Consider the following 57671-nt stretch of genomic DNA (forward strand, 5'->3'; position numbering starts at 1 on the left):
AGGTGGAGCTAGTGTGATCGTCAGGCGCTCCTCGTCCAACCTCGTTTCCCAGGCCCTCGGGGCTCCGGGTCGGTGTCCGTGTCGCTCTGACCTGGAATAAGTTACGTGGTGCTGATTCGCATGTCAAATCGCCTGGTAAACGGGTGTTTTCGCGATCATCGCAGCGACCGCCCCGTCACTCCGGAGCGCCGACCCGCTCGATCTCGGCACCCAGCGACCGCAGGTTCTCCACGAAATCCGGGTAGCCGCGGTCGATGTGGAACACGTCGTGCACCTCGGTCATGCCGTCCGCGACCAGACCGGCCAGCACCAGACCCGCGCCCGCGCGGATGTCCGACGACCACACCGGAGCACTGGACAGGCGCGGAATCCCGCGCACCACAGCGTGATGACCGTCGGTGCGGGCGTCGGCGCCCAGGCGGATCATCTCCTCCACGAAACGGAAGCGCGCCTCGAAGATGTTCTCGGTGATCATCGAGGTGCCGTCGGCGATCGCGGCCAGACCGATGGCCATCGGCTGGAGGTCGGTCGGGAAACCCGGGAACGGCAGGGTCGAGAAGTTCACCGCGCGCGGACGTTCGGACTGCAGCACCCGGAACCCGTCGGGCTCGAACGAGATCCGCGCGCCCGCGGAGCGCAGCTTGTCCAGCACCAGGGACAGATGCTTGGGGTTGATCCCGGAGACGCGCACGTCGCCCTGGGTCATGGCGGCGGCGATACCCCAGGTGGCGGCGACGATGCGGTCGCCGATCACCCGATGGGTGACCGGTGACAGCTTGCGCACGCCGTCGATGGTGAGCACCGAGGTGCCCGCGCCGTCCACCTTCGCGCCCATGCGGATGAGCATGTTGCACAGATCGACGATCTCCGGTTCCCGCGCGGCGTTGTCGATGATGGTCTGCCCCTCGGCGAGCACCGCCGCCATCAGGATGTTCTCGGTCGCGCCCACCGACGGGAAGTCCAGGCGAATGCGCGCACCCTGCAGCTCGTCGGCGCGCGCCACCAGGCAGCCGTGCTCGATCTCACTGGTCGCGCCGAGCAACCGCAGTCCGGCCTGGTGCATGTCGAGCGGACGGGAACCGATGGCGTCACCGCCCGGCAGCGCCACGACAGCCCGCTTGCACCGCGCCATGAGCGGACCCAGGACGCACACCGAGGCGCGGAACTGGGTCACGGCGGGAAAGTCCGCGTGGTACTTGGGTTCCGGCGGCGTCGTGATGGACACCGTGCCGGCGTCGATCGTGACATCGCAGCCGAGACCGCGCAGCACCTCGGCCATGAGCGGCACATCGAGAATGTCCGGGCAGTTCGTGATCGTGGACGTCCCCTCGGCCAGGAGGGCAGCCGCCATCAGTTTGAGGACGCTGTTCTTGGCACCCCCGACCGCAACCTCACCGACGAGACGCTTGCCCCCGGTCACCAGAAACCGTTCACTCACAGGGGTAGCTTATCCATCGCGAGCGGCGGGGCGCGCGTGTATGCGCCGCAGTGCCCCGGTGTGCCGCGATATCGGCCTGTCGGCGACGGATTTTCGTTTCGGCTCGGGAGTTCGGCGGGCGAATCAGTCGGTTCCCCCGCCCGGCTGCCACAGCACGTCGCCCTCGGGATTGGTGACGCGGCTGAGGATGAACAGCAGATCCGACAGGCGGTTGAGGTATTTCGCGGGCAGCACGCCGGTGTCGTCGGGATGCGCCGACACCGCCGCCCACGCCGAGCGCTCCGCCCGCCGCGCCACCGTGCGCGCGGTGTGCAGGAGTGCGGCCAAGGGGGTGCCGCCGGGGAGAATGAACGAATTCAGCGGGGCCAGGCCCTCGTTGAACTCGTCGCACCACCGCTCCAGGCGGTCGATATAGGCCTGGGTGATCCGTAGCGGCGGGTACTTCGGATCCTCGACCACGGGGGTGGACAGATCCGCGCCCGCGTCGAACAGGTCGTTCTGAATCTGGCGCAGGACCTTCAGGATTCGCTCGTCCGGCTGCCCCAGCGCGACGGCGACGCCGATGGCGGCGTTGGTCTCGTCACAGTCGGCGTAGGCGGTCAGCCGGGGGTCGTTCTTGGACACCCGCGAGAAGTCGCTGAGTCCGGTGGTCCCGTCGTCTCCGGTCCGCGTGTAGATCCGGGTCAGGTGCACACTCACACGACCACCGTAGCGCTGATCACAGCGCGACGACCCTAGAGACCGGGGCGGCGGCGGATGCGGTCGGAGGGCCGCGACTCCACCCAGGACAGGAAGGCGGCCCGCGCCCCGCGGTCCAGGGCCAGTTCGTAGGTGCCCGCGCCATCGGTGACCTCGACGATGCCGATCTCATCGGTCATGATGTCGAATTCGTCGCCGTCGGGATTGCGGCGGCCGCTCACCTCGATGCCGAGGCGGCGCATGGCGAAGTCCGGTCCCAGCTTCAGGCTGGAGAGCTTGTAGAAGACCAGGGTGTCCTCGTCGTAGCGGATCAGCCCGTGCCGCCACCCGCCGCCGTGGCCGCGGGCGGGCAGTGCGCGCACGATCGCGGCCGTCCCGCCGCGGCGCAGCATGACCAGCCGGTACGTGGAGGCCAGTGCCAGGCCGACGAGCAGCAGCACCAGAATGATCAGGAGAACCATCCCGGTCTGCAATGTCGCTCCGTCCCTTCACGTTCACGTCGCCGTCGAGCACGCGCCAGACCGTTGGCCGGACTCCGCTCGTGTGGTCGATAGTAGCGACCGCGCGAACGGTGAGCCCGGCCATCCGCCGAATGTGACGTATGCGCTGTTCAGCCCATGCTGAACGGTTGGCCCCAGAGCACCACGTTCCCGATGAAATTCGTGGTGTCGACCTCGGCGGCGACGAACGAGCGCGCCTGGGCGTAGCCGCCGCAGCCGTCCACCGAGAAGGTCTCGTCGATCCAGCTGACGCTGGCGTGCGGGCCCGGCACCTTGTTGTACCGCTTGTGTGATTCCTGCCCGTAATCGTCGGGCTTCTCGAGATCGAGCAACAGCCGGGCCACCGCCTGCCCGGGACCCACCGTGATGCCGCCGCCCACCGCCGCGCTCGGCGACACCGACCACGCCCCCTGCGCGTCCTGTTCGGCGGTCGCGCCGCCGCTGTTGGTCCCGGTGACCGAGCCGATATCCACCTGACAGGCCACGACGTAGCCGGGCGAGATCTTGATGGTGGCGGTCGCGGCGCTCGGCCCCGACAGGTCGACGATGCCGCGACCGGTCGCCCACACATTGCGGTGGATATGCGTGCCGCCCATGGACGGGCTGATCTTCACCGATTCGCCGTCGATGCGGACGGTCACCGTGGTGCCGTCCGGCAGCTGCCGGGAGATCTCACCGCCCGGCAGCGGAATGAAGGTGTCGGCACCCGCCGTCCCGGCGGGCAGCAGCCCTAGCACCACCGCCGCCGTGAACGCCGTCCCGACCGTCCTGCCGCCCCCGCGTACTGTCCCCATGCCGAACATGCGATCCCTTCGCGTCGTCAGTGGTGCGATCAGCCGATGCTGAACGGCTGGCCGTAGAGGGTGACCTTGGCGTAATCCGTGCCGATGATCTCCACCACGGAGACCTGCCGGGCCTGTGCGTAACCGCCGCAGCCCTGAATCTCCATCGGCACGTCCTGGTACTGAATGTCGTAGGTGCCGCTCTTGATGAGCTCGATGTTGTTGATGGCGACCCATTTCACCTCGCCCGGCGACAGCGGAAAGCTGAAACCGACCGAAAGACTCGGGGTCGTGCTGATACCGACCGACGTGCTGCCGCTGAACGAGCCCAGCGCGACCTGGCAGCCGACGATATAGCCCACCGTGAGATTCGATGATCCGTGCGTCCCGGAATTATTGGTGCCCGGGAAATTCCGGGGTCCGTTGTTCGGCCCGACCTCCCCGTCCGGGGTCCGCACCTCGGCCGTCACATTGCCCGAGACCCAGGTCGAACGGCCCGCCCCATTGGCCGCGAGCGAGGGCGAAACAATCGCGCGCTCACCACGACTGGTGATTTTCACACCGGGGCCCTCGATATATCCGTCCGGCAGTGGCACGACGACATCCGCCGCGGCGGCGCCGGGTGCGAAGAATCCGATACCGGCGACGATCACGGCCGCCGCGATGAAAACAAACCTGCTCATTCACCCCTCGCTTATTGTGGCGAGGCCGCACCTACCCGAGGGCGACCGCGCTGCGCCAACTCATTGAGGTAATGCTGGAAAAGCAAAGCTGAAGAACCGGGATTGCCGATATTCGGCGGCATGATTCTAACCACACCCGGAAAAACGACGGCGCGGCGGCCCCGGGATGTCCCGGAACCGCCGCGCCGCGAGGAGAATTCGGATCAGGCCTTGGCCTTCTCCAGGGCACGCACCCGGCCCTGCGCGACCACCTTGGCGGCGTCGCCGGCCTCGCTGTCGGCGAGCACGGCACGCGCGGCCGCCTCGTCGATATCCGCCGCCAATTCAGCGGATTCCGCCAGCACGCGCACCGAGGTGGCGGTGACGGAGAAGAATCCGCCGTGCACCGCCGCGATGATCTTCTCGCCATCGGTGGAGTGGATGGACACGGTGCCACCGTCGACCAGCTGGCCGAGCAGCGGCTCGTGGTTCGGCATGATGCCGATTTCGCCCTCCGTGGTCTGGGCACTCACGAAAGACGCGGTGCCCGACCACAGTCGCCGTTCGACGGCGACCAGATCGACCGACATTTCAGCCATGTGCGACTACTTTCCGGCGATCTTCTTCGCGGCCTTCTCGACGTCGTCGAGACCACCGCAGGAGTTGAACGCCTGCTCCGGGAAGTGATCGAACTCGCCCTTGCAGACGCGATCGAAGTCGTCGATGGTCTGCTCCAGCGGCACGACCGAACCCGGCTGACCGGTGAACTTCTCGGCCACGATGAAGTTCTGGCCGAGGAACTTCTCCAGACGACGGGCGCGGCCGACGAGGACCTTGTCCTCTTCGGAGAGCTCGTCCATGCCGAGGATGGCGATGATGTCCTGCAGTTCCTTGTACTTCTGCAGGATGCGCTTGACCTCGTTGGCCACCTTGAAGTGCCGCTCGCCGACGATCGACGCCTCGAGGATGCGAGAGGTCGAGGTCAGCGGGTCGACGGCCGGGTAGATGCCCTTCTGCGAAATCGGGCGCGAGAGCTCGGTGGTCGCGTCCAGGTGGGCGAAGGTGGTCGCCGGGGCCGGGTCGGTGTAGTCGTCGGCGGGCACGTAGATGGCCTGCATGGACGTGATCGAGCGACCGCGGGTCGAGGTGATGCGCTCCTGCAGCTGACCCATCTCGTCGGCCAGGGTGGGCTGGTAACCCACGGCCGAGGGCATGCGGCCCAGCAGGGTCGAGACCTCGGAACCGGCCTGGGTGAACCGGAAGATGTTGTCGATGAAGAGCAGCACGTCCTGGTTCTGCACGTCACGGAAGTACTCGGCCATGGTCAGGGCCGAGAGGGCGACGCGCATACGGGTGCCCGGCGGCTCGTCCATCTGGCCGAAGACGAGGGCGGTGTCCTGGAGGACGCCCATCTCTTCCATTTCCAGGTGCAGGTCGGTGCCCTCACGGGTGCGCTCACCGACGCCCGCGAACACGGACGTACCGGAGAACTCACGCGCGATACGGGTGATCATCTCCTGGATCAGCACGGTCTTGCCGACGCCGGCGCCACCGAACAGACCGATCTTGCCACCCTTCACGTACGGGGTGAGCAGGTCGATGACCTTGATGCCCGTCTCCAGGATCTCGGTCTTGCCCTCGAGCTGGTCGAAGGCGGGCGGCTGGCGGTGGATGCCCCACTGCTCGCCGTCGCGGCCCAGGCCCGGGGAGTCCAGGCAGTCGCCGAGGGCGTTGAACACGTGGCCCTTGACGACGTCACCGACGGGCACCGAGATCGGCTTGCCGGTGTCGCGCACCTCGACGCCGCGGACCAGACCGTCGGTCGGCTGCATCGAAATGGTGCGAACGATGTTGTCGCCCAGGTGCTGCGCGACCTCGAGGGTCAGCGTCTTGGCCACCGACGCGAGCGCGATGTCCACGTGCAGGGCGTTGTACAGGTCGGGGATGGAGCCCCGCGGGAACTCGACGTCCACGACGGGACCGATGACGCGGGAGACGCGGCCGGTGCCGGCGCCAACCCGGTTCTCTGTGGTGACAGCTGCGGTCATTGGGTTCTCTTCCTGGGCTTATTAGTCGCTCGAGCTCGATGCCAGCGCGTTGGCGCCGCCGACGATTTCGGTGATTTCCTGCGTAATTCCGGCCTGACGCAACGAGTTCGCGGTCCGAGTCAGCGAATTCACCAGCTCGGTGGCGTTGTCCGTCGCGGCCTTCATCGCGGTGCGGCGCGCAGCCGACTCCGATGCCGCCGCATCGAGCAGCGACGCGTAGATCCGCGTATTGATGTACTTCGGCAGCAGCGCACCCAGCAGGGTGCTCGCGTCCGGCTCGAACTCGTACTGGGCCGTGGGCTCCGCCGACGCCGAGTCGGTGAAGCTGTCCGGCCCCAGGTCGAAGCTCTCGTCCACGAAGCTCACCTGGATCGGGGCCAGGCGGCGGACCTCGGGGGTCTGCGTCAGCATCGACACGAAACGCGTGTACACGATGTGCAGTTCGTCGACGCCCGCCATGGTGCCCACCCCGTTGGGGGTTTCGACCTCGCCGTCGGCGCCGGCCATGAACGCCTCGACCAGGTGGTTGCACGCGGCGGAGGCATCGGCGTAGTTGGGCGACTGGGAGAAGCCCACCCACGAACCGGTCACCTCGCGGTTGCGGAAGGTGTAGTAGGTCAGGCCCTTCGCGCCCATGACGTACAGCACCGGCTCCTTGCCCTCGGAGCGCAGCGTGGTCACCAGCTCCTCGGTGCGCTTGAGCACGTTGGAGTTGTAGCCACCGCACATACCGCGGTCACTGGTGATCACCAGCACCGCGGCACGCCGCGGGTTCGGCCGCTCCGACAGCAGCGGATGGGTGAGATTGCCGCTGGCGCTGGCCAGTTCGGCGAGCACCTTGGTGATCTCCTCGGCGTACGGCTTGGCGGCGGCGACGCGCGCCTGTGCCTTGCCGATCCGCGAGGTCGCGATCAGCTCCTGCGCCTGGGTGATCTTCTTGACCGAGCTCACACTACGAATACGGGAGCGCAGTTCGCGCACGCTTGGCATTACTCACTCCCTTCATTCAGCATCCAATGGCGGCATTCGCGGGGCACTGCGTGGTTACGCAAGCTTCCTCCTTCGTGCCCGTCGCGAATACCGCGGTTCCGACAGTCGCATCGCTGGTCTCGATTACTTCTCGACGCGCTTGCGAGTGACCGACAGCGACTCGACCTCTTCGTGGTCGAGCTGCCCGGCCTCGGGCTCGTTGACGACGCGCGAGCCGTCGGCGGCCAGGAAGCCCTGCTTGAACTTCTCGGTCGCGGCCTTGATGGCGTCGGCGGCCTCACCCTCGAGCGGCTTGGCGCCACCCTGCAGGGCGTCGAAGGACGCCTGGGTGTTGGCGTGCAGGAACTCCAGCAGCTCGGTGTTGAAGCGGCGCACGTCACCGACCGGCACCGAGTCGTAGTAGCCCGCGTCCACCAGGTACAGCGAGACGACCTGGTCCTCGACCGACACCGGGGCGTACTGGTCCTGCTTGAGCAGCTCGACCCAGCGCGCGCCACGCTCCAGCTGGGCCAGCGAGGCGGCGTCCAGGTCGGAGGCGAAGGCGGAGAACGCCTCCAGCTCGCGGTAGGAGGCCAGCTCCAGACGCAGCGAACCGGACACCTTCTTCATGGCCTTGGTCTGCGCGGCGCCACCGACTCGGGAGACGGAGATACCGACGTTGATGGCCGGGCGGACACCCTTGTTGAAGAGGTCCGACTCCAGGAAGACCTGGCCGTCGGTGATGGAGATGACGTTGGTGGGAATGAACGCCGAGACGTCGTTGGCCTTGGTCTCGATGATCGGCAGACCGGTCATGGAGCCCGCGCCCATCTCGTCGGACAGCTTCGCGCAACGCTCCAGCAGCCGCGAGTGCAGGTAGAAGACGTCACCCGGGTACGCCTCGCGGCCCGGCGGGCGGCGCAGCAGCAGCGAGATGGCACGGTAGGCCTCGGCCTGCTTGGACAGGTCGTCGAACACGATCAGGACGTGCTTGCCCTGGTACATCCAGTGCTGGCCGAGGGCCGAACCGGTGTAGGGGGCCAGCCACTTGAAGCCCGCGGAGTCCGACGCGGGGGCCGCGACGATGGTGGTGTACTCCATCGCGCCGTGCGCCTCCAGGGCGGCCTTCACACCGGCGATGGTGGAGCCCTTCTGGCCGATGGCGACGTAGATGCAGCGCACCTGCTTGGTCGGATCACCGGTGGCCCAGTTGGCCTTCTGGTTGATGATGGCGTCGATGCAGACCGCGGTCTTGCCGGTCTTGCGGTCGCCGATGACGAGCTGACGCTGGCCGCGGCCGATGGCGGTCAGGGCGTCGATGGCGGTGATGCCGGTGGCCATGGGCTCACCGACCGGCTGGCGCTCCAGCACGGAGGCGGCCTGCAGCTCGAGCACGCGGCGCTCGGTGGACTCGATCTCGCCGAGGCCGTCGATCGGCGCGCCGAGCGGGTCGATGACGCGGCCGAGGAAGTTGTCGCCCACCGGAACCGAGAGCACGTCGCCGGTACGGCGGACCTGCTGGCCCTCCTCGATGGTGTTGAACTCACCCAGGATGACCGCACCGATCTCGGTGGCGTCGAGGTTCAGCGCGACGCCCTGGACCCCGCCCGGGAACTCGAGCAGCTCATTGGCCATCGCCGACGGCAGGCCGCTGACGTGGGCGATACCGTCGCCGGTGTCGGTGACGACACCGACTTCCTCGATGGAGGTCTCGGGGGTGTAGCTCTGGGTGTAGCTCTCGATCGCGCTACGGATCTCATCGGGGGAGATCGTCAGCTCCGCCATGTTCTTCCTGCTCTCGCTGTCTGGTCTCGAATGTCGGTGTGTTGGGGTGACTGCGCGCTCAGGCCAGGCTCTGGCGGAGTCGCCGCAGTCGTCCGACGGCGCTGCCGTCGATCAGGTCATCGCCCACGCGCACGACGACACCGGCCAGCAGGCTGGGGTCGACCTGCACGTGCACCGTGACGGGCTTGTCGTAGAGGCGCTGCAATGAAGCAGCCAGGTGCTCCCGCTGCTGCGGAGTCATCTCGACCGCGGCGCGCACGTGCGCCACGATCTGGTCCCGCAGGGACGCCGCCAGATCGGACAGGTGGTCGAAGGCCGCGCCGACGCCATTGCCGCGCAGGCGGGCGACCGCCTGTTCGGCCAGCTTCGCCGTGGTGTCCTCGACCTTGCCGGTGAGCAGGCGGGCCAGCAGTTCCCGGCGCGCCGAGGCGGGCTTGCCGTGATCCGACAGCGCCTGCTCCAGCTCCGGGTTGTCCTCGACGATCCGGCCCAGCCGGAACAGCTCGTCCTCGACGGCGTCGATACGACCGCGGTCGGCCGCGGAGCGCAGCAGCGCCTCCTGTCCGAGCAGCACGAGGGTGTCGACGAAATCGCGGGTCCGCGACCAGTCCTGGGCGACGGCGGCGGTGAGCACCGCCTGGGTGGCCGCGCTGACCTTGCCACCGAATACCCGTTCGGCGAGCTCGGCGCGCACCGAGCTCGACACCGACTTATCCGCGAGCGCCACACGCAGCGAACGCTGGTCGTCGAGTACGGCGACAACGGCGAACAGTTCGGAGCCGGTCGTTTCCGCGACAGTGTCGCTGCCGGTCAGAGCGGACCGAAGAGCTTCCCGCGCACGGGAGCTCGCCTCGCGGCTCGCTGCGTACATGCTTCCCACTTTCGTGTCGCTACCTTCCGACCCCGATGCCGCTCTTCTCGTCCAGCTCCGCGAGGAACCGGTCGATGGAAGCGGCCTGCTTGGCCTGATCGGACACCGACTGCCCGATGATCTTCTCGGCCAGGTCGATCGCGGTCGCGCCCAGCTCCGAGCGGAGCTCGGTCACGATCTGCTGGCGCTGCGCCTCGAGCTGAGTCTGGCCGGAGGCCACGATGCGGTCGGCCTCGGCCTGGGCGTCCGCGCGCATCTGCGCGAGGATCTGCTGGCCCTGGGTGCGCGCTTCCTCGCGGATGCGGGCGGCCTCGAGCCGGGCCTCGGCCAGCTGCTCCTGGTACTGCTGGAGGGTGGCCTGCGCCTCTGCCTGGGCCGCTTCCGCCTTGGCGATACCGCCCTCGATCTTCTCCGAACGCTCGTCCAGCACCTTGGTCAGGCGCGGGACGACGTACTTGTAGAAGACGAACGCGATGATCGCGACACATACCGCCGACCAAACAATGTCGTACGTCGCCGGAAGAAGAGGGTTCTGCGACCCCTCTTCCGCAGCGAGCAAATATACGCCGTTCATGGCAATCAGAAGATGAAGCCGGCGACGAGGCCGAGCAGCGCGAGAGCTTCGGTCAGTGCGATACCCAGGAACATGTTGGTCCGGATGGTGCCCTGCAGCTCGGGCTGGCGCGCGATGCCCTCGATGGCCTTACCGACGATGAGGCCGAGACCGATACCGGGGCCGATAGCCGCCAAACCGTAACCGATGGCACCATAGCCCTTGGAGGTGGTCTCGATGGTTTCCTGGGCCAGGTACGAGAGGCTCATGAGTTGTTTCCATTCCCTTTCTGTTGCCCCACCGAGCACGGTGTGGCGGGTTTGTGGTGGTTGTAGTCCGGTCAGTGAGAGTCAGCGTGCTGAGCCATGCCGATGTACACAGCGGTGAGCAACGCGAACACGTATGCCTGCAGGAGGATGATCAGCATTTCGAAGAGCGTGAACCCGAGGCCTGCGAGCAGAGCGAACGGAGACAGTGCCTTCATCCATGCAGCGCCATCGAAGAGGAAGAACTGGGTGGCTGCGAAGAACATCACCAGCAGGATGTGACCGGACAGCATGTTCGCCATGAGTCGGACTGTCAGCGTGAACGGCCGCAGAATGAAGGTCGAGAGGAACTCGATCGGGATCAACAGCACGTGGATCCACGGGGGCACGTTCGGCACGACGATGGTGCTGCGCATGTAGCTGAAGAATCCGTACTTCTTGATGCCCACGTAATTGAAGGCAACGTACGCGACAAGGGCCAACACCAGCGGCATGCCGATGCGCGCGTTCGACGAGATGTTCAACCCTGGAATCACACCGGAGAAGTTCAGGAACAACACGGTGAAGAAGATCGTTGCGATCAGAGGAAAGAACTTCCGACCAGATTCCTTGCCGAGCACTTCGTCGCAGATCTGCTCCTTGACGAACAGCAGGCCGGACTCGGCAATACTCTGCAATCGACTCGGCACCACCTGGGGGCGCCGGAAGGCCAGCAGCATGAACCCCAGGAGCACGGCCGACATCAGGATGCGGATCAGCACCAGACGGTCGATCTGCAAGAACGTCCCCTCGAACAGCACCGCTGGAGGGAAGAAGTCGGACAGCGAAGGCGCGTGGAACTCGCCCGCCAAAGTGGTGACGCTCAGCGTTCTCTCCCGTGTTCGGGCCGCAGGTCATGGTTCACCTGCGGTTCGATCGGACATTGACGATCTGGTGGGTCGACTCAGGTCGGCTCGAAGTTCGCCAGCAGCTGTTCGGGCACTGTGCCCGGGCGTCTGTACGCGCGTCGGCGACATCGTCGACGGTGCAGGACCGGCCCCAGTCGGAGCCAGCACGGCTGTAAGCATAACCTGCCCCACGCGGGCCCACGGGGGACCCCCTGTTGGTTCGGTTGCCTACAGGTAAAGAGTTTATCAAGTTATCTACGACAACGTGTAGGGGGTGGCCGGAAACTGCGGGTGAACGAATCCGAGCTGCTACGACTGATCCGGGTCGATCACCGGAACCCGTTGGCGCAGTAGGCCATAGACTTCCGCACCCAGCACGACGAGCAGCGCACCGACCACCGTGAGGAACAAGGTGGGACGGCTGTAGAAGTCGTAGCGCTGCAGGACAGCGACCACGATCAGAACCACCAAGATCTTCCCCACCCAGCCGCCCAGCAGTACCAGGCCCTGGACGCCGGTTTCGAAGCGAGCACTCAGCAGCACCGAGGCCGCCGTCGTGAGAATGAAGCCGCCGCCGATGGCCGCGCCGAGCAGTGCGCCCCACAGGCCAGGAGATCCGGCCAAAAGCAAGCCGAAGATCGACGAGATCGCCACGAGCACAATCAATCCGAAGAGTCCATAGCGCAGCGCGGCCCGGAGCGGAGCGTCGGGACCGGGATTGGATGCCGTAGTCACGCCGACCCACTTTACCCGTGCGCCGCGTCGGGTCCACGCGGCGGTTTACGACCGCTCCGCAGGGTCAGTTCCCCCATGGACGGAACGGCGGTGATCACGAGCGCGAAAACCAGGCCGCCGGCGAACAGCAGCACCACCAGGCGGCGATCCATGAGCGACGAACCGACCGCTCCGAATGCGAGCACACTCACCCACAGATAGATCAACAGCACCACCCGGCGATGCGAATGCCCGATCTGGAGCAATCGGTGGTGCAGGTGCATTTTGTCCGGGGTGGAGAAACTCACACCCGCGCGCACGCGCCGCACGATGGCCAGAACAAGATCGAGTACCGGAATGAACATGACCGCGCCCACCAGCAACAGCGGCGACAACAGACCGACGATGTCGCGGGTGCCGTAACCCTGGAGCGGAATTCGGCCGGACGCGCCGGTGGAGACCGCGGCGAGCATCAATCCGATGAGCATCGAGCCGGAATCGCCCATGAAAATCCGGGCGGGCTGGAAATTGTGCGCCAGGAATCCCAGACAGCCGCCCGCCAGCGCCGCGGCCAGCAACGCGGGCGGATAGGTGTCGGTGGAGCCGCCCTGTTCGTAGAGCAGGCCGACGGTGAACACGAAAACCGCGGCGGCGGCGATCAAGCCCAGCCCCGCGGCCAGGCCGTCCAGACCGTCCACGAAATTCATGGCGTTGATCATGGTGACGGTGATGCCGACCGTGACCAGGCCGCCCTGGAGCTGATCGAGCACCACGGTGGTATTGGTGAACGGGTTGTAGATGGCGACCCAGCTCAGGCCCATCACGGCCATGACTCCGGCGGCGGTGACCTGGCCGACGAGTTTGGTGAGCCAGTCCAGCCCCCAGCGGTCGTCGATGATGCCGACCAGCACGATGAGCGTGCCTGCGACCACCACCGCCGGAATGTCGGCGGGATAGTCGAAGCCGCGGCGCAGCGCGGGCAGTTGATGCGCGAACAGCACGGCGGCCAGCACGCCCAGATAGATGCCGACCCCGCCCATGCGGGGAATCGGCTTCACGTGCACGTCGCGCTCGCGGGGCACCGCCACCGCGCCGAACGCGATGGCCCCCACCCGGACTCCGCCGGTACACAGGTAGGTCACCACGGTGGCGACCAGCAGCACCAGCAGCAGCTCCCGCAGGGGGACCACCGCCGCCGTACTGAAAACGCCTTGGCTCAGCAGGTCGCTACTCGACACCATCTACCGGGCCGTCACCGCGTTGCCTGCGAGACGAGCTCCTCCGGCGGGACGCCGAGCACCTCGGCGACCGCTGCGGTCGGCACCGCGCCCTCGCGCAGGATGCGCGGGGTGTCGGCGGTCAGGTCCACGATGGTGGAGGCCAGCGCGTGCTCGGCCTTGCCGCCGTCGAGGTAGACGCCGACGAGTTCACCCAGCTGGTCGCGCGCCTCGCCGACGGTGGTGGCGGGCGGCTGGCCCGACACATTGGCACTGGACACCGCCAGCGGCCCGACCTCGCGCAGCAGTTCCAGCGCGACCGGGTGCAGCGGCATCCGCAGCATGACGGTCCCGCGCGCGTCGCCCAGGTCCCAGGCCAGCGAGGGCGCTTGCTGCACAACGAGACTCAGCGCGCCCGGCCAGAAGGCCCGGATCAGGTCGCGCGCCTGCGGGCGCACCGAGAACACCAGTCCGTCGATGGTGTTCCACGAGCCCACCAGCACCGGCACCGGCATATCCCGCCCGCGGCGCTTGGCCGCCAGCAGCGCGGCCACGGCCGAGCTGTCGAAGGCGTCGGCCGCGATTCCGTAGAGCGTGTCGGTCGGAATGACGGCCAACCGCCCGGACTTCAGAGCGCTGCGCGCGGCAGTCAGTCCCGCGGCGCGCGAATCGGGATCGGCGCAGTCGTAGACGGTACTCACGCGCAACATCTTGGCACGGATGCGCTCTCGACAAGTGTCAGGGGCTCGAGGCCATGGTCGCGGCCCCCGGCGCGCCACTGCGCGCGCGGCTCAGACGCGCAGTTCGGCGAGGTGCCGCCGCAGCGTTGCGCGCACCGATTCCGGGGCGCGGCGACGGGTGAGGACCTGGATCGTCAAACCGTCGGCCAACGCGATCAGGTCCTCGCCCACCTGCTCGGGGTCGACCTCGGATCGGATCAGGCCGCCGTCGACGCCGAGCCGCAGCAGCAGGACGAGCAGTTCGGCCAGGCCCCGATAGTGGTCACGCTGGGCGGCGGCGACCACCGGATCCACCGCCGCCTGTGCGCTGAAGGCCAGCCAGACACTCGCCTCGACCAGATCGGGGTCGTCGACGACGAGCATGGCGTCGAGCGTCTGCTCCAACAGGGTGAGCACCGATTCCGGCTCGGCCGACGCCGCGATGCGAGTCCGGGCCCGCTCGGCGACCCGCTGGTTCACGTGCTCCTGCGCGAATATCAGCATCTGCTGGCGGGTTTCGAAGCAGCGCTGCACCGCGCCCATGGACACCCCGGCCGCGGCGGCCACCTCGCGCAGGGTGGCCGCCTCCAGACCGCGTCGGCCGATGAGACCGCAGACGGCGTCGGCGATGAGCCGTCGACGGCTCTCGTGGTCCACGTGACGAGGCATGCGGGCATCGTAGCGATGCAGACGTATCAGAAAGATGATAGGTTCCGATGCAGGCGTATCGAAACAGTTGTATCGGAACAGCCGGATCGAACCACCGCAGCGGCACGACCGGATCGGCCGACAGTGTGCGCGACCGGGCGGCACGACAGTGCGCGACCGAGCGGTACGAAGGTGCGCGGCCGGATCGGCATGGCCTTGCGCGACCGGCGGCATGACCTTGCGCGACCGGGCGCATCGGAGTCGATCGGTTCGGCCGGCAGGTATCGCGGTTCGGCCGACGAGTGAGGAGGACGTGGATGACGAGACGCACCGCGGCGGGGCTGTCACGCCGGGGACTGCTGGGGATGGGTGCGCTGGGGGTCGGTGCGCTCGCGGCCGGATGTGCGCGCGGAGGCGAGGCCGCCGGGGCCCGGGCGCGTCCGATCTTCGTGATCGTGCACGGGGCCAATGGCAATGGCGCGTCCTACGCCCCCGTGCTGGCGGCGCTGACGCTGGCCGGGTACCGCGCGCTGGCGGTCGATCTGCCCGGGCACGGGGCGGCGGCGAACTTCCCGCTGTCCTATCAGGCCCCGCAGGATCTCGCGGCCCTGGCGAACGAGCCGTCGCCGCTGGCCGGATTGCGGCTGGACGACAATGTCGAGCATGTGGTCGCGGTGGTGCGGGCGGCCGCCGCGCGGGGGCAGGTGATCCTGGTGGGCCACAGCATGGGCGGGGCGACCATCACCCGGGTCGGCAACGAGGTGCCCGACCTCATCGCGCGGCTGGTGTATCTCACCGCCTTCTGCTGCGTCGAACTGCGCAGCGTGCTGGAGTGCTATCTGACCCCCGAGGCGGCCACCTCGCTGGCCACCACCATGCCCAGCGTGGGCGGCGACCCCCAGCAGACCGGCTTCACCCGAACCAATTGGCGCTCGGCGGAACCCGAATTCCTGGCTGCCGCCCACAGCTCGTTGGCCGAGGGCTACGACGATGCCGCGTTCCGGGCGGCGCTCAATGCCATGGAACCCGACGAGGCGTGGGCGGTCACCACCGACGATGCCCGCGGCGAGCCCGCGACCTGGGGCCGCATCCCCCGCACCTACATCCGCTGCACCCGCGACCGCACCCTGCCCCTCGCCCTCCAGGACCGCATGATCCGCGAGGCCGACGCCGCCACCCCCGACAATCCGTTCGAGGTGTACGACCTGGACGCCCCCCATCTCGGCCCCCAGGACCCCGCCACGCTCACCGATATCCTCATCCCACTCGCCAATCGGCTGAATTGAGGCAAGCACACCCGGCACCGGAAGCCGGGAAACCGGCCGATGCGACGGAATGGCCACGCCAAGGACGGACCGGACGCCACCGACATGGCGGACTTGCCCCAGCGCGACCGGACAACCACCGATATGGCGGATCGAGCCCCGGCGTGGCCGGGCGCTCGCCGGTGCGGAGGGTCGGTCACCGAGCCGTCCGGACGCCCGGCCGGATGTGGCGGGTCGGCCGTCTGGAGGAGTGGGCCGGGTATTCCGGTACTGCGCGGGCAGTCGCCAGCGCGGCGGCCGGATATAGGCGCGGCCGGGGTGGGTGATGGGTCAGGGGGCGCGGCGGGCGGCGACGAAGCGGGGCTTTCCGGCCAGGTCGGGGTGTTCGACGACGGCGTCGAAGCCGCCCTGCGCGCGGAACAGGGCGGCGGTGCCGGAACCGTTGGTGTCGTCGTGCTCCACGGCCGCCACGCCGTCGGCGCGGAGCAGGCGGGCGATGGTGCCGATCATGGGGCGGATGACGGAGAGGCCGTCGGGGCCGCCGAAGAGGGCGCGATGGGGGTCGTGGTCGGCGACCTCGGGGTCCAGTCGGGCCGATTCGGGGATGTAGGGCGGGTTGGCGACCACCACGTCGACCGTGCCGTTCAGGTGGGACAGCAGGTCGGGGGCGGTGACGTCGCCCGCGTGCAGGTCGATCGGGGTGTCGCCCTGATCGGCCCGGTGCAGGGCGTTGCGGCGGGCCCAGTCCAGGGCCGCCGGGTCCAGTTCCACGGCGTGCACCTGGGCGTCGGGGCGGGCGTGGGCAATGGCGAGGGCGAGCGCGCCGGAGCCGGTGCACAGGTCCACGACGACGGGCCGGTGTTCGTGGCCGACGGCCTCCAGCTGGGCCAGCGCCCAGGCGAAGAGCAGTTCGGTCTCGGGGCGGGGGATGAATACGCCGGGGCCGACCGCGAGGTCGATCTCGCCCATCGCGGCGGTGCCCGTGAGATGTTGCAGCGGAACGCGTTCCGCGCGGCGGGCCACCAGCGCCCGGAAGTCCGCCAGCTGCTCGGGGGTGAGCAGCGGGACCATCATGAGGCGCATGCGGTCCACCCCCAGCACATGGGCGGCGAGCAGCTCCGCGTCCGTGTGCGGACTGTGCACCCCGGCGGCGGCGAGGGTCTCGACGGCCTCGCGGATCACGGCCCGCAGCCCGATACGTGGCTCCCCCGCCTCCCCGCGACTTCTGCCGGTCAGTGGGTGCCTCGATTCTTTCGTCGCGGACCGGCGGCCGAGTGCCGATCGCCTGCTGGACGTACCCGGCGAGTTACCCATGATCTCACCAAATCCGTTGTCCCGACTCGAACTCGGATAACCCGCGGACGGGAATGAGTCATTCCGCCGTGAGCCGGGCCGTGCGGTCGGCTTCGGCCAGCGCGTCGAGCAGGTCGTCGAGGTTGCCGTCCAGCACCGAGTCCAGGTTGTGCGCCTTGAAGCCGATGCGGTGATCGGCGATGCGGTTCTCCGGGAAGTTGTAGGTGCGGATGCGTTCGGAGCGGTCCACGGTGCGGATCTGCGAGGCGCGGCCCGCGGCGGCCTCCTGTTCGGCCTGCTCCTCGGCGAGGGCTTGCAGACGCGCGGCCAGCACCTGCATGGCGCGGATCTTGTTCTGTAGCTGCGAGCGCTCGTTCTGGCAGGTCACCACGATGCCGGTGGGCAGGTGGGTGAGGCGCACGGCGGAGTCGGTGGTGTTGACGCCCTGGCCGCCCTTGCCGGAGGAGCGGTAGACGTCGACGCGCAGGTCCTTCTCGTCGATCTGCACCTGCTCGACCTCGTCGGGTTCGGGGTAGACGAGCACACCGGCCGCGGAGGTGTGGATGCGCCCCTGCGATTCGGTGACCGGCACGCGCTGCACGCGGTGCACGCCGCCCTCCCATTTGAGCCGTGACCACACGCCGTCGCGGCTGGGTTCCTTGCTCCGGATGGAGAAGGTGGCCTCCTTGTACCCGTCCAGATCCGAGTAGGTGACGCCCAGCACCTCGACCTTCCATCCGTGCCGTTCGGCGTAGCGGATGTACATGCGCGCCAGATCGGCGGCGAACAGCGCCGATTCCTCGCCGCCCTCACCGGATTTCACCTCGAGCACCACATCGTCGGCGTCGTGCGGATCGCGCGGGGCGAGCAGGTCGGTGAGCGTCTTCTCCAGCTCCTCGACCTGTTCGCGCAGGGCGGGCACCTCGGCGGCGAAGGACGCGTCATCGGCGGCCAGTTCCTCCGCCGCGGCCAGATCATCGCGTGCGGAGGTCAGCTTGTTGTAGGTGGACATGACCGGCCCCAGCTCCGCGAACCGCTTGCCGACGCGCCGCGCCGCCCCCGGATCGTTGTGCAGCGCCGGATCCGCCAGCTGCGTCTCCAAACCGGCGTACTCGGCCAGAATGTCATCGATCGCGGACGGGGCCGCGGACTTGTCGGCCATGGCGGATGCGCTCCTTCTGTAGGACTGTCGATTCCTGGACTTACCGATCCGGGACCGAACAATGTGTTCGAGGGATCACCCGGAGCTTCGCGGCCTGGCAGGACTGCCGTATCCGGGTCTCTCCGATCCTCGCCCGACGAACACTTCCTCTTGAAGACTCGCCCGGGTTCGCGGCCCGGCTCGGTTCTGGACTGACGGAGCGGGGGAGCGAAGCGGAGGAGCGGAGGAGGGAAGAACCGAGCTTGCAGGGCCGCGAACACGCCGGAGCGAAGCGGAGGCAGAAAACACAGACGCCCGACCTGCAGTGCAGGACGGGCGTCTGCGGGGTAGCTAGTTGGCAGCCTTCGCGCGCTTGCCGTAGCGAGCCTCGAAGCGAGCCACGCGGCCACCGGTGTCCAGGATCTTCTGCTTGCCCGTGTAGAACGGGTGGCACTGGGAGCAGACCTCGACGGTGATGTGGCCCGACTCCTTGGTGCTGCGAGTCTGGAAGGTGTTGCCGCAGCCGCACACGACCGTGGTGTCCACGTACGTGGGGTGAATTCCTGCCTTCATGGATGTCCTTTCGATGGTCGCCGGGTCGCCCTCGACGACCGAGGACGTGAACCGGAACCGACTAGGCATGGTTGCCGACGGACCAGTATAAACGCCGCCTCGCGGGGCCTTGTTCCCGGTCCCTCCGGTCGTGCGCGCCAGGGTGGCAGCACCCGGACGAACCCTGAACTTCTCCCCCATCCGGAGTAGTTCTCGCGGGCGATGTGCGCGACGACCGTAACCGAGAACATGGGGATGGTCGGATGTGTTCCGAATCCACCCCCAAGGAATTGCGGGCACGCATCTTTCGGAGGCTCGAGTCACCCTGAAAGTCGAGTAGCCGTCTACTCAAGAATGCGAACACCGTTGTTCATAGTGTCGTGTCAGGTGAGAGGAACCCCCTACGAACAGGAAGGACAGCTGTGAACCGGACACACGAACGCCGAGCCGAGATCGTCGCGGGCGGTGTCTTCGCAGTACTGCTCCTGGGGGCGGTCGTGGGATGGTGCGCCAGGCCCGAACCCAACCCGACGGTGCATTCCCGCGCACCGCGGCCGGGCACCGGCGACCTCACCTATACGGCGGTCACGGCGTCCGGCGCACAGGTCGCCGTGACCGCCACCATCATCGGCTTCCTGATCATCGGCGCGGCCCTGATCGGACTGTTCTTCTTCAGCCCGCGCCCGACCCCGAATACACCTCGGCGGCCCCGCCGTAGCGGAGCCGCCGAACTGGTTCGAACCGCGAGTGAAAGGGCGACAGGATATTTCGCGCCCTTCCGGCTCATGTCCTACTCGTCGAGTGCGCCCGGAGCGGTCTTCGAGACCTGCATGAGGAACTCGATATTGCTCTTGGACTTCTTCAACCGGTCGATCAGCAGATCGATCGCCTGATGCGAGTCCAGGCCGGAGAGCACGCGCCGCAGCTTGTGGATGACCGCGGCCTCGTCGGGCGACATCAGTAGATCGTCGCGGCGGGTGCCGGACGGGTTGACGTCCACCGCCGGGAACACGCGGCGCTCGGCGATCTTGCGATCGAGCTTGAGCTCCGCGTTGCCGGTGCCCTTGAACTCCTCGAAGATGACCGTGTCACCGGTGGAGCCGGTCTCCACCATCGCGGTGGCGATGATGGTGAGCGAGCCGCCGTTCTCGATATTGCGGGCCGCGCCGAGGAACCGCTTGGGCGGGTACAGCGCGGTCGAGTCCACACCACCGGAGAGGATGCGGCCCGAGGCGGGCGAGGAGTTGTTGTACGCGCGCCCCAGTCGGGTGATGGAGTCGAGCAGCACCACGACGTCCTGACCCATTTCCACCAGGCGCTTGGCCCGCTCGATGGCGAGCTCGGCGACCGAGGTGTGATCGCTCGGCGGCCGGTCGAACGTGGAGGCGATGACCTCGCCGCGCACGGAGCGCTGCATATCGGTCACTTCCTCGGGACGCTCGTCCACCAGCACGACCATGAGGTAGCACTCGGGGTTGTTGGTCGCGATGGCGTTCGCGATGTCCTGCATGATCGTGGTCTTACCGGCCTTGGGCGGCGACACGATCAGGGCGCGCTGACCCTTGCCGATCGGCATGATCAGGTCGATCACGCGGGTGGTCAGCTTGTTGGGCTGGGTCTCCAGCCGCAGGCGCTGATTCGGGTACAGCGGGGTCAGCTTGCTGAATTCCGGACGGCGCTTGGCGGATTCGACATCCGAGCCGTTGACGGTGTCCAGGCGCACCAGCGGATCGAACTTCTGCCGCTGGTTGCTCTGATCGCCCTCGCGGGGCGCGCGCACCGCACCGGTGATGGCGTCACCGCGGCGCAGGCCGTTCTTGCGGACCAGGTTCATCGACACGTACACGTCGTTCGGTCCGGCCAGGTAGCCGGAGGTGCGCACGAACGCGTAGTTGTCGAGCACGTCGAGAATGCCCGCCACCGGCTGCAGGACGTCGTCCTCGCGGATCTCCATCTCGCGGGACTCACCGGTGCCGCCGTCGCGGTCCCGGCCCCGGCGACGCTCCCGGAAGCGACGGCCCCGGCGGCCGCGGCCGCCTTCCTCGTCGTCTCCGCCGCGGTCGTCGCGGCGTGAGGTGCCGTTCTGGTTCTGCTGGCCGCCGTTCTGCTGGCGGTCGTTCTGCTGGCGGTCGTTCTGCTGACCGCGGTCGCCGCCCTGATTGCGATCGCGGCGGCGCTCGCCCTCCGACTCGTTTTTGCCCTCGTTGGCGGGCGTCTCGGTCGAAGTCCCTTCGGCGGCAGCGTTGTTCGCCGCGGCGGCACGCTGTTCGCGGCCCCGGCGCTGGCGACCCCGACCACGCTGGCCTTCCCGGCCACCGTCCTCGCCATCGCCCGCGTCGCGCTTGGATTCCGGCGCGGGAGCGGCATCGGCGGCCTCGCCCTTGGGCGCGCCGCGCTTCGACGCGTCGTTCTTGGCGGTGTCGCTCTTGCCGGCGTCGCTCTTGGACGGCTCGTTCTTGGTCTCGGCGGGGGCGTCGGCCTTGGCCGATCCGGAATCCCCGCTGGTCGGCGCGGTATCCGCGCCCTTGGCGGCCTCGGCATCGGCCTTGGCCTTCTCACCCCGGCCACCCTTCGCGGGCTTGCCCGCGGCGGCGGCTTTGGCGCCACCGGACTGATTCTCCTTGATGGCGGCGATGAGATCACCCTTACGCATCCCGGAAGTGCCTCGGATACCGAGTTCTCCCGCAAGCGCACGCAACTGCGGCAACAACATTCCAGTCAGCCCCGATCGTGCGACGTCGGTTTGTTCACTCATCTTGATCGAACTTTGTCCGGAGTCACTTTCGCGGTCGCCCGAGGAATCGGAATTGGTATCCACCCCGGGTGTCGCGAGCAGGTCCGTATCTGTCACGGAAATCCTTTCCTTCCCTCGATTGCCGTGTGCCTTGTCGAGGGTTTCTCCTGCAATCCGGTCGTGTGCCGGACTCGGATGCCGCATCGCCTGCCCCGCCGGACCGGTGGTTTCGCCACGTGGTGGTGTAGTGCCACTGCGTAGTCTTCGCCACCGACTGCTGGGCTTCGCCACCGACTGCAAAAGGTGGGAGAGATCATTCCAGTTGACTGGCTACCCCCAAGTTTCGAGCTCGAGCCTCGAGCCTGAGCAAGGAGCCTCTGGAGCGATTGCCCTGATGAAGCACCGGCGTCTGACGCGCACGATGTACGGACCGCCCCAGGATAGCTCTCACCAGTTGCATCGGCAAGGCAGGCACGCTGTCAATCCGGCAATACGTCGGCGATCAGTCCACCAGCACGCCGTCGGCGATACCGGGTTCGACCACGCGCATGCCGTCGGCGGCGGCCAGTTCCCGCAGCTCCGCCGGGAATTCACCGGTACCCAGGGCCAATACCGTGGGTCCGGCGCCGGAGACGGTGGCCGCGATTCCGGCCGCGCGCAGCGTGTCGATCCATTTGGTGGTCAACGGCAGCGCCGCGGCCCGGTAGCCCTGATGTAGCCGGTCTGCGGTGGCGGGCAGCAGCAGGTCGGGACGCTGCGTCAAGGCCACTACCGCCAGCGCGGAACGGCTGGCGTTGAAGGCCGCGTCGGCGTGCGGCACGGTGTCGGGCAGCAAACCGCGGGTGTGCGCCGTGGACGAGCGCTCGGTGGGGATGAGCACGAACGGGCGCAGCGACGGGTGCGGATCCAGCCGAACGGCCCGGTAGGAGCGGGTGTGATGGTCACCTACCCCATTGACCGCGGCGTCGGCGGGTCGGTCGGTTTCCGTCCAGGACACCACGATTCCGCCCAGCACGCTGGCCGCGGCGTTGTCGGGATGCCCCTCGAACTCCGAGGACAGCTGCACCAGCGTGTCATCGCCGAAATTCAGCACCGGATCGAACTTGGCGGCCAGTCCGCGCCCCGCGGCCAGTCCGCCCACCACCGCCGAGGCCGAGGAACCCAGCCCTCGCGAGTGCGGAATCACGTTGCGGCACACCACATCCAGGCCATCGGCCCAGACACCCGCGGATTCCAGTCCGCGCTCGATGGCACGCACCACCAGATGTGAAGGGCCCCAGGGCACATCGTCGGCCCCTTCACCCTCCACCTTGATGGTGAGACCGGATTCGGTGGTGCGCACCGTGATCTCGTCGTACAGACCGAGGGCGATGCCCAGGGAGTCGAAACCCGGCCCCAGATTGGCGCTGGACGCCGGAACCCGCACCGTGACGGTGAGATCCGCGGGCAGGGTCCGGGTCATCACTTGACCTTCGCGCGAACTCAACTCAGGCCAGCTCGAGTTCGTGGGCCACCGCAACCGGGTCGACCGCGATCGGTGTGACCTCCGGCATGCCCCTGAGGGCATTGTCGGGGTCCTTGAGGCCGTTGCCGGTGACCGTGCACACCACGGTCAGTCCGGCGTCCAGCCAGCCCTCCTTGCGGGCGGCCAGCAGGCCGGCCACGGAGGCGGCGGACGCGGGCTCCACGAAGACCCCCTCGGTGGCGGCGACCAGGCGGTACGCCGCCAGGATCTCCTCGTCGGTGGCCGCGCGGAACGCGCCGCCGGACTCCTCCTTGGCGTTCATCGCGCCGTTCCAGGAGGCGGGCGCGCCGATCCGGATGGCGGTGGCGACCGTCTCCGGATCGCTCACCGGAGCCCCGTTCACCAGCGGCGCGGCCCCGGCGGCCTGCACGCCCAGCATGCGCGGGCGGGCGGCGATGATGCCGTCGGCGTGGTACTCGCTGTAGCCCTTCCAGTAGGCGGTGATGTTGCCCGCGTTGCCCACCGGCAGCGCGTGCACATCGGGGGCCTTGCCGAGCGCGTCGACGATCTCGAAGGCGGCGGTCTTCTGGCCCTCGATGCGGGCCGGGTTGACCGAGTTCACCAGGCCGACCTCGGGGAAGTCGGAGGTTACCTTGCGGGCCAGCTCCAGGCAGTCGTCGAAGTTGCCCGCGATCTGGATGATGTCCGCGCCCAGCATGACCGCCTGGGCCAGCTTGCCCATGGCGATCTTGCCTTGCGGAATGAGCACCGCGCAGCGCAGGCCCGCCCGGGTGGCGTAGGCGGCGGCCGAGGCCGAGGTGTTGCCGGTGGAGGCGCAGAGCACGGCCTTCTTGCCGGAGTACTTGGCGTCGGTCATGGCCATGGTCATGCCGCGGTCCTTGAAGGAACCGGTCGGGTTGAGGCCCTCGACCTTGAGGTACACCTCGCAGCCGGTCAGCTGCGAAAGGTGGTGCGCGGGCACCAGCGGGGTGCCGCCCTCGAACAGCGTGACCGCCTCCCAGTCGGCGGGCACCGGGAGCCGATCCCGGTACGCGTCGATCAGACCGGGCCACGGAGTGTGCACGGGGACCCGCGCGGTCGTACTCATTCCTCGGTGCCTTCCAATCTCAGAACACTGGTCACGGACGTGACGGAGTCCAGTTCGGCCAACGCGGCAACGGTATCGGCCAGCGCGGACTCCTGCGCGTGGTGGGTCACCACGACCAGGCGCGCGCCCTCGTCGTGTCCCTCCTGGCGGACCGTCGAGATGCTGACGCCGTGTTTGGCGAATTCACCCGCCACCGCCTCGAGAACGCCGGTGCGGTCGGCGACCTGCAGGTTCACGTGGTAGCGGGTGGGGGTGTCGCCGATCGGTGCGATCGGCAGCTCAGCATAAACCGATTCGCCGGGCGCGCGGCCACCGAAGAACTTGTTGCGCGCCGCCATCACCAGATCGCCCATGACCGCCGAGGCGGTGGGAGCGCCGCCCGCGCCCTGACCGTAGAACATCAGGCGGCCGGCGTTCTCGGCCTCCACCACCACGGCGTTGAACGCCTCGTTCACCGCTGCCAGGGGGTGCTTGCGCGGGATGAGGGCCGGGTAGACGCGCACCGAGACGCTCTCCTTGCCGCCGTCTTCCGGACCCTCCACCACGCGCTCGCAGATGGCGAGCAGCTTCACGGTGCAGCCGACGGCGGCGGCGGTCTCCAGATCCTCGGCGGTGATCTTGGAGATGCCCTCGCGATAGACGTCGGCGGAGGTCACCCGGGTGTGGAAGGCCACCGACGCGAGGATGGCGGCCTTGGCCGCGGCGTCGTAGCCCTCCACGTCGGCGGTCGGATCGGCCTCGGCGTAGCCCAGGCGGGTGGCCTCGGCGAGCACGTCGTGGTAGTCCGCGCCGGTCTCGGCCATGGCGGAGAGGATGAAGTTGGTGGTGCCGTTGACGATGCCCACCACGCGGTTCACCCGGTCACCGGACAGCGACTGGATGAGCGGGCGCATCACCGGGATGGCACCGGCGACGGCGGCCTCGAAGTACAGGTCGGCGCGGCTGTTCTCGGCCGCGGCGGCCAGTTCGCCGGTGTAGTCGGCGAGCAGGGCCTTGTTGGCGGTGATCACCGACTTGCCCGCGTCCAGGGCCTGTTTGATCAGCGCACGAGCGGGGTCGATGCCGCCCATGAGCTCGACCACGATATCGACGTCGTCGCGGGTGACCAGGGCCTCCGAGTCGGTGGTCAGCAGTTCGGCGGGCAGGCCGCGGTCCTTGCCGAGGTCGCGCACGGACACCCCGCGCAGCACCACGGGGGCGCCGACGCGGTTGCAGATGTCGTCGGCGTGATCGCGCAGAATACGCACGACCTCGGTGCCGACCGTGCCCATGCCGAGCACCGCGACACCGATCGGGTGGTCCGTCCCCCACACGCCGTTTCTCGCAGCGTTGTTAGCCACCTCTGTCATGCGTTCACCTCCAAACTGAGTAGGTCCTCCACCGTCTCCCGGCGGAGAATCAAGCGCGCCTCGCCGTCCCGCACCGCCACCACGGCGGGCCGGGTGAGCATGTTGTAGCGACTCGACATCGAATAGCAGTACGCGCCCGTCGCGGCCACCGCGATGAGATCGCCCGGACCCACGTCGGCGGGCATCCAGGTATCGCGAATGACGATATCCCCACTCTCGCAATGCTTTCCGACCACACGAGCCACGACGGCGGCGGAATCGCTGGCACGCGAGACCAATCGGCAGTCGTACTCGGCCTGATACAGCGCGGGACGGATGTTGTCGCTCATGCCGCCGTCCACCGAGACGTAGCGGCGGCGGTTGCCCCCGTCGAGGGTGACGTCCTTGATGGTGCCGACCTCGTAGAGCGTCACGGTGCCCGGTCCGGCGATGGCCCGGCCCGGTTCGACCGCGATGGTCGGCTTGGGCAGCCCGGCGTGCGCCGCCTCCTCGGTGACGATGTGGTCCAGCTTGGCGGCGAACTCGTCCAGCGCGGGCGGATCGTCGTGCGGCAGGTACGAGATACCCAGGCCGCCACCGAGATCCAGAATGCTGATCTGCGCGGCGCGGTCGGCCCCGAACTTGTCCACGGCCTCGCGCAGCACCCCGAGCATGCGCCTTGTGGAGATCTCGAAGCCGTCGATATCGAAGATCTGCGAGCCGATGTGGCTGTGCAGGCCGACCATGCGCAGGTGCGACGACTCGAAGACGCGGGCGATGGCCTGCATGGCGTCGCCGCTGGCGACCGAGAAGCCGAACTTCTGGTCCTCGTGCGCGGTCGAGATGTATTCGTGGGTATGGGCTTCCACACCCACGGTGAGGCGCACCAGCACGTCCTGCACCACGCCCGCACTCTTGGCCACCGCCTCGAGGCGCTCGATCTCGATGAGCGAGTCCAGCACCACGTGGCCGACCCCGGCGCGCACCGCCGCCTCCAGTTCGGGCACGGACTTGTTGTTGCCGTGCAAGGCGATTCGCTCGGCCGGGAAGCCGGCGCGCAGCGCCACCGCGAGTTCGCCGCCGGAGCACACGTCCAGCGACAGGCCCTCGTCGCGAATCCAGCGCGCGATCTCACCGCACAGGAACGCCTTGGAGGCGTAGTGCACCTTGGCGTTGTCGCCGAAGGCGCGCACCATATCGCGGCAGCGGGATCGGAAGTCGTCCTCGTCGACGACGAACAGCGGGGTGCCGAATTCGGCGGCCAGCTCGTGCACGGGCACGCCCGCCAGCCGCACCACGCCGTCGGCGTCGCGAGTGGCGTTGCGGGGCCACACATTCGCGGGCAGCTCGATCAGCTGCCGGGCCGCGGTGGGGCGCTCGGGCAGGTTCGGCGCGTGCGGGATGTCGGCGTGGCGGGGTCCGGCGGGGTGGGCACTCATCTACATACGCTCCGGGGCAGATACGCCTAGCAGGCCGAGGCCGTTGGCGAGAACTTGGTTGGTGGCTTTGACCAGCTCGAGGCGGGCGGCGTGGCGCGGCGAGACGGGCTCGTCGCCCTTGGGCAGCACGCGCATGTCGTCGTCGGACTGGAAGGGGTGGTAGGCCCCGGCGAGCTCCTCCAGGTAGCGCACCACCCGGTGCGGTTCGCGCATCTCGGCGGCGGTGGCCACCACGCGCGGGTACTCGCCGAGGGTGCGGATCAGCTCGCCCTCGCGCTCGGCCGACATGAGGCCGAAGTCCGGTGTCACCGAATCGAAGTCGAATGCCTTGGCATTGTCGATGATGCGGCAGGTGCGGGCGTGCGCGTACTGCACGTAGTACACCGGGTTGACGCTGTCCTGTTTGGTCCACAGGTTGATGTCGATATCGATGCTGGTATTCACCGACGACCGCATGAGCGAGTAGCGGGCGGCGTCCACGCCGATGGCGTCGACCAGGTCCTCCAGCGTGACCACGGTGCCCGCCCGCTTCGACATCTTCACGGCGGCACCGTCTTTGAGCAGGTTCACCATCTGGCCGATGAGCACCTCGACCACATCGGGGTTCTCGCCGAGGGTCGAGGCGACGGCCTTGAGGCGGCCGATGTAGCCGTGGTGGTCGGCCCCGAGCATGTAGATGCACAGGTCGAAGCCGCGCGACAGCTTGTTCTCCAGGTAGGCGATATCGCCGCCGATGTAGGCCGACTTGCCGTCGCTCTTGATGACGACGCGGTCCTTGTCGTCACCGAACTCGGTGGAGTTGATCCACCAGGCGCCGTCCTTCTCGTACAGGTTGCCCGAGGACTTCATTCGCTCCAGCGCCGCGTCCACCGCGCCGGACTCGAACAGCGAGCTCTCGTTGAAGTACACGTCGAAGTCGGTGCCGAAGTCGTGCAGCGACTGCTTGATCTGCGCGAACATCAGCTCGACGCCCTCGCGCCGGAACAGCTCGTGCCGCTGCTCGGCGGGCAGTTCGACGGCGGTGGGATGCGCGGCCACGATGGTGGCGGCGATCTCGCCGATGTAGGCCCCGGCGTAGCCGTCCTCGGGGGTGGGTTCGCCGAGCGCGGCGGCGACCAGCGACTTGGCGAAGCGGTCGATCTGCGCGCCGTGGTCGTTGAAGTAGTACTCGCGGGTAACCTGCGCGCCCTGCGCCGCCAGGATGCGCCCCAAGGCGTCGCCCACCGCCGCCCAGCGGGTGCCGCCGAGGTGTACCGGTCCAGTGGGGTTGGCGGAGACGAATTCCAGGTTGATCTTGGTGCCCGCGAGGGTGTCGGCTGTGCCGAAGCTCTCACCCGCCGCCAGGATGGTGGTGATGATCGCGCCCTGGGCGGCCTTGGCCAGCCGGATGTTCAGGAAGCCAGGCCCGGCGATCTCCGCGGACTCGATGCCCTCGGCCGCCGACAGCGCCTCGGCCAGCAGGTTCGCGAAATCCCGCGGATTCAAGCCCGCTTTCTTCCCTACCTGCATGGCCAGATTCGTGGCATAGTCACCGTGCTCAGGGTTACGCGGACGCTCCACCTTGACCTCGTCGGGCAGGACCGCAGGGTCGGATCCACGTTCGACAAGGACCTTCGCCGCGGTCGCACGAAGGAGATCTGCAAGGTCAGCTGGAGTCACGAGTCACTATCCTATGGTCTGAGCAGGTGAACGCCGTCAGCGGGCACCTCGCGGGCACGCGCCCGGCACACGGGGCGCCGACGCGTCGCCACCCCGTCTGATTGTCCACACGTCGAAAAGAGCACAACAGCGATGCCGAGCAGGACCAGCGCCAAGTCGGCGAAAGCCATCAAGGCCGCGAGCAAATCCTCCACGTCGCCGCGGAAGGGAGGCAAGAGCGGGAAGTTGCCGACCAAGCGCAACATCCCGTGGCCGACCATCGGGGCCGCGGTGGTGATCATCGCACTCGTCGGCGCGCTCGCCGCGTACCTGGTGCCGAAGTACCACGCGCAGGAGGAGCTGAAGAATCCGTCCGCCTACATCGACGGCGTGGCCAAGAAGGACTACCCGGCGGGTCAGCACGTGTCCTCGGCCCAGCGGGTGGCCTACGACCAGGCCCCGCCATTCGGTGGACCGCACGACAGTTCGTGGGCGGCCTGCACCGGTGTGGTGTACGACAAGGCCATTCGCACCGAGAACGCGGTGCATTCGCTCGAACACGGTGCGGTGTGGATCACCTACAACCCGGACAGCGTGGACGCCGGGACCATCGACACGCTGAAGGCGAAGGTCGACGGACAGCCGTACATGCTCATGTCGCCCTACCCCGGACTGGAAGCGCCGATCTCGCTACAGGCGTGGGGGCATCAGCTGAAGGTGGACAAGGTCGACGATGCCCGGGTGGACCGGTTCATCAAGGATCTGCGCCTGAACGAGAACACCTATCCGGAGGTGGGCGCCAGCTGCGCCAACCCGACCTTCGACACCGTGAATCCGCCCGCCTTCGATCCGACGCCGCCGGGCCCGAACGCGGTCGACATGAACGGCAAGGGTGCGACGCAGGGTTCCATGACCGATCCCACCGAGCTGGGCGGTGGATTGCAGGGCATCCCGGGGTTGGAGGGGCTGGAAGGCCTGTCCGGTCTGCCGGAGGGCATCGAGAACATTCCCGCGCCGACCGACGTGCCCACGGGTGAACAGCCCGCCGCACCCGAGGACGGGCAGCAGCCCGCGCCGGGACAGTGATGCCGCCCTTGTTGTCACACAGCGATCCCCACGAGTCGGCCGACGACCAGCCCGCCGAATCCCCCGCCACTGCCCGCCCGAGCCAGCGGCCCGCGCTGGTCGTGCTGGGCGTGATCGGGGTGCTGCTGATCGGCTTCGCCCTGGGCGTGTTCGCGCGGATTCCCCTGGACGGCAGCTCGGAGCCGAATCCGAACGCCGTGGACATCGGCTTCAGCCAGGACATGTCGGTGCATCACGCGCAGGCGGTCGAGATGGCCGGGGTCGCGCTGGCGGGTTCCGACGATCCGGCCATCAAGAGCCTGGCCTACGACATCCTCACCAGCCAGCAGAATCAGCTGGGCCGCATGCACGCCTGGCTGCAACTGTGGGGCGAGCCGCTGCTGCCGACCGGCGGATACATGGGCTGGATGGCCGAGCCGGGCTCCTCGCACGGCCACGGCGGCGAAGCCGCCGCACCGGAGCACACCGGCCCGGTACCGACCATGCCCGGCATGGCTTCCCAGGACGATCTGGTCGCGCTCCGGCAAGCCACCGGCACCGCCCAGGACATCCTGTTCCTCCAGCTCATGCTGCGCCACCATCTGGGCGGCGTGCCGATGACCGACTACGCCGTCGAACGCGCCGAGACCGCCGGAGTCCGCGATCTCGCCGAGAAGATGGCCCGCACCCAGTCGGGCGAGGTCACCCTCATGACCCAGATGCTCGCCGCCCGCGGCGCGACTCCCCTCCCCTACCCCTGAGCCCGAGCCGTGGACCGGGCAGTCGCGAAACGCCCGGTCCGCACCGGTTTTTGGCCGAGAGGCAACCAATGCGATAGGCTTTCCCAGCCCGAGCGGAACACCCGCCCGGACATATCCCCGCCCTCGTAGCTCAGGGGATAGAGCGTTTGCCTCCGGAGCAAAAGGCCGCAGGTTCGATTCCTGCCGAGGGCACATCGAGATCAGGCCCCTGACCAGCACATTGCCGGTCAGGGGCCTTTTTCGTGCCGCATTCGGACGAGGCGTCGGCAGCCGAGTCGAATCGCGCCCTGCGAGCCTGAAGAGGACGCTCCACGCAGGCACGCCTCACACTGTCCGACGCAGCGCGCGGCCGATCTTCCGTTGAAGCCCCCGAAGTATGCGGATCGTCTGCTCATCCGAGAACCCGGTGGTGATCGACCAGTCCTGTCCGGAGCCGAAGACATCGCTGGCGAACACGAACTCGGTCGCGACCAGCGCCCGCCGCCAATCCGGAGCGCTCAACGGCTCGTTCGAGATCACCCGCGAACCCAACTGCCGCCCCTGCCCGAACAGGTCCGCCACAGACTCGAACCCCATCGCGACCGCGAGCGCGTCGGTGCAGTGCGCCGGACCACCCCATTCGCTCAGACCGCGGCGCAGCACCTCTCGCTCATCCTCCGACAGTTCGATCGCTACCAGGCCATCCAAGCCCACGTACCAAGGATGCGATCTCCGGTGGCTCACCGCGACCGGATGAAGCAGCGCGATCAGCGGCATGAGCGAATGTGCGCTACCTCCGGTGTTCGGCGTCGTCGAGCAGAACGAATCGATGGATGGCAGCTGCGAACTGTCGCAACTGCTCACCAGCTTCCAGGTAAGTCACAACCGTCGCGGCCCAGGAAAGGGATTCGCTCAACTGACGGCTCAGGCTCCAGTCCAGCCGAACATGTCCCAAGGACAGGTGTCGCGCCTCGATCCGCAGCTCGTGGTCCATGCTCCTCCACGTCCGGATCCCCTGCCAGCCAGCGAAATCCCGCTCCAAGCTGCTGATGAATCCTGGGAGTGAGCGACCAGCGACGTAATCGAGGATGAGTCCATGCATTGACGCCACCATCCCATCAGCAGCCAACTCCACGCACACCGCTACGACCTCGTCGCTGTGTGGAACGGCGCGGTGCCACAGCCGCACCCAGGTACCGTCGGAACGGTCCATGAGCTCGATCGCCTCATCTCGATCGACCATCTCACTCTCGAATTCGCAGGTCACCGGACGAGGCTAGCGACTCGATTGCGGTCCGCATCGAAAGAGTCGGACGACACTCACACCATCTCGTTGCGTGGTGGATCTGCGTCGTCCAACACGTGTATCGGCGGCACCGCGGCTGCCCCGCATCGAGCGGTCAGCGGCAAAGCGGACGTTCAGGAACGGTCTGGCCGATGGCTCGCAGGACATCGGCGAGCCGCACGAGGTGGTAGCCGACCGCTCGGTCCTCGTCGGCAAGCAGATCCCGCAGGGGTGCGGTAGACGTCGTACAGCTCATCAGGCGGAATCGACCAGAGTGGTCGTGATCAAGTGTTGCCGACTGCGCGCTCGCCACAGCCTCGACGTGGGTAATCGCGATCTCAAACGTCATGCGCAGCTCATCGAAAGGCATGACGAGGGGTTGTCCGGTCATAACAATCATCCTGCGCGCTGCCCCTGGAAATGCCGCGTACCGGTGTCCGGGCGCGTTCGGTGCCTGATGCTGGCCGGTCCGAGTCGCGCGACCAGCGGCACTATCGTGCGTTCGTGTGCGAACCGGAGGAGGACTGATCGGCGGATTCGCCCCGCAGTGATGGAAACGTTGGCCAAGCACGGGATAACGGCGTTGCTCAAGGTTGACGCCGAGAAATTGGCCGCAGGACAGGCGCCAGTTCGCTTCAACCGTGCGGGTCGCGGAAGGTCAGTGCGTTTGTGGGAACGCTCGGTACATTGGTGGCAAGGTTCGAACAGGGGGCGTGCACGTGATCTATCGGATGCGGATCTATCAGGCAGTGAACGAGAACCTAGCGGTCTTCCACGATTTCTTCCAGACTCACCTGCTGCCGGTCCAGCTGCGTCATGGTGCGCGATTGGTCGGCCGATGGGAAACCGACGACAGCCGGGTCGTGGCGGTGTGGCAGTACGACAACCGGGAAGCCTACGAACGCGTTCAGTCAGCGGTCCTCGCGGATCCCGCCACACAGCGTGCTCAGGAACTCCGGAGAGGACTGCCACCTTTCTTCACCGAGAAGGAAGAGGTGTTCATGCGATCAGCACCGGCGTTCCCGATGTGCTGACTGACGGAAAAGATACGCCGCAGGTACGAAGCCGTGCGCTGCAATTGGTGTCAGCAATGGATGTCTCGAACTGTGGCCGGTCTCGCAGTCGGCCGGACGCTCTAGCCGGTTCCGCCAGCGCTGTATGCGGCAGTACCGTGCATTCGCCAGTCGATTACGGCTGACCGAGGGTGAGGCGGTTGCCATATCCCCGTGCGGTTCCCTGCTGGGCCAGCCCATCGAGTGCCACGAGGACGCGTCGGTTGGCGAATCGGATCCAGGAGAAGCCCACAAGGCCGATAACTCCGGCGGCGGGCAAGCCGAGGCTACCCGTGTAGCCATCGGGGGCTTTCAGAGTAAGAAGTGCCGGGAGGACCAGGCATAGGGCCGCGAGGGCAAGAAAGAACCAGGATAGCGCCAGGCCAGTGCGGCGGCGGTCACGCTCGTCAATGATCCACTGACCCCAGCGAGTAGCTTCGTCAGCCGTACTCAAGACGGGCAATTGCCGGGCATGTACGGCGTGGTAGAACTCGCGCATCCGCTCACGACCGCCGAAGCGTTTACGGCCCCTCGAGACGCCGACGGCGTAGACGGCCGTGATCGTCACCGCAAAAGGAATGCCGAACCAGGCGTATCCACTCATCGCTCCAAGTCCCCATACCGCCACGAATGCCAGGGACGCGATGACCCATAGCGGGGCGAAAGGCAGCTCTCGCAGTCGCTCCATCCACACATCCGTTCTTGGGCGGTCTGACGCAGCGCGAACCGGGACGCGCGTATTACGAGATGAACCTAGGATAGCTGTCGAATAGCCGGTCTGCTGTTGGGGCGAGCGGGCATCGTGTCATCGGCATTACCGAACGTTCGCCGAACCGACAACCGCAGTCGGATTCACCAGCGTAGCCACCATGCGAAGGAGGAGGCCGAAGGCCCTCGCGCTCGGCAGGCGAGGGTCATGGGTGCAGTTCCAGGTGGCAGGATCGCTCGATCATCGCAATGATTTCGTCGTCTATCGGTCCCCCACGAGGAGGCTGTTACCGCGCTCGCCGCCCAAGCCCCGGACGCACACACGAGATAGTGCGGCGCGAATATGCGCAGGGCATGGCCCATCTGGCCTGGGACGGCGAGATTGCGCCGCCGACCGCCGCGCGGAGAAGACGACCAGCGGGAAACGCGTCCTGATCGAGCATTGACGACGCACCGGAATTCCAATGGGATCACCACATTGAAAATGTCGATATCACATGGCTATCACCGTTCTGCCACAACAGAATTCACGATAGAATAGGGGCATGAATCCGGAGGGGGACATAGCAGGTGGTGACAGTGCGGCCGGGTTGTCGGCCGCGATGGACACCCTGCTCGCGACCGACCTCACCGGACTGTCGGATTCCGATCTCGTGGCTGTGATGCGGGAAGTGGAGTCGGTGCGGTGTCGGATGGCGGCGTTGTCGCATCGGATGATCGCCGAGGTCGAGGACCGGCATCTGTGGCAACGCGCGGGCGCGAAGGGTATGCGCGGGTTCCTGATCGACGTGTTGCGCCTGTCGGCGGCGGAGGCGGGAGCACGGGTGCGGGCGTCGATGCTGTTGCGGCCCCGCATGTTCTGCGGGGACCCGACCCCGGCCCTGTTACCGACGACGGCGGCCCTGCAGGCCGAGGGGGTGGTGTCGCCGGAGCACGCGCGGGTGATCATGCGGGTGATGGACCGCATCCCCCACGCGGTGCCGGTCGCGCGGCAGGCCGAGGCCGAACGCCAGCTCGCCGAGGCGGCCACGCAGATGCCGCCGGAGTACGTGACCAAGGTCGGACACGTCCTGCTCACCTGCCTGGACCCCGACGGGGTCCTCACCAACGACGACGACCGCGCCCGACGCCGGGAGTTGGTGGTGGGTAAGCAGCGGGTCGATGGCATGAGCGAGATCCGTGGTGTGCTCGACCCACAGCTGCGGGCCCTGCTGGATGTGGTCTTGGCGAAGTGGGCGCGTCCGGGCATGTGTAACCCCGAGGACCCCGACAGCCCCCGTATGGGACCCGGCGTGATCGATCAAGACACCATGGAGGGGGCGGCGCGGCGGGACCGGCGCACTGCCGGGCAACGCCATCACGACGCGTTGAAAGCGTTCCTCGCGGCGGGAGGCGGACCCGAACAGCTGGGTCAGCATAGAGGCGTGCCGGTCTCGGTGATCCTGACCCTGAGCGTGACCGACCTGCAGGCAGGGTCGGGGTACGCGCACACGGCGTCGGGGTCGGTGATGTCGATCCCCGACGCCCTGCGCATGGCCGAGGGCAGCTATCCGTTGTTGATGTTGTTCGACGGGCAGGGGTTGCCGTTGCATCTGGGGCGCGGCAAGTATCGGTTGGCGTCGTCGTGGCAGCGGTTGGCGTGTATCGCCGCCGACCGAGGCTGCACGCGTCCGGGGTGTGAGGCCCCGGCGACGATGTGCGCGGCACACCACATGATCCCGTGGTTGCGGGGTGGTCGTACCGATATCGACAACCTCACCCTGGTGTGCGATCGCTGTCACGCCCAGATCGCCGAGGACGCCGAGGATCCGACCGGCTGGGCCACCCTCGGACGCAACGGCAGCATCGGCGGCACCAGCCTCGCCAACACCGGCACCAGCAGCGGCGGCAGCGGTTTCGGTGGCGGCAGCGGTACTGGGGGCGGCAGCGGTAGCGGCAGTGGTAGCGGTAGCGGCAGTGGTGGCGGTAGCGGCAGTGGTGGCGGCAGCGGCAGTGGTGGCGGCAGCGGCAGTGGTGGCACTGGCAGCAGCGGGAGCGGCGGCAGCGGGAGCGGCTTCGGCAGTATCGGCGGCATCGGTGCCGGGTTCGGTGTCGGTGGCCGCAGTGTCGGTATCGGCAGCGGCCGGTATCCCGGCCGGGTCGTCTGGGCACCCCCGACCCGCATCCACCCCGCCCGCGCACCCCGCGTGAACCTGCACCACCACCCCCGGCAATGGCTCACCGACCACCACGGCCCACGACCGGGAACAACGCGAGGCGATCACCTACGCCAGTAAGCCGCACCGCGGCACGACCCACTCGCAACCACCACCCCGGCCGAACCCGTGAGCCGGGGTAGTGGCACGCCGCACACAGCCACGCCTCGGCGAGAATCGGCCTAGGCGCACCACGCTCGCCGGTGCTCCTGTGGCACAGCTCCTCCGCGCCTGGTTGACAGGAATTGTCACCGATCTCGGAGCGCCTCCTCCTGCCACGTGCCGACCGCGTCGGCGTAGCGGTCCGGGACCTCGATCGGCAGCGCGTGGCCGACGGTGTCGAGCACCGCCAGTTGCCAGTCGGGGCGGCGGGCCGTCCAGTCGTCTATCCACGCGCGCACGATCAGGCGGTCGTCGTCGCCCCACAGCAGGAGGGTGGGGGCCGACGTGCGCCGCATGGCGTCCTGTACGCGGTGACGTCGGACGAACATGGTCGACGTGATCGACGCGAAGGCGGTGATGCCGCGGCCGAGTTGGTTCGGGCCGGCCGTGGCGAGCTCCGCTGCGGCGAGTTCGCGGAACTCGGTGGACAGCCGCGAACCGTCACCGCCCGCGAGGTCCCATCCCGATGCCGTCGGGTCGGACAGGACCTCGCGTTTCCGGTCGATGAGGCGTTTGCCGAACAGCCGCAGCGTGGCTCGGGCGAGCGGAGGCGCCACCGCCAATCCGGCCCTGCCTATCGTCCGCCACCACCGGCTCTCACTCGCGCTGAGCGGCGGGGGCAGGGCGGGTGCCGCCAGTACCAGCCCGGCCACGCGTTCGGGGGCGATGTCTGCGAAGAGAAGCGCGATCATCCCGCCCGCCGACCAGCCGTGGACCACGACCCTGTCGAGACCGAGCGCGTCGGTGAGGTCCCGCAGGAAGATCGCGTCGGCTTCGAGTCCTCTGGTACGCCGACCCCGAGCCCGCGTATGCCCGATCATCGAGCCCGGGAGATCGACCGCGATCACGCGTCCGTGCCCGCGCAGCACCGGTAGCACGTCGATCAGGTTCGACGCGCTGCCCGCCGGGTTGGGAACCAGCAGATGGACCGGTGCGTCCGACGGCGCTCGCTCAGCCTCCGTCATGAGACAGTGTGCCGACAGGCCGCCCGGATCGACTGTCTCGCTGCGGATTCCCGACCACCGAACGGCCCGCTGCCCCCAGTCGGTGTACCGCATACCGCCAAACTACCCGTCATGCCGAGGCCGCGGGCTCCGCCGTGTGGCGGTACCTGTGGGTGGAAACACTCGACAGGGTCGCTGATGGTTACGGCTTGTCATCGCGGAAACGGACGTTCTGGACGGTATGTTCGCGGGCATGTCCGCTATCGCATCCACCACGACGACCCCGCGCGGGGGACGGCTGGCGGTGTTGGTGGCGGCGGTCGCGGCGGCGTCCGCGCTGCACGCGCCCCTCGCGGGCGGTAATGCGGTGGGCGAGAATCCGGATCCGCTCGCGTTCTACACCCCGGCCGAGGATCGGGTGGCAGGGCCGCACGGGTCGGTGATTCAGATGCGGTCGATCGACGGCGATCCCGGGGTGCCCGGGGCGCGGAACTATCTGGTGCTGTACCGGTCGATCGACATGGGCGGCAATCCGGTCGCGGTCTCGGGCACCGTCGCCGTGCCGCCGGGTGACGCACCGCCGGGTGGTTGGCCGCTCATCTCCTGGGCGCACGGCACCACCGGGGTGGCCGATGGCTGTGCGCCGTCGCGCGACACCTCGCCCGCCTATCCCGCGCGCGACTACACCTCGCTGGTGCGGCAGGTGCAGGCGCGCTGGGTGGCGGCCGGGTACGCGGTGGCGCAGACCGACTATCAGGGGCTGGGCACACCCGGGCCGCACGGTTATCTGATCGGTGCGGCCGAGCAGCGGGCGGTCGCCGATATGGCGTTGGCCGCCAGGCAGATCGAGCCCGCCATCGGCACCCGGTGGGTGGCCGTGGGGCATTCGCAGGGTGGTCAGGCGGCGGTGTTCGCGAACGCGCAGGCCGCCGCCTGGGCTCCCGAACTGGACCTGCTCGGCGCGGTGGCGCTGGCTCCCGCCTCGCATCAGGGCATCGGCGTGCAGGCGTCGCAACTGGCCAGCACGGTCGGCGCGGCGGCGGCGCTGGGACAGGTCGCGGCCGGGGCAACGGCCTTCCTGCCCTTGGTGATTCGCGGTGCGCAGACGGTGGCACCGATCGATCCGGCACGATTCCTCGCCCCGCGCGCGGACGCCATGCTGCCACTGGCCGATACCGGCTGCATCGGGCAGTTGCGCGGTGCCGATCAGTGGGGCGGCCTGCCCGCCGGTGCGGTGTTCGACCCCGGCGGCGACGTCTCCGCCTTGGCCCGCGTACTCGACGAGAACGACCCCAGCACACTGACTTTCACCCGGCCGCTGCTGGTGCTCCAGGGCCGCGCGGACACGACGGTACCGGCGCTGGCCACCGACGCCATGGTGGCCCAACAGCGGCTGACCGGGCTGCCGGTCGAGTACCGCACCTACCCGGGCGTCGATCATCGCGGGGTGCTGGACGCGTCTTACCCCACCGCACTGGTTTGGGTCGACGCACGCTTCGGCCGCTGAGCGGCGGCGCGTTTCCTCTCGTCATCCCGGCATCGCCTCGACCGAGATCCGCACCTGTGCCCTGAATTCCGACCGGAAACGCGCCGGAACGACGAGGACGATGTTCGACCGAGCGCGCTCAGCCGTATCGCGGTTGTGCGCCCGGCCCGATATGGCTGCCGCCACTCGCTACGTCCTTCCTTACGCTACCGTCGATCTCGCTGACTCAGTGGACTCGGGGCCGCCGTCGCCACCACCCGACTCTCGGGCCGCAACGCGTACACCGCCGACATGCCGATGCCGCAGCAGCCGACTATCGCCAGCGCGGTCCAGCCCGCAGCGGGCGCGGCGATATCGGCCGGGTCGCGGAACCAGCGCGGCGAGTACGCCACCCGTCCGAAACTGTTGCCGCGCAGGGCGAGTACCAGGCACGGCACCACCAGCACGACCACCGCCAGCACCGTGCTCGGCGCGGCGCTCGGCGTGACCGCGCCGAAGCAGTAGCCGACGATCAGGGCAAGGGCGGTGATGCCGAGGATCGGGATCGCCGCCGCCGGGGTGGCGGTCCGCCCCGCGGTCAGGGCCGCGAAGACAGCGAGCGCCGCGGCGGCCAGCAGTCCGGCCCACGGCCGCGGCCAGCGGCGACCCGCCCACAGTCCGGCGGCCACGCCGAGCAGCGGGATGGGCATACTCCAATCCGGGCGCGGCACAGCGGTGATCGCGCTCCCGACATTGGCGGCGGCCACCGCCAGCAACACCAGCACGCCGTCGCGAGCGGGCAGCAGCAGCACCACGACCCCGGTGACGATCATGGTGACAGCGACCGCCAGCACGTTGTCGGCGAACGAATCCGCCTGGCGTGCAATCCATTCGGCGGCCACCACGTGCGAGGTGAGGAGCAGCAGCGCCGCGACGATCGGGCCGAGTGGCAGATCACCGTAATCGGGCTTGCCCAATGGTGATTCGAGCCGGTTCAACAGCGTTCCCGCCGCCAGCGCGAGGACGGCGAGGGCGATGAGCCAGACCGGCGGCGTATCGGTGGCTGCCCACTCGGCCAGCGACGACGCCGTACCGGCGGGCAGCGCGGTGAGATCACCGATGAGGACCGCCGACAGGATGCCGGTGAGGAAGGCGTACCCGGTGGCGGGACGCCGCAGCGCCGCCACCGCGAGCGCACCCAGCAGGATGCCGCCGAACAGCGAGTCGACATAGTTCACGGTGGTCAGCGCGGCGGCCGCGGCGGGGTCGCGGAGGTGGTCGACCAGCAGTATCGTCGCGCTGCCGAGCGCCGCGACCCATGCGGCGCGCACGCCCAGCGAGACGGCCAGGGCGGCGGCCACCACCGCGAGCACCGCTCCGGCGGCCGCCGCACGGGGCACGTTCATGACGAGCAGATCGACCTGGAGCGACGGACCGGAGCTGGTCCAGGCGAAATCGAGCGGAGCCATCAGCAGCAGCCCGGCGACCGTCGCGCCGAGGAAGGCGGCCGACACCTCGATCGTCCACTCGTACCGGCGCAGGTCCGGCATCGGGACCGCTCCTACCGGATGTGCCAACACGAACTTCACGCCCATCTCGTCACCTACCCGATCGGTGGTGCGAACGCCTCTCGCGCGACGGACAGCGGATGTCGCCGGGGCTGTCAGGAACCGAATACCGGGCCTGTTGCCGTGATGTTGCCCATCGCCGAGTTTACCGGTGAGGTCAGCCACGATTCACGCACGCCTCGACCACACGTTGGTAACAAGACGGTGGCGCCGAGCGGTCTAGCCCATGGTCACGAACCGTGACCTGTCCATCACGACAGAAAGGTCCGACACCATGATGGTTTCGCCGGTTTCCGTACCCAGCAATCCGCTCGAGGCGCTGCTGCGCGCCATCTCGACCATGCTGTGCACGCTGTCCTCCGGCGGCGGCTGCGCGGTCATCCAGTAGCGCAACCGGTCCGATCGAAGAGGCCGCGACGTGGGAGAAATCCCCGCGCGGATTGTGCCCGGGGGCAGACGGGCACAGCCGAGCACTCGGACCGAATCCGGCCGGAACATTCCGGCCGAACCATCCAACCGAATTCGAACGGCCGTAAGATCAGGCCCTCGGGGGAATCAGGCGCAGCGGAAGCGGTAATCCGCGGTCTGCACCATGCCCGGGATCACGGCGAGTTGCACGGCGGGCTCACCGTCGAGCGTGCATCCGGCGGGCGTCGAGGTGAGCTGCACCCGGTAGCAGCCGGGGGCGACACCGAAGCTCCCGGCGCCGTTCGCGCCGGTGGTCACGGTCGCGAGCACCGGACCGCCCAGGCAGTCGCTCACGTCCGCGGTGACACCCTCGATGGGGAACCGATCGGCGGCGTGCACGGCGCTTACCCGGAGAGTGTTGTCGCCGGGGCCTTCGGCGGCGGCCGATACCGGAACCATGGCCAGTGCGGCCGCGGCGGTGACGATCAGCGTGGTGCGCAATGGATCTCCCTCGTGCGAGCGCGAGACCGCATCGGCGGGTCCCGCTGTTCTCGCGTCAATATAGGGGGCGTGACGGCACCGGTCATAAATTCGGTGCGGCCACTGCGATTACGCGGCGGTAGCCGGCGCCGACGCCACGGCGGCGTCCGACTCGGCGGCGAAAGCGACTGCCGTGCCGAGCACTTCGAGCCGCACCCGCTCCCCCACCACCGGAGCGCCGACGCTGATCCGGCGCACCTGGATGGGCGCGGCCACACCGTCCAGTGCGATGGTGAGCATGACGTCCGCGCCGCGGAATTCCACCGCGCGCACCGTTCCGGTGCCCGGTTCGTCGTCGGACACCACCTGCGCCACCAGTTGTTCCGGCCGCGTCATCACGGTGACCGGCCCGCTGGGCACGTCCGATCGCACGGGCACGCGGCCGAGCGCGCACACGGCGACACCTGCTTCGACGGTGCCGTCGAGCAGCACACAGTCGCCGAGGAAGCGGGCTGTGAACAGGTCGGCGGGGGCGGCGTACACCTGTTCCGGTGAGCCCACCTGGGTGAACCGCCCGGCACACATGACCGCCACCTGATCGGCGAACGACAGCGCCTCCTCCTGGTCGTGGGTGACCAGAATGCTGGTCATGCCCGCGGCCCGCAGGGTGTCGGCGACCGCCTGCCGGGTGGTGGCGCGCAGTCCGGTGTCAAGGGCACTGAACGGCTCGTCGAGCAGCATGACATCGGGTTTGCGGGCCAGCGCCCGGGCCAGCGCCACCCGCTGTTGCTGACCGCCGGAGAGCTCGTGTGGACGGCGGTCGGCGTAGGCGGAGCCCAGTGACACCATGTCGAGGAGTTCGACCACCCGGTCGCGATGGCGGCGACGGCGACCCGACAGCCCGCCGTTGAGACCGTAGGCAATGTTCTGGCCGACCGTCAGATGCGGGAACAGCGCACCGTCCTGGGCCACATAGCCGATATTACGACGATTGGGCGGAATCGAGAAACCTTCGCGCACAACGGTTTCCGCTCCGACCGAAACGCTGCCCGCATCGGGCGACTCGAATCCGGCGATCACCCGCAGCAGGGTCGTCTTCCCGCAGCCGGAAGCACCGACCACCGCGGTGGCACTGCCGTTCGCGACGTCGAGGGTGATGGCGTCGAGCACCGGGGTGTGGCCGAAGGTCTTCGACACCCCGGATACGACAAGACGACTCATACTCCGGCCGCCTTCCTTGATTGAGTGAACAGCAGATAGGTGACCGGCACCGACACCAGGATCATGATCAGCGCGTAGGGTGCGGCGGCGGCGTAGTCGAGTTCGCTCGACAGCGACCAGAACCGCATGGCCAGTGTCCGGGTGCCGATGGGGGCCAGCAGCAGGGTGGCGGTCAGCTCGGTGGCGACGGCCACGAACACCAGCGCCGCCGAGGTCGCGGCCGCGGGGGCGGTGAGCCGCAGGGTGACGCGGAAGAAGGTGGCGGGGGCGGATTTGCCGAGCGCCCGCGACACCTCCTCCAGACCCACCGGCACCTGGGCGAGTCCAGCGCGCACGCTCACCAGGGCGCGCGGCAGGAACATGAGGGTGTAGGCGGCCAGCACCATGGCGGTGGTCTGGTAGACGCCCGGCAGCCAGCGAATGGTCACGGTCACCATGGCCAGCGCGATGACGATGCCCGGCAGCGAACTGGTGATGTAGTTGGCCCCCTCGATCAGCCGCGCGAACACGGTGTCCGAGCGCACCGCGATCCAGGCCACCGGGAAGGCGCACAGCGTGGTGATCACGGCGGCGGCGACCGCCAATCCGAGCGTCTGCCCCAGGGATTCGCCGATATCGGCCCAATCCCACACGGCCGCACCGCCCTTGCCGAGCCAGCGCAGTATGGTCCACAGCGGCACCCCGAGCGCGGCGACCGCTGTCGCGGCCAGCACCGCGAGCACCGGAATCGCGGTGCCGCCCAACCGGACCCGCCGCACGGCTCGCGGTGCGCCGCTGCCGATACGGGCGTAGCGGGCCTGCCCCCGCGCCGTCGCCTCACCCGCCAGCAGCACCAGGCAGCACACCACCAGCACGCTGGCCAGGCCGCTCGCCGCGGGCCCGGCGAAACTGGACTGGTACTGCTCGAAGATGGCCGTGGTGAAGGTGGCGAACCGCACCATGGCGAACGCGCCGTATTCGGCGAGCAGGTGCAGGGCGATGAGCAGACCGCCGCCCAGAACGGCCAGGCGCAACTGCGGCAGCACGATGCGGACGAAGACAGCCACCGGCCCGGAGCCGAGCGCCCGCGCCGACTCCTCCACGGCCGGATCGAGTCGCCGCAGTGTGGCGGCGGCCGGGAGGTACACCAGCGGGAAGTACGACAGGGTGGCGATGAGCACGCCCGCCCCGAGCCCGTGCAGCGCGGGGAACACGCTCACCCAGCCGTAGCTGTTCACGAAGGCGGGCACCGCCAGCGGCGCGGCGAATATCGGCCCCCACCAAGCGGATCCGGGGACGTCGGTGCGCTCCAGGAGCCAGGCCAGGCCGACGCCCAACACCACGCAGATCGGCACGGTGAGCACCACCAGGCTCACCGTGTTGCGCAGCAGTTCGCCGACCCGGGCGCGGAAGATGAGCTGGGCCGTCTCGTGCGGTCCGGTCTCGAGGAGGGTGTAGACGATATAGCCGAGCGGCACGAACGTCGCCGCCACCAGCAGCAGCGCGACGCCCGTGACGAATGGGCCGGGGCGGGAGCCGCGCCCCGGCCGGTCGACTACAGCGGTCCGGACGGTCATGGTTAGAGCAGACCGGCCTCGGTCATCAGCTCGGTGACCTTCTTCGCATTCAGTCGGCTCGGATCGATCGCCGGGGCCTGGAGCGAATCCAGCGGCGGCAGTGCGGGATTGGCGGCCACATCGCTGGCGACCGGGTAATTCAGGGAGGTGCCGTCGCGCAGCACCTCCTGGCCGGCGCGGGAGACGATGAATCGGATGAAGCGCTGCGCCTGCTCCTGCTTGTCGCTCGACTTCAGCACGCCACCCCCGGAAATGGAGACGAACGCGCCCGGATCCTGGTTCTTGAAGTAGTGCAGCGCGGTATTGCCGCTGTTCTCCTTGGTCTTGGCCTGGTCGCGGTACCAGTAGTAGTGGTAGATGACGCCGCCGTCGAACTGCCCGGCATTGACGCCCTTCATGGTGACCACATTGTTCTGCGACGGAATCGCGTTCTCCTTCATGCCCCGCAGCCAGGCGCGGGTGGCGTCCTCACCCTTCAGCTCCAGCAGGGCGGCCACGATGGCCTGGAAGTCCGCGCCGGATACGCCCGCGCTCCAGCGGCCCTTCCACTGCGGCTGCTGGAGGTCCAGCAGGGAGGCGGGCAGCTGGTCGGCGGCCAACTTGCCGGTGTCGTAGACGAAGACGGTGGCGCGGGCGGCGACACCGGTCCACGTACCGGTGGAGGGCCGGTAGGACGCGGGTACGGCGTCGAGGGTCTCGGCGTCCAGGTCGGCGAACAGCCCGGCGCTCTCGACCAGGGCCATGGCCGGGGAATTCTCGGTGAGGAAGACATCCGCGGGTGAGGCCGCGCCCTCGGCGACGAGCTGATTGCCCAGGTCGGTGTCACCGCCCTGGCGCAGGGTCACCTTGATGCCGGTCTCCGCGGTGAACGCCTCGGCCCACTCCTTGGTGAGCGATTCGTGCTGGGCGTTGTAGACCAGAATCTCGTTGTCGTCCTCGGACGAGTTCGAGCAACCCGTGGCCGCGAGCAGCGTGAGGGCCGCGAGAGCACCGGATAGCAGTTTCCATCGGCCTGCCGTCATGACTGTCCTTTCCCGCCTCTGACCTGAGGTTTGGCTAACCAACCTAGCGTCTCACGGGGGCGGGGGAACCGGCACCCCCGACCGAACGGCGAGTCCGGACAGCGTCGCGGCCCCCCGCGGTACACCGCAGGGGGCCGGATTCGAGCGAGCGGCGGGATTCGAACCCGCGTGAACGGCTTTGCAGGCCGGTACCTAACCACTCGGTCACACCCGCATCGCCGTCGATACTCCCCCATCGGCCCGAGCTCCGCGAGGGTTGGAATCGCGCTGATCGCAATGCGACCCGTCGCCCTCCGACACCCGGTGCCGTCGGCCGGTCCACTGAAAACGGACGCTCGTGCGATGATCGGTGCATGTCTCGGCCACGTCCCCTGCCGCTCGATCCCATCGAGGAGGCACATCGCCAGTGGACCGAGCACGGATGGGGTGACGTCGCGGATGGTATGGCGGCGGTGACGTCGCTGGTGCGGGCACAGCAGATCGTCATGGCCCGGGTGGACGAGGCGCTGAAACCCTCGGGGCTGACCTTCTCCCGCTACGAACTGCTCATGCTGCTGAGTTTCAGCAAGACGGGTGCGCTGCCCATGGCGGTGGCCAGCGCCCGGCTCCAGGTGCATCCGACGTCGGTGACCAATACCGTCGACCGGCTGGAAGCGGCCCACCTGGTGAAACGGGTGCCGCACCCCAGCGATCGGCGGGCGACCCTGATCGAGATCACCGATGCCGGAAGGCAACTGGTGGCCGAGGCGACTGCCGCGCTGAACCGGGAGGTGTTCTCCCGACCGGGCCTGTCACCGGAACGTTTGCGGCAACTGCTGGAGTTGCTGGCAGAATTCCGACGCGCCGCCGGAGACTTCGATGCGGGCGACACGCCGACGCGATGGGCCAGCCGGTAACCCTCCAGCATCCGGATAGCCACTTTCCTGCGCCATTGTCTTGGAATCGGGCCGCAAAAGGTTCACCATTGAGCCATGGTGCTGGTCCTCGGGGTATCGGCGGGCGCTTCGGGCGCGCGGGCGATGCTGACCCATTCCGACCAGCCGCATCTGCCCCCGATCGACCGCGTGCACGTGCCGCGCCGGGGGGGCGGTGCGCTGGAGGAGGCGGTTTTCGAGGCGATCCGCCTGATGCGCCAGTCGGCCACGCGCCGCGACGAGTTCATCACCGGCATCGCCGCCACCTGCCGCAGCGCCACGGCGGCGGAGGCGGTGCGCGCCGCGGCCGGGCGCAATCGCCTCACCGTGATCGACGAACCGGTCGCCCAACTGCGGTATCTGCGGTTCACCGGCCGACTACCCGCCGAGGGCTCGGTGCTGCTCTACGACCTGGGCGCGTCCGGGCTGACGGTGACGCAGATCGACTGCCGCGCCGATGCCATCCTGGCGAGCAAGCGCAGCACGGTGCTGGGCGGTGACGGGCACGACGCGCTGCTGCGCTGGCTGCTGGCCCGCAACGGGGTAGGGGTGGATCTGCCCTCCAGCCGCCGCTACAAGGAGGCACTGGACACCGAGCGGGTGGTGACGGTGTGCGACCCCATCTCCGGACATCGGGCGGTGATCACCCGCAGTGATTTCGCCGACCTGGCGGAGGCCGGGATCCACCATTCGGCGTCGTTCGTCCGGCAGATGATCGCCGAGACCGGGGTGCACCCCACCGCCATCGCCCTGCTCGGCGGGTGTACCCGGACGCTGAGCATTCGCGACGAACTTCAGCAGCAGCTGGACATACCGCTCATCTACGACCCGGAGCCGGAGTTCGTCTCCGCTCGCGGCGCGGTCCTGCTCGCCGCCGAACGCCCCTCCGCCCGCCGGGTGCGCAGTGTCCGGTTCGCCCCGATGGCCGCCGCCATGCGCGGTACCGAGGAGCCGGTCTCCCGACGCAAACTGCTCGCCGCCGTCGCGGTCACCGCCACCCTGGGCGGCACCATCGCGGGCGTGCTCATGATGGATCGCAGCCATCAGGAAGGCGGCACCCCGGCCAGCCCGGTCGAGGTGATCGGACCGCCGAAACCCGGCGGCTGAGCGCACCGTCCCGGAGCCGTCGGAGGCCGCACCGGATACGACGACCGGCCCCGCATCCGATCCGGTGACCGCGCCGTGAGTTCTCCGCCCGCCGAATACGCCTGTGTCCCGCCGTGATTCACGGCGGGACACAGGTTGTCGAGTCGAGCCGGGGCGCTCCGCTACTTGTGCGAGAAGTTCGCGGCGCGCTTCTCGACGAAGGCCGCCATCCCCTCCTTCTGATCCTCGGTGGCGAACAGCGAGTGGAAGACCCGACGCTCGAAGCGCAGCCCCTCGCCGAGGGTGGTCTCGAAGGAGCGGTCCACGGCCTCCTTGGCGATCATGACCGACGGCAACGACATCGAGGCGATGGTCGCGGCCACCTCGAGGGCGGTGGAGACCAGGTCGGCGGCGGGGACGATGCGCGAGACCAGACCCGCCCGCTCGGCCTCCTCGGCATCCATGTTCCGGCCGGTGAGGATGAGGTCCATGGCCTTGGCCTTGCCCACGGCGCGGGTGAGGCGCTGCGAGCCGCCCATGCCGGGGATGACGCCGAGCTTGATCTCCGGCTGTCCGAATTTGGCGGTGTCGGCGGCGATCAGCAGGTCGCACATCATGGCCAGCTCACAGCCGCCGCCGAGGGCGTAACCCGCGACCGCCGCGATGATCGGCTTGCGGAAGGCGGTGAGCCGATCCCAGCCCGCGAAGTGGTCGGCGAGGAACATGTCCATATAGGACTTGCTCTGCATCTCCTTGATGTCCGCGCCCGCCGCGAAGGCCCGCTCCGAACCGGTGAGCACGACCGCGCCGATCTCGTCATCGTGCTCGAGCTCGTCGAGGGCGGCGGAGATATCGGCGAGGACCTGCGAATTCAGCGCATTGAGGGCCTTCGGCCGGTTGAGCGTGATCAGCGCGACGCGCCCCTTGCGCTCCAGCAGAATGGTCTCGAATTCAGGCACGCGTGTCAGCTCCTCCGGATCGCTTGCGGATGTCGGTCACGATAGCCGAGAAGTCCTTGCCCGCTTCGTCCTGGTTGAAGCGGTCGTAGATGGCGGCGGCGAGCAGGCCGATCTGTCCGTCGACGCCATTGGCCGTTAGCGCGTTGGCCGCCAGACCCAGATCCTTGTTCATCAGCGCCGTGGCGAATCCGGGCCGGTAGTCGTTGTTGGCCGGGCTGGTCGGCACCGGGCCGGGCACCGGACAGTACGAGGTGAGCGCCCACGACTGTCCCGACGCCGTGGACACCACGTCGAAGAACTTCTCGTGCGTGAGGCCCAGCTTCTCACCGAGCACGATGGCCTCGGACAGCCCGATCATGGAGATGCCCAGCAGCATGTTGTTGCAGATCTTGGCCGCCTGGCCGACGCCCGCCCCGCCGCAGTGCACCACCTTGCCACCCATGACCTCCAGCAGCGGCAGCCCGTCGGCGAAATCGGCCGCCTCACCGCCCACCATGAAGGTGAGCGTGCCCGCCGCCGCACCCGCGACGCCGCCGGAGACCGGGGCGTCGAGCGCCCGATGCCCCGCCGCCACGGCCTGCTTCGAGGCGGTCTTGGCGTCGGCGACATCGATGGTCGAGCAGTCGATGAACAGCGTGCCCGGCTTGGCGGCGGACAGCACCTCGTCGTACACATCCAGCACGACGCGGCCATTGGGCAGCATGGTGATGACGCAATCGGCCTCGGCGGCAGCCTGTTTCGCGGTGTCGACCACCCGCGCGCCGTCGGTGCGCGCCTGCTCCTGTGCGGCGGGCACCGGATCGTAGGCCAGTACCTCGTATCCGGCCCGCACCAGATTCGCGGCCATCGGGCCACCCATGTGGCCCAGTCCGAGGAATGCGACGGTCGTGCTCATTTGCCCTCCGGTGCGGTCAATCCCAGTTCCTTGTCGCCCAATTCGGCGAAATACGTGTCCACCTCGGCCGCGCTGACATCGGCGAGGGTGGCCGGGTTCCACCGCGGGTTGCGGTCCTTGTCCACGACCTGCGCGCGGATACCCTCCACCAGGTCGTGTGTGCTCAGCGAGGCCACCGACACCCGGTACTCCTGGTTCAGCACCTCCTCGAGGTGCGTCGCGGCGCGCGCATTGCGCAGCGAGCGCAGCGTGACCTTCAGCGCCACCGGCGATTTGGTCAGCACGTCCGCGGCGGCCTTGGCGGCCTCGGGGGTGTCATGGGTGCGCAGCCGCGCCACGATCTCCTCCACCGAGTCGGCGCTGTAGCAGGCGTCGATCCAGTCGCGCTGCGCCATCAGTTCGGATTCCGGTGCGGCCTGCGCGAACTTGGCGATGGCGGTATCGGCGTCGTTGTCGCGCAGCGCTTCCAGCAGTGCCGGAAGCTGCTCGGCGGGCACGAAGTAGTCGGCGAAGCCCGCCGCGATGGCATCACCGGCACTCATCCGCGCGGTGGTGAGGGCGACGTGGGTGCCGATCTCGCCGGGCGCGTGCGACAGCAGGTAGGTGCCGCCCACGTCGGGGATGAAGCCGATGCCGGTCTCCGGCATGCCGATCTTGGATCGTTCGGTCACGATGCGGTGGCTGGCGTGCCCGGACAGGCCGACGCCGCCGCCCATGACGATGCCGTCCATGACGGCGACGTACGGCTTCGGGTAGCGGCCGATGAGCGCGTTGAGCAGGTACTCGTCACGCCAGAACCGGCCGCTCGGCGAGTCGGCGGCGGCCGTATCGCCCTGCGCCACCGCGTTCTTGGCGTCAGTGTGGATGGCGACGATATCGCCGCCCGCGCACAGTCCGCGCTCGCCCGCGCCGGTGAGCACGACGGTGCGCACCTCGTCGTCGGCGGCCCACTCACGCAGCGCGTCCAGAATGGCCAGCGCCATCGGATGATTCAGCGCGTTGATGGCCTTGGGCCGGTTGAGCGTGATCAGGCCGAGCCCGTCGCGCCGCTCGATCAGGACTTCCGGTTCGGCCGTATTGGTTCCTCGCACGCTGTTTCCTTTCACGCCGCCCCCACCACCGAGCGGGCGACGACCACCCGCATGATTTCGTTCGTACCTTCGAGAATCTGGTGCACCCGCAGATCGCGGACGATCTTCTCGACCCCGTACTCGGCCAGATAGCCGTAGCCGCCGTGCAATTGCAGCGCCTTGTTGGCCACCTCGAACCCGGCGTCGGTGGTGAACCGCTTCGCCATGGCGCACAGTTCCACCTTGTCGGGTGCGTCGGCGTCCAGCGCCGCCGCGGCCCGCCACAGCAGCGTGCGCGACGCCTCCAGCGCGGTCCGCATATCGGCGAGTTCGAATTGCAGTGCGGCATTGTCCAACAGCCGCGCCCCGAACGCCTTGCGCTGCGCCAGATAGGCCACGGTCTTGTCCATCGCCGCCTGCGCGCCGCCGAGCGAGCAGGCGGCGATGTTCAGCCGCCCGCCGTTGAGCCCGTTCATGGCGATCCGGAAGCCGCTGCCCTCGCCGCCGAGCAGGTTCGCGGCGGGCACCCGGGCATTGTCCAGAATGACCTGCCGGGTGGGCTGGGCGTTCCAGCCCATCTTCTTCTCGTTCGCGCCGAAGGACAGCCCGGGGGTGTCGGCGGGCACGATGAAGGCCGAGATCCCGCGTGCCCCTTCGGGTCCGGTGCGGGCCATGAGTACGTACACATCGGTGCTGCCCGCCCCGGAGATGAACTGCTTGACGCCGGTGAGCAGATAGTCGTCGCCGTCGCGCACGGCCTTGGTACTCAGGGCCGCCGCGTCGGAGCCGACGCCGGGTTCGGTGAGGGCGTAGCTGGCCAGCGAGTCCATCGACGTCAGCCCCGGCAGCCAGCGGTGGCGCTGGGCGTCGGTGCCGACGCTGTCGATCATCCAGGCCGCCATATTGTGGATGGAGATGTAGGCGGCCACGGCCGGGCAGCCGGTGGCGAGCTGTTCGAAGATGCGCACGGCGTCCAGCCGCCGCAGCTGCGAACCGCCCACATCCTCGCGGACGTAGATGCCGCCCAGGCCGAGCGACCCGGCCTTGCGCAGCACGTCGACCGGGAAGTGTTTGCGCTCATCCCATTCCAGCGCGTTGGGGGCCAGGAGCTCGTCGGCAAAGGATCGGGCGGTCGCGGTGATCGCCTGCTCGTCGTCGTCGAGTAGGAACATGGGTCAGTCCATGGTCGGGATGACGAAGGCGTTGGCCGCGGAGCTCGCGGAGCGGCCGGAGGATGCCGCCTCCTTCTCCCCGGACGGCCAGCGCTGCGTCACCGTCTTGGTCTTGGTGTAGAAGCGGATCGAATCCGGGCCGTGCTGGTTGAGATCGCCGAAGCCGGAACGCTTCCAGCCGCCGAAGGTGTGGTACGCGATCGGCACCGGGATCGGCACGTTGATGCCGACCATGCCGACCTGCACGCGCGCGGCGAAGTCGCGGGCGGTATCCCCGTCGCGGGTGAAGATGGCCACGCCATTGCCGTATTCGTGCTCGTTGGGCAGGCGCAGCGCCTCTTCGTAATCCTTGGCGCGCACGATCGAGAGCACGGGTCCGAAGATCTCCTCCCGGTAGATCCGCATCTCCGGGGTGACCCGGTCGAACAGCGAGGCACCGGCGAAGAAGCCGTCCTCCGCGCCCTCGACCACCAGGCCGCGGCCGTCGATGACGAGTTCCGCGCCCTCGTCCACGCCGATCTGCACGTAATTGTTCACCCGGTCCACGCCGTCGCGGCCGACCAGCGGGCCGAAGTCCGCGCCCGGATCGTCGGAGCGGCCCACATTGAGCTTGTTGACGCGCTCGATCAGCTTCTCGCGCAGGCGATCCGCGGTCTCCTCACCGACCGGCACGGCGACCGAGATGGCCATGCAGCGCTCACCCGCGGAGCCGTAGCCCGCGCCGATGAGCTGATCGGCCACATCGTCGAGGTCGGCGTCCGGCATGACGATGGCGTGGTTCTTGGCCCCGCCGAAGCACTGGGCGCGCTTGCCGTTGGCGGTGGCGGTCTCGTAGATGTACTGCGCGATCGGGGTGGAGCCCACGAACCCGACGGCGGAGATCCGCTCGTCGTGCAGCAGCGCGTCCACCGCCTCCTTGTCACCGTTGACCACGTTGAACACCCCGGCCGGGAGCCCGGCCTCGACGAAGAGTTCGGCCAGCCGCAGCGGCACCGAGGGGTCCCGCTCGGAGGGCTTGAGCACGAAGGCGTTGCCGCACGCCAGCGCCGGTCCGGCCTTCCACAGCGGGATCATGGCCGGGAAGTTGAACGGGGTGATGCCCGCGACCACGCCGAGCGGCTGGCGCATGGAGTACACGTCGATGCCGGTGCCGGCGCTCTCGGTGTATTCGCCCTTGAGCAGATGCGGGATGCCGGTGGCGAATTCGATCACCTCGAGGCCGCGCTGGATGTCGCCCTTGGCGTCGGCGATGGTCTTGCCGTGTTCGGAGGACAGCAGCGCGGCGAGGGAGTCCATCTCGTCCTGCACCAGCGTCAGGAACCGCATGAGCACGCGGGCCCGCTTCTGCGGGTTGAACGCGGCCCACTCCCGCTGCGCCTCGGCGGCGTTCGCGATGACGGCTTCCACCTCGGCCGTGGTGGCGAGGGGCACCCTGGCCTGCACTTGACCGGTGCTCGGGTCGTACACGTCCCCGAATGTGCCGGAGGTGCCGGGGACGTGCCGCCCGCCGATGAAGTGGGTGAGTTCGCGAACCATGCCAGTCCTGTTCGTCGTCGCCGTAGTTGTACGTGGCGATCCTATAGTTGGACATCCAAGTATTGGCTGTGGGATGAATCACACGATCATTCGCACGGCCCTGGCAATGTGCGACGCATCACTCTAGAGTTGATTTGACGTCCTACTATCTGGACACCAATGGAATCTGCCCGCGGAGGATGCGATGGCCGACCTGCATGTCCCGGTCCACCCGGTGCGGTTCGTGACCGCGGCGGCACTGTTCGACGGCCACGACGCGGCTATCAACATCATGCGCAGAATCCTGCAATCGCAGGGCGCGGAGGTGGTTCACCTCGGACACAACCGCGCCGTCAGCGAGGTCGTGGACGCGGTGCTCACCGAGGACGCGCAGGGCGTGGCCATCAGTTCGTACCAGGGCGGGCACGTCGAGTACTTCGAATACCTGGCCGCCGCGCTGCGCGAGGCCGGAGCCGACCACGTGCGCGTCTTCGGCGGGGGCGGCGGGGTGATCATCCCCGAGGAGATCGCGCGATTGGCGGCCTCCGGGGTGACCATCTTCTCGCCCGAGGACGGGCAGCGGCTCGGGCTGCCGGGAATGATCAACAAGCTCATCGAGACCTGCGATGTGGACCTGGCGCGGTCGCCGGTGCCGGTGGAGCGGGTACTCGCCGGGGAGCGGGCCGCACTGGCGCGGGCGCTCACCTGCTTGCAGCAGGACGCCCTGCCGGAGGCCGACCGGGCCGCCCTGCGCGCCGCGGCGGCCGATCGGCGGGTGCCGGTACTCGGCATCACCGGCACCGGCGGCTCCGGAAAGTCCTCGCTCACCGACGAATTGATTCGCCGTCTGCGCAGCGATCAGCAGGACAAGCTGCGGGTGGCGGTGCTGGCGGTGGACCCGACCCGGCGGCGCGGCGGCGGCGCGTTGCTCGGCGACCGCATTCGGATGAACTCGCTCGACGCCGACCACATCTACTTCCGTTCGCTGGCCACGCGCGGGGAACGGGAACTGCCCACCAATATCGACGACATGCTCATCGCCTGCAAGGCAGCGGGTTACGACCTGGTCGTGCTGGAGACGCCGGGTATCGGCCAGGGGGACGCGGAGATCGCCGAGCACGTCGACGTGTCGCTGTATGTGATGACCCCGGAATTCGGCGCGGCCTCCCAGCTCGAGAAGATCGACATGCTCGATTTCGCGGATGTGGTGGCCATCAACAAGTTCGAGCGCCGCGGGGCCGCCGACGCGCTGCGCGACGTCTCGCGGCAACTGCTGCGCAATCGGGAGGAGTTCCATGCCGCACCGGAGGACATGCCGGTATTCGGCACCAGCGCGGCCACGTTCAACGATGACGGGGTCACCGCGCTCTATCAGCATCTGAGCGGGCTGCTCGCCGAGCGGGGGCTGCCGTTGGAGCCGGGAGTGCTGCCCCGCGTGGACATTCGCGCCTCCACCCGCTTCGCCCAGATCATTCCGCCCGCCCGGGTGCGGTATCTGGCGGAGATCGCCGAGAGCGTCCGGAACTACCACGCCGAGACGGTCCGGCAGGCCGATGCGGCGCGGCGGGTGCAGCGGCTCGAGTCGGTGCTCGGGGAGCTGGCCGAAGCCGGGAGTTCGGGCGACGCGACACCCGCGGCGGCCGAGGCGGTCGGTGCGCTGCTGGAGCGGGCCCGCGCCACCCTCACGCCGGAGAATGCCGCGCTGCTGGCCGAATGGCCCACCGTGGCCGAATCGTACCGGGGCGACGAGCAGGTCGTCCGGGTGCGCGACCGGGAGATCCGGACCGTGCTCACCCGGGAGACGCTGTCGGGCAACAAGGTTCCCCGGGTGGCGCTGCCCCGCTACACCGATCACGGTGAGCTGCTGCGTTTCCTGCGTTCGGAGCATGTGCCGGGGCGCTTCCCCTTCACCGCGGGCGTCTTCCTGTTCAAACGGGACGGGGAGGATCCGGCGCGTATGTTCGCCGGTGAGGGCGACGCCTTCCGCACCAATCGACGGTTCAAGGTGCTCTCGGAACATTCCGAGGCCAAACGGCTGTCGACGGCCTTCGACTCGGTGACGCTGTACGGCCACGATCCGGCCGAGCGGCCCGACGTGTACGGCAAGGTCGGCACCTCGGGCGTCTCCATCGCGACGCTGGACGATATGAAGGCGCTCTACGACGGATTCGACCTGGACGCGCCGACCACCTCGGTCTCCATGACCATCAACGGTCCCGCGCCGACCATTCTCGCCTACTTCCTCAATACCGCCATCGACCAGGCGCTGGCACAGTTCTCGGCCGCCGAGGGCCGCGAGCCCACCGCCGACGAGGCGACGCGGTTGCGCGCCGAGACACTGGCCACCGTGCGCGGCACCGTGCAGGCCGACATCCTCAAGGAGGATCAGGGCCAGAACACCTGCATATTCTCCACCGAATTCAGCCTGCGCATGATGGCGGACATCCAGGAATGGTTCGTGCGCAACGGGGTTCGCAACTTCTACTCCGTCTCCATCTCCGGCTATCACATCGCCGAGGCGGGCGCGAACCCCATCAGCCAGCTCGCTTTCACCCTCGCCAATGGATTCACCTACGTGGAAGCGTATTTGGCGCGCGGTATGCACATCGACGACTTCGCGCCGAATCTGTCGTTCTTCTTCTCCAATGGCATGGACGCCGAGTATTCGGTGATCGGCCGAGTGGCGCGGCGCATCTGGGCGATCGCCATGCGAGACCGGTACGGGGCCAACGAACGCTCACAGAAGCTCAAGTACCACGTCCAGACCTCCGGGCGATCGCTACACGCACAGGAGATGAGCTTCAACGACATTCGCACCACCCTGCAGGCGCTCATCGCCGTCTACGACAACTGCAACAGCCTGCACACCAATGCCTACGACGAGGCCGTCACCACCCCCACCGAGGAGTCGGTGCGGCGCGCCCTGGCGATCCAGCTGATCATCAACCGGGAATGGGGACTCGCCATGAACGAGAACCCGCTCCAGGGCAGCTTCATCATCGACGAGCTCACCGACCTCGTGGAGGAGGCGGTGCTGCTGGAGTTCGAGCGGATCAGCGAGCGCGGCGGCGTGCTGGGCGCGATGGAGACCGGCTACCAACGCGGCCGCATCCAGGACGAATCCATGCTCTACGAGCGGCGCAAACACGACGGCAGCCTGCCCATCATCGGCGTCAACACCTTCCGCAATCCGCGGCCGGACGAGCACCGGGTGCTCGAACTGGCGCGCGGCACCGAGGAGGAGAAGCAGTCGCAGCTGCGGCGGGTCGGCGAATTCACCCGGCTCCACCGCGACGAGGCGCATGCCGCGCTGGCACGACTGGAAGCGGCGGCGCGCGGTGACGACAATGTCTTCGAGGTATTGATGGACGCCGCGCGGGTGTGCACGCTGCAACAGATCACCGACACCTTCTTCACCGTGGGGGGCCAGTACCGCCGCAACGTCTGATTCGCCTGCCCGACCGTCTGGGAAATGGGACAATCCGCATCGAAGCGACCAGTACGGAAGGGACACCATGGACCTGACTGGAATGACTGTCGTCGATGCGCACATCCACCAGTGGGATCCGCTGACCACACCGCGCGAGTTCAGCGGATTGGCGAAACTCTTTCGCTACCTGCCGATTCCCATCGACGTAGCCGCCAGACTGGCCCCCAGACGCGACCGGGAATTCGTCGCCGACCCCGAACCGTTCGTCCACCCGTACCTTCCCGCCGACTATCGCGACGACGCCGGGGACGTCCCCGTCGAGGCGATCGTCCACGTCGAGGCCGAATGGTCGGGCAGGGGCGGGCTGGCCCAGGCCGACGAGACCCGCTGGGTGGCCAGCCTGCCCTTCGGCGTCGACACCCCCGCGCTCGGCGCGATCGTCGGCGGGGGCGACCCCACCGCGGCCACCTTCGCCGAGCTGCTCGATGCCCACCAGTCGGCCTCGCCGCTGTTCCGGGGCATTCGCACCCGCGTCGAACACCATCCCGACCGCGGTATCCGCGGGCACCGCAAACCGCCGGGCGTGCTCACCAGCGCCGCCTTCCTCGACGGGTTCGCGGTGCTGGCCGAGCGCAAGCTCTCCTTCGAGGCGTGGGTCTACTCCCAGCAGCTGCCGGAGGTCACCGCGCTGGCCCGGCGCTATCCCGACGCCACCATCGTGCTCAATCACCTGGGCACGCCCGCGGGCGTTTTCGGGCCGGTGGGCCGCGACACCGGGAAGGACCCCGGGCGCCGTCGCGAGCTGTTCCTGCGCTGGCGCGACGATCTCGCGGCGCTGGCCACCCATCCGAATGTGGTGGCCAAGATCAGCGGTCTGGGCATGCCCATCCTCGGGCATCCGGTACCCGCCCGGGGCGAGTCGACGCCGGTGGCCGTCCTCCAGGAGCGCCTGTCCCCCATGCTGCACCACGCGCTGGACGTCTTCGGGGCGGACCGGCTGCTGTGGGGCTCCAACTTCCCCGTGGACAGACCGATCACCTCGATCGGCACTGCCGCCGAGGCCATCGCCACCGCACTCACCGAGCACGGGGCCGATGCCGCCGCACTCGACATGATCTTCCGCACCAATGCCCAGCGCGTCTACCGCATCGACGTGCTCTGAAGCTCAGGAGCGCTTGCGCGTCAACGCCATCGCACCCGCACCGAGCAGCAGTGCGCCGAGCACCAGCACGGTGACCGCGGTCGCCGCCGCCTGCCCGGTCCAATCCCATACGGCCTGAGTCGTTCCGACGGCGACCGCGAGAACGCCGCCGATCACCAGCACCGGCGTGCGCTCGGTCGCGTAGACGCCGAAGCAGACGACGGCCACCAACAGAGCGAGCGGGTACGACCAGCGTTCGTGGACGAATCCCGCCACCTGCGCGCCGATGAGCGCGGTGGCGATGGCGATCACATAGGCCACCCAGTTCGGGGCCGCGACGCCGAATCGACCGGCCGCGAACCAGATTCCGCCCAGGGCCACCAGCGCCACCCCCGTCCCCACGCTGTCGGTGCCGACGAACTCGCCGCACACCCCGGCGACCGCCGACGCCGCGAACACCCCGCAGGCGAGCAGCCCCACCACCGACGGCAGCGCGGCGTAACCCGCCAGTCCGACGGTCAGTGCGGCGAGCATCGCCCACACCCAGGTGGTGTCGTCACCGCCGTCGTCGAGGGCGAGGCCGACCAGCGCGGCCACGCACAGCGCGGTCAGTACGAACAGCACGGCCGCCAGACGCGCCGCGACCGTGCGGTCACCGTCGTCGCGGACGAACAGCGCCGCCGGGCCACCGGCCAGCAGCACGCCGCCCACCGCCAGTCCGATCGACACCACCGCCAGCACGAGCAGCTGGCCGAGCCGGTTCAGATCGTCCCAGGAGGAGTCCAGCAGCAGCAGGATGCCGCCGAGCAGCAGGCCCGCGCCCACGTAGGCCGCGATCTCGGCGACGAGGCGCGGCCACGGCACCGGGGCGGCGCGCTCCTCGGCGAGCGCGGTCGC

The 57671-nt window shown here is 68.4% G+C and carries 52 protein-coding genes and 2 tRNA genes (1 of these 54 running past the window's edge); 11 read left to right on the forward strand and 43 right to left on the reverse strand.

Annotation, left to right across the window (positions count from 1 at the left end):
• Positions 1 to 175: 175 nt before the first annotated feature.
• From murA to QJS31_RS08530, 17 genes are all read right to left on the reverse strand, one after another.
• A complete protein-coding gene (murA, locus tag QJS31_RS08450; protein ID WP_039810681.1) occupies positions 176 to 1438 on the reverse strand; it encodes a UDP-N-acetylglucosamine 1-carboxyvinyltransferase in 1263 nt (420 codons plus the stop codon).
• A 123-nt stretch (positions 1439 to 1561) separates the two neighbouring features.
• Positions 1562 to 2137, reverse strand: coding sequence for a cob(I)yrinic acid a,c-diamide adenosyltransferase (locus tag QJS31_RS08455; protein ID WP_143982550.1), 576 nt, complete (start codon positions 2135 to 2137; stop codon positions 1562 to 1564).
• 35 nt (positions 2138 to 2172) lie between these two features.
• The gene (locus tag QJS31_RS08460; RefSeq protein WP_029925836.1) at positions 2173 to 2598 is read right to left on the reverse strand and encodes a DUF2550 domain-containing protein; all 426 of its coding nucleotides are present in this window, start codon (positions 2596 to 2598) and stop codon (positions 2173 to 2175) included.
• A gap of 149 nt (positions 2599 to 2747) precedes the next feature.
• On the reverse strand, positions 2748 to 3431 hold the full coding sequence (locus QJS31_RS08465) for an MspA family porin (protein WP_306356373.1): 684 nt from the start codon (positions 3429 to 3431) through the stop codon (positions 2748 to 2750).
• A gap of 38 nt (positions 3432 to 3469) precedes the next feature.
• Positions 3470 to 4102 carry an MspA family porin gene (locus QJS31_RS08470; protein WP_306356374.1) on the reverse strand — a complete coding sequence of 211 codons (633 nt, stop codon included), beginning with the start codon at positions 4100 to 4102 and terminating at the stop codon, positions 3470 to 3472.
• A gap of 203 nt (positions 4103 to 4305) precedes the next feature.
• Complete coding sequence (locus QJS31_RS08475) at positions 4306 to 4680, reverse strand: F0F1 ATP synthase subunit epsilon (protein ID WP_143982553.1); 375 nt, start codon at positions 4678 to 4680, stop codon at positions 4306 to 4308.
• 6 nt (positions 4681 to 4686) lie between these two features.
• Entirely contained in the window at positions 4687 to 6129 is a 1443-nt protein-coding gene (gene atpD / locus QJS31_RS08480) for a F0F1 ATP synthase subunit beta (protein ID WP_282778343.1), read from the reverse strand.
• Between the two features lie 21 nt (positions 6130 to 6150).
• Positions 6151 to 7119 (reverse strand): F0F1 ATP synthase subunit gamma, encoded by a 969-nt coding sequence (locus QJS31_RS08485; RefSeq protein ID WP_143982555.1) that lies wholly within the window; start codon positions 7117 to 7119, stop codon positions 6151 to 6153.
• Between the two features lie 123 nt (positions 7120 to 7242).
• Positions 7243 to 8883, reverse strand: a complete 1641-nt coding sequence (atpA, locus tag QJS31_RS08490) for a F0F1 ATP synthase subunit alpha (protein WP_282778346.1) — start codon at positions 8881 to 8883, stop codon at positions 7243 to 7245.
• A 58-nt stretch (positions 8884 to 8941) separates the two neighbouring features.
• Positions 8942 to 9754, reverse strand: coding sequence for a F0F1 ATP synthase subunit delta (locus QJS31_RS08495; RefSeq protein ID WP_306356375.1), 813 nt, complete (start codon positions 9752 to 9754; stop codon positions 8942 to 8944).
• 19 nt (positions 9755 to 9773) lie between these two features.
• Complete coding sequence (locus QJS31_RS08500; protein WP_306356376.1) at positions 9774 to 10328, reverse strand: F0F1 ATP synthase subunit B; 555 nt, start codon at positions 10326 to 10328, stop codon at positions 9774 to 9776.
• Between the two features lie 5 nt (positions 10329 to 10333).
• Positions 10334 to 10576, reverse strand: a complete 243-nt coding sequence (locus QJS31_RS08505; RefSeq protein WP_306356377.1) for an ATP synthase F0 subunit C — start codon at positions 10574 to 10576, stop codon at positions 10334 to 10336.
• A 71-nt stretch (positions 10577 to 10647) separates the two neighbouring features.
• Positions 10648 to 11373 (reverse strand): F0F1 ATP synthase subunit A, encoded by a 726-nt coding sequence (gene atpB, locus QJS31_RS08510; RefSeq protein WP_306356563.1) that lies wholly within the window; start codon positions 11371 to 11373, stop codon positions 10648 to 10650.
• Between the two features lie 396 nt (positions 11374 to 11769).
• A complete protein-coding gene (locus tag QJS31_RS08515) occupies positions 11770 to 12195 on the reverse strand; it encodes a hypothetical protein (RefSeq protein ID WP_306356378.1) in 426 nt (141 codons plus the stop codon).
• Positions 12196 to 12206: 11 nt separating this feature from the next.
• On the reverse strand, positions 12207 to 13415 hold the full coding sequence (locus tag QJS31_RS08520; protein WP_306356379.1) for an MraY family glycosyltransferase: 1209 nt from the start codon (positions 13413 to 13415) through the stop codon (positions 12207 to 12209).
• 11 nt (positions 13416 to 13426) lie between these two features.
• Positions 13427 to 14092, reverse strand: a complete 666-nt coding sequence (locus tag QJS31_RS08525; RefSeq protein WP_282778355.1) for an L-threonylcarbamoyladenylate synthase — start codon at positions 14090 to 14092, stop codon at positions 13427 to 13429.
• A gap of 90 nt (positions 14093 to 14182) precedes the next feature.
• A complete protein-coding gene (locus QJS31_RS08530) occupies positions 14183 to 14779 on the reverse strand; it encodes a TetR/AcrR family transcriptional regulator (RefSeq protein ID WP_306356380.1) in 597 nt (198 codons plus the stop codon).
• Between the two features lie 296 nt (positions 14780 to 15075).
• Here QJS31_RS08530 and QJS31_RS08535 point away from each other — a divergent pair, with 296 nt between their 5' ends.
• A complete protein-coding gene (locus tag QJS31_RS08535) occupies positions 15076 to 16044 on the forward strand; it encodes an alpha/beta fold hydrolase (protein ID WP_306356381.1) in 969 nt (322 codons plus the stop codon).
• A 309-nt stretch (positions 16045 to 16353) separates the two neighbouring features.
• Here the strand turns inward: QJS31_RS08535 and prmC are convergent, their stop codons facing one another.
• From prmC to argS, 9 genes are all read right to left on the reverse strand, one after another.
• Positions 16354 to 17214: a peptide chain release factor N(5)-glutamine methyltransferase gene (gene prmC / locus QJS31_RS08540; RefSeq protein WP_306356564.1), complete on the reverse strand. Its 861-nt coding sequence runs from the start codon at positions 17212 to 17214 to the stop codon at positions 16354 to 16356.
• Between the two features lie 181 nt (positions 17215 to 17395).
• Positions 17396 to 18478, reverse strand: a complete 1083-nt coding sequence (gene prfA, locus QJS31_RS08545) for a peptide chain release factor 1 (RefSeq protein ID WP_282778362.1) — start codon at positions 18476 to 18478, stop codon at positions 17396 to 17398.
• Positions 18479 to 18808: 330 nt separating this feature from the next.
• Positions 18809 to 19030, reverse strand: a complete 222-nt coding sequence (gene rpmE, locus QJS31_RS08550) for a 50S ribosomal protein L31 (protein WP_282778363.1) — start codon at positions 19028 to 19030, stop codon at positions 18809 to 18811.
• A 769-nt stretch (positions 19031 to 19799) separates the two neighbouring features.
• A complete protein-coding gene (gene rho, locus QJS31_RS08555) occupies positions 19800 to 21764 on the reverse strand; it encodes a transcription termination factor Rho (RefSeq protein WP_372341798.1) in 1965 nt (654 codons plus the stop codon).
• A gap of 481 nt (positions 21765 to 22245) precedes the next feature.
• A complete protein-coding gene (thrB, locus tag QJS31_RS08560; RefSeq protein WP_282778367.1) occupies positions 22246 to 23205 on the reverse strand; it encodes a homoserine kinase in 960 nt (319 codons plus the stop codon).
• A gap of 25 nt (positions 23206 to 23230) precedes the next feature.
• On the reverse strand, positions 23231 to 24316 hold the full coding sequence (gene thrC / locus QJS31_RS08565; protein WP_282778369.1) for a threonine synthase: 1086 nt from the start codon (positions 24314 to 24316) through the stop codon (positions 23231 to 23233).
• The gene (locus QJS31_RS08570) at positions 24313 to 25665 is read right to left on the reverse strand and encodes a homoserine dehydrogenase (RefSeq protein ID WP_306356383.1); all 1353 of its coding nucleotides are present in this window, start codon (positions 25663 to 25665) and stop codon (positions 24313 to 24315) included. The genes thrC and QJS31_RS08570 overlap by 4 nt, the downstream gene beginning before the upstream one ends.
• Positions 25662 to 27083 carry a diaminopimelate decarboxylase gene (lysA, locus tag QJS31_RS08575; protein WP_306356384.1) on the reverse strand — a complete coding sequence of 474 codons (1422 nt, stop codon included), beginning with the start codon at positions 27081 to 27083 and terminating at the stop codon, positions 25662 to 25664. The genes QJS31_RS08570 and lysA overlap by 4 nt, the downstream gene beginning before the upstream one ends.
• Positions 27084 to 28742: an arginine--tRNA ligase gene (gene argS, locus QJS31_RS08580; protein ID WP_282778375.1), complete on the reverse strand. Its 1659-nt coding sequence runs from the start codon at positions 28740 to 28742 to the stop codon at positions 27084 to 27086.
• A gap of 132 nt (positions 28743 to 28874) precedes the next feature.
• Between argS and QJS31_RS08585 the strand changes: the two genes are divergently transcribed.
• The 3 genes from QJS31_RS08585 to QJS31_RS08595 all read left to right on the forward strand — a co-directional run bounded on the left by QJS31_RS08585 (position 28875) and on the right by QJS31_RS08595 (position 30739).
• Entirely contained in the window at positions 28875 to 29807 is a 933-nt protein-coding gene (locus QJS31_RS08585) for a DUF3105 domain-containing protein (RefSeq protein ID WP_306356385.1), read from the forward strand.
• Between the two features lie 8 nt (positions 29808 to 29815).
• The gene (locus QJS31_RS08590; protein WP_282778379.1) at positions 29816 to 30547 is read left to right on the forward strand and encodes a DUF305 domain-containing protein; all 732 of its coding nucleotides are present in this window, start codon (positions 29816 to 29818) and stop codon (positions 30545 to 30547) included.
• Between the two features lie 119 nt (positions 30548 to 30666).
• Positions 30667 to 30739: transfer RNA gene (locus tag QJS31_RS08595), tRNA-Arg, on the forward strand.
• Between the two features lie 132 nt (positions 30740 to 30871).
• Here the strand turns inward: QJS31_RS08595 and QJS31_RS08600 are convergent.
• The 3 genes from QJS31_RS08600 to QJS31_RS08610 form a co-directional block, all read right to left on the reverse strand.
• The gene (locus tag QJS31_RS08600) at positions 30872 to 31303 is read right to left on the reverse strand and encodes a hypothetical protein (protein ID WP_306356386.1); all 432 of its coding nucleotides are present in this window, start codon (positions 31301 to 31303) and stop codon (positions 30872 to 30874) included.
• A 13-nt stretch (positions 31304 to 31316) separates the two neighbouring features.
• Positions 31317 to 31793, reverse strand: coding sequence for a DUF6228 family protein (locus QJS31_RS08605; RefSeq protein WP_306356387.1), 477 nt, complete (start codon positions 31791 to 31793; stop codon positions 31317 to 31319).
• Positions 31794 to 31926: 133 nt separating this feature from the next.
• Positions 31927 to 32202, reverse strand: a complete 276-nt coding sequence (locus tag QJS31_RS08610; protein WP_306356388.1) for a hypothetical protein — start codon at positions 32200 to 32202, stop codon at positions 31927 to 31929.
• A gap of 328 nt (positions 32203 to 32530) precedes the next feature.
• Here QJS31_RS08610 and QJS31_RS08615 point away from each other — a divergent pair, with 328 nt between their 5' ends.
• Positions 32531 to 32845, forward strand: coding sequence for an NIPSNAP family protein (locus QJS31_RS08615; protein ID WP_306356389.1), 315 nt, complete (start codon positions 32531 to 32533; stop codon positions 32843 to 32845).
• 154 nt (positions 32846 to 32999) lie between these two features.
• Here the strand turns inward: QJS31_RS08615 and QJS31_RS08620 are convergent, their stop codons facing one another.
• A complete protein-coding gene (locus QJS31_RS08620; protein ID WP_306356390.1) occupies positions 33000 to 33551 on the reverse strand; it encodes a hypothetical protein in 552 nt (183 codons plus the stop codon).
• Positions 33552 to 34116: 565 nt separating this feature from the next.
• Here QJS31_RS08620 and QJS31_RS08625 point away from each other — a divergent pair.
• Complete coding sequence (locus tag QJS31_RS08625; RefSeq protein WP_306356391.1) at positions 34117 to 35847, forward strand: HNH endonuclease signature motif containing protein; 1731 nt, start codon at positions 34117 to 34119, stop codon at positions 35845 to 35847.
• Between the two features lie 167 nt (positions 35848 to 36014).
• On the opposite strand, the gene QJS31_RS08630 is transcribed toward QJS31_RS08625, so the two are convergent.
• Positions 36015 to 36893, reverse strand: a complete 879-nt coding sequence (locus tag QJS31_RS08630) for an alpha/beta fold hydrolase (protein WP_282778923.1) — start codon at positions 36891 to 36893, stop codon at positions 36015 to 36017.
• Between the two features lie 232 nt (positions 36894 to 37125).
• Here QJS31_RS08630 and QJS31_RS08635 point away from each other — a divergent pair, with 232 nt between their 5' ends.
• Positions 37126 to 38379, forward strand: a complete 1254-nt coding sequence (locus QJS31_RS08635; RefSeq protein WP_306356392.1) for a S9 family peptidase — start codon at positions 37126 to 37128, stop codon at positions 38377 to 38379.
• 185 nt (positions 38380 to 38564) lie between these two features.
• Here QJS31_RS08635 and QJS31_RS08640 read toward each other — a convergent pair whose 3' ends face one another.
• The 6 genes from QJS31_RS08640 to QJS31_RS08665 form a co-directional block, all read right to left on the reverse strand.
• A complete protein-coding gene (locus tag QJS31_RS08640; protein ID WP_306356393.1) occupies positions 38565 to 39887 on the reverse strand; it encodes a hypothetical protein in 1323 nt (440 codons plus the stop codon).
• A 573-nt stretch (positions 39888 to 40460) separates the two neighbouring features.
• Entirely contained in the window at positions 40461 to 40814 is a 354-nt protein-coding gene (locus tag QJS31_RS08645; protein ID WP_195119748.1) for a prealbumin-like fold domain-containing protein, read from the reverse strand.
• Positions 40815 to 40922: 108 nt separating this feature from the next.
• The gene (locus QJS31_RS08650; protein ID WP_282778914.1) at positions 40923 to 42014 is read right to left on the reverse strand and encodes an ABC transporter ATP-binding protein; all 1092 of its coding nucleotides are present in this window, start codon (positions 42012 to 42014) and stop codon (positions 40923 to 40925) included.
• Positions 42011 to 43570, reverse strand: a complete 1560-nt coding sequence (locus QJS31_RS08655) for an iron ABC transporter permease (protein WP_282778912.1) — start codon at positions 43568 to 43570, stop codon at positions 42011 to 42013. Before QJS31_RS08655 ends, QJS31_RS08650 begins: the two co-directional genes overlap by 4 nt.
• A gap of 2 nt (positions 43571 to 43572) precedes the next feature.
• A complete protein-coding gene (locus QJS31_RS08660; protein WP_282778910.1) occupies positions 43573 to 44592 on the reverse strand; it encodes an iron ABC transporter substrate-binding protein in 1020 nt (339 codons plus the stop codon).
• Positions 44593 to 44735: 143 nt separating this feature from the next.
• Positions 44736 to 44806 (reverse strand) — tRNA-Cys (locus QJS31_RS08665).
• A gap of 139 nt (positions 44807 to 44945) precedes the next feature.
• Here QJS31_RS08665 and QJS31_RS08670 point away from each other — a divergent pair.
• Together QJS31_RS08670 and QJS31_RS08675 are read left to right on the forward strand one after the other, a co-directional pair.
• The gene (locus tag QJS31_RS08670) at positions 44946 to 45488 is read left to right on the forward strand and encodes a MarR family winged helix-turn-helix transcriptional regulator (protein ID WP_029925780.1); all 543 of its coding nucleotides are present in this window, start codon (positions 44946 to 44948) and stop codon (positions 45486 to 45488) included.
• A gap of 75 nt (positions 45489 to 45563) precedes the next feature.
• Complete coding sequence (locus tag QJS31_RS08675) at positions 45564 to 46613, forward strand: hypothetical protein (protein ID WP_282778908.1); 1050 nt, start codon at positions 45564 to 45566, stop codon at positions 46611 to 46613.
• A 161-nt stretch (positions 46614 to 46774) separates the two neighbouring features.
• Here QJS31_RS08675 and QJS31_RS08680 read toward each other — a convergent pair whose 3' ends face one another.
• Genes QJS31_RS08680 through QJS31_RS08700 form a run of 5 tightly spaced genes read right to left on the reverse strand, consistent with a single transcriptional unit; the run spans position 46775 to position 52224 of the window.
• Complete coding sequence (locus tag QJS31_RS08680) at positions 46775 to 47551, reverse strand: enoyl-CoA hydratase (protein WP_039810630.1); 777 nt, start codon at positions 47549 to 47551, stop codon at positions 46775 to 46777.
• Positions 47544 to 48446, reverse strand: coding sequence for a 3-hydroxyisobutyrate dehydrogenase (mmsB, locus tag QJS31_RS08685; protein WP_282778905.1), 903 nt, complete (start codon positions 48444 to 48446; stop codon positions 47544 to 47546). Before mmsB ends, QJS31_RS08680 begins: the two co-directional genes overlap by 8 nt.
• Entirely contained in the window at positions 48443 to 49537 is a 1095-nt protein-coding gene (locus tag QJS31_RS08690) for an enoyl-CoA hydratase/isomerase family protein (RefSeq protein WP_282778903.1), read from the reverse strand. Before QJS31_RS08690 ends, mmsB begins: the two co-directional genes overlap by 4 nt.
• A gap of 11 nt (positions 49538 to 49548) precedes the next feature.
• Positions 49549 to 50688: an acyl-CoA dehydrogenase family protein gene (locus tag QJS31_RS08695; RefSeq protein WP_282778902.1), complete on the reverse strand. Its 1140-nt coding sequence runs from the start codon at positions 50686 to 50688 to the stop codon at positions 49549 to 49551.
• A gap of 3 nt (positions 50689 to 50691) precedes the next feature.
• Positions 50692 to 52224 (reverse strand): CoA-acylating methylmalonate-semialdehyde dehydrogenase, encoded by a 1533-nt coding sequence (locus QJS31_RS08700; protein WP_306356394.1) that lies wholly within the window; start codon positions 52222 to 52224, stop codon positions 50692 to 50694.
• A gap of 184 nt (positions 52225 to 52408) precedes the next feature.
• Here QJS31_RS08700 and icmF point away from each other — a divergent pair, with 184 nt between their 5' ends.
• Positions 52409 to 55651, forward strand: coding sequence for a fused isobutyryl-CoA mutase/GTPase IcmF (gene icmF / locus QJS31_RS08705; protein ID WP_306356395.1), 3243 nt, complete (start codon positions 52409 to 52411; stop codon positions 55649 to 55651).
• 82 nt (positions 55652 to 55733) lie between these two features.
• Positions 55734 to 56795, forward strand: coding sequence for an amidohydrolase (locus tag QJS31_RS08710; RefSeq protein ID WP_282778895.1), 1062 nt, complete (start codon positions 55734 to 55736; stop codon positions 56793 to 56795).
• A gap of 3 nt (positions 56796 to 56798) precedes the next feature.
• On the opposite strand, the gene QJS31_RS08715 is transcribed toward QJS31_RS08710, so the two are convergent.
• Positions 56799 to 57671, reverse strand: the 3' portion of a protein-coding gene (locus tag QJS31_RS08715; RefSeq protein ID WP_282778894.1) for a DUF2157 domain-containing protein. 81 nt of this gene lie beyond the right edge of the window; 873 of the gene's 954 nt are visible here — the last part of the coding sequence; its start codon lies beyond the right edge, outside the window — the gene reads right to left on this strand; the stop codon is at positions 56799 to 56801.

Origin of the sequence: Nocardia sp. CC213A, from assembly GCF_030766805.1 — a bacterium.
Lineage (GTDB): Bacteria > Actinomycetota > Actinomycetes > Mycobacteriales > Mycobacteriaceae > Nocardia > Nocardia otitidiscaviarum.

Bases quoted from the DNA above. Each gene is read 5' to 3' on its own strand.
- QJS31_RS08460 (WP_029925836.1), bottom strand. From the start codon at position 2,598: ATGGTTCTCCTGATCATTCTGGTGCTGCTGCTCGTCGGCCTGGCACTG.
- QJS31_RS08465 (WP_306356373.1), bottom strand. From the start codon at position 3,431: ATGGGGACAGTACGCGGGGGCGGCAGGACGGTCGGGACGGCGTTCACG.
- QJS31_RS08470 (WP_306356374.1), bottom strand. From the start codon at position 4,102: ATGAGCAGGTTTGTTTTCATCGCGGCGGCCGTGATCGTCGCCGGTATC.
- QJS31_RS08475 (WP_143982553.1), bottom strand. From the start codon at position 4,680: ATGGCTGAAATGTCGGTCGATCTGGTCGCCGTCGAACGGCGACTGTGG.
- atpD (WP_282778343.1), bottom strand. From the start codon at position 6,129: ATGACCGCAGCTGTCACCACAGAGAACCGGGTTGGCGCCGGCACCGGC.
- QJS31_RS08485 (WP_143982555.1), bottom strand. From the start codon at position 7,119: ATGCCAAGCGTGCGCGAACTGCGCTCCCGTATTCGTAGTGTGAGCTCG.
- atpA (WP_282778346.1), bottom strand. From the start codon at position 8,883: ATGGCGGAGCTGACGATCTCCCCCGATGAGATCCGTAGCGCGATCGAG.
- QJS31_RS08495 (WP_306356375.1), bottom strand. From the start codon at position 9,754: ATGTACGCAGCGAGCCGCGAGGCGAGCTCCCGTGCGCGGGAAGCTCTT.
- QJS31_RS08500 (WP_306356376.1), bottom strand. From the start codon at position 10,328: ATGAACGGCGTATATTTGCTCGCTGCGGAAGAGGGGTCGCAGAACCCT.
- QJS31_RS08505 (WP_306356377.1), bottom strand. From the start codon at position 10,576: ATGAGCCTCTCGTACCTGGCCCAGGAAACCATCGAGACCACCTCCAAG.
- QJS31_RS08520 (WP_306356379.1), bottom strand. From the start codon at position 13,415: ATGGTGTCGAGTAGCGACCTGCTGAGCCAAGGCGTTTTCAGTACGGCG.
- QJS31_RS08530 (WP_306356380.1), bottom strand. From the start codon at position 14,779: ATGCCTCGTCACGTGGACCACGAGAGCCGTCGACGGCTCATCGCCGAC.
- QJS31_RS08535 (WP_306356381.1), top strand. From the start codon at position 15,076: ATGACGAGACGCACCGCGGCGGGGCTGTCACGCCGGGGACTGCTGGGG.
- prfA (WP_282778362.1), bottom strand. From the start codon at position 18,478: ATGGCCGACAAGTCCGCGGCCCCGTCCGCGATCGATGACATTCTGGCC.
- rpmE (WP_282778363.1), bottom strand. From the start codon at position 19,030: ATGAAGGCAGGAATTCACCCCACGTACGTGGACACCACGGTCGTGTGC.
- rho (WP_372341798.1), bottom strand. From the start codon at position 21,764: ATGAGTGAACAAACCGACGTCGCACGATCGGGGCTGACTGGAATGTTG.
- thrB (WP_282778367.1), bottom strand. From the start codon at position 23,205: ATGACCCGGACCCTGCCCGCGGATCTCACCGTCACGGTGCGGGTTCCG.
- thrC (WP_282778369.1), bottom strand. From the start codon at position 24,316: ATGAGTACGACCGCGCGGGTCCCCGTGCACACTCCGTGGCCCGGTCTG.
- QJS31_RS08570 (WP_306356383.1), bottom strand. From the start codon at position 25,665: ATGACAGAGGTGGCTAACAACGCTGCGAGAAACGGCGTGTGGGGGACG.
- lysA (WP_306356384.1), bottom strand. From the start codon at position 27,083: ATGAGTGCCCACCCCGCCGGACCCCGCCACGCCGACATCCCGCACGCG.
- QJS31_RS08585 (WP_306356385.1), top strand. From the start codon at position 28,875: ATGCCGAGCAGGACCAGCGCCAAGTCGGCGAAAGCCATCAAGGCCGCG.
- QJS31_RS08600 (WP_306356386.1), bottom strand. From the start codon at position 31,303: ATGCCGCTGATCGCGCTGCTTCATCCGGTCGCGGTGAGCCACCGGAGA.
- QJS31_RS08610 (WP_306356388.1), bottom strand. From the start codon at position 32,202: ATGACCGGACAACCCCTCGTCATGCCTTTCGATGAGCTGCGCATGACG.
- QJS31_RS08620 (WP_306356390.1), bottom strand. From the start codon at position 33,551: ATGGAGCGACTGCGAGAGCTGCCTTTCGCCCCGCTATGGGTCATCGCG.
- QJS31_RS08625 (WP_306356391.1), top strand. From the start codon at position 34,117: ATGAATCCGGAGGGGGACATAGCAGGTGGTGACAGTGCGGCCGGGTTG.
- QJS31_RS08630 (WP_282778923.1), bottom strand. From the start codon at position 36,893: ATGACGGAGGCTGAGCGAGCGCCGTCGGACGCACCGGTCCATCTGCTG.
- QJS31_RS08635 (WP_306356392.1), top strand. From the start codon at position 37,126: ATGTCCGCTATCGCATCCACCACGACGACCCCGCGCGGGGGACGGCTG.
- QJS31_RS08640 (WP_306356393.1), bottom strand. From the start codon at position 39,887: ATGCCGGACCTGCGCCGGTACGAGTGGACGATCGAGGTGTCGGCCGCC.
- QJS31_RS08650 (WP_282778914.1), bottom strand. From the start codon at position 42,014: ATGAGTCGTCTTGTCGTATCCGGGGTGTCGAAGACCTTCGGCCACACC.
- QJS31_RS08655 (WP_282778912.1), bottom strand. From the start codon at position 43,570: ATGACCGTCCGGACCGCTGTAGTCGACCGGCCGGGGCGCGGCTCCCGC.
- QJS31_RS08660 (WP_282778910.1), bottom strand. From the start codon at position 44,592: ATGACGGCAGGCCGATGGAAACTGCTATCCGGTGCTCTCGCGGCCCTC.
- QJS31_RS08670 (WP_029925780.1), top strand. From the start codon at position 44,946: ATGTCTCGGCCACGTCCCCTGCCGCTCGATCCCATCGAGGAGGCACAT.
- QJS31_RS08675 (WP_282778908.1), top strand. From the start codon at position 45,564: ATGGTGCTGGTCCTCGGGGTATCGGCGGGCGCTTCGGGCGCGCGGGCG.
- mmsB (WP_282778905.1), bottom strand. From the start codon at position 48,446: ATGAGCACGACCGTCGCATTCCTCGGACTGGGCCACATGGGTGGCCCG.
- QJS31_RS08695 (WP_282778902.1), bottom strand. From the start codon at position 50,688: ATGTTCCTACTCGACGACGACGAGCAGGCGATCACCGCGACCGCCCGA.
- QJS31_RS08700 (WP_306356394.1), bottom strand. From the start codon at position 52,224: ATGGTTCGCGAACTCACCCACTTCATCGGCGGGCGGCACGTCCCCGGC.
- icmF (WP_306356395.1), top strand. From the start codon at position 52,409: ATGGCCGACCTGCATGTCCCGGTCCACCCGGTGCGGTTCGTGACCGCG.
- QJS31_RS08710 (WP_282778895.1), top strand. From the start codon at position 55,734: ATGACTGTCGTCGATGCGCACATCCACCAGTGGGATCCGCTGACCACA.